This window comes from Brevundimonas sp. (assembly GCF_036405315.1).
Classification (GTDB): Bacteria; Pseudomonadota; Alphaproteobacteria; order Caulobacterales; family Caulobacteraceae; genus Brevundimonas.
In genome coordinates this window covers 1-41850 of record NZ_DASWXW010000142.1, presented here as the reverse complement: position 1 = coordinate 41850, position 41850 = coordinate 1, and the positions used below count along the sequence as shown (strand labels likewise).

The window sequence follows — 41850 nt, the reverse complement described above, 5'->3', positions numbered from 1 at the left end:
ATCGTCCGAACGGGCCGTGGGGCATGATCGCCGCATGGCCCGTTTCACATCCGATGATGACGCCGGAGCCGAGGGGCGCGCCCTCGGCGAAGCCCTGTCCGCCCTGCGCCGCGAACGCGGCCTGAGCCAGGCCGAGGCCGGTCAGAGGATCGGCATGACCAGCCAGGGCTGGGGTCTGTATGAGGCCGGCAAGCGGCCCGGCCTGTTCCGGCCCGACGTGCAGCGCCGTCTGACCGCCGCCCTGGACGCCACGCCCGAGGATCTCGCGCTTCTGGTCGGCGCCGCCCCCGTCCCTGTTTCATCTCCGAAACCGCCCGCTGGCGGGGTTGAGGCGCGCGGCCGCGTTTTTGAAGCTGCGCCTGTCGGCGAGCGGCGGCGGCTGCAGCTGTCGACCGACGACCTGGCGCCCTGGGCGGCGGCCGGGACGGTGCTGGAATATGTCCCGGGCCGCTGGCCGCGCCGCGATCAGGGCTGCGTCATCGAGATGGACGACGGAAGCCTGCGCGCGCGTCTCTATGTGCGGTCGGACGAGGCGGAGCTGGTGGTGCGCGGCGCCGGCGCCCTGCTGACGATCGAGCGGATACCCCGGTCCAGCGCCCGGTCCGTCGCGGCGGTGGTCGCCCGACTGGATGACTGATGAAACGAAACAGTTGTGTTTCATTGTTCCATGTGAAACCTTGGCGTCGCCATTGTCAGGGAGACGCCGCCCATGCCTCGCCGCACTCAGGACATCGACGCCGCCGTGGGCCTGAGGATGGCGGCCCGCCGTTCCGCCCTGGGCCTGTCGCAGACGGCCCTGGCGGCGGAGCTGGGCGTCAGCTTCCAGCAGGTGCAGAAGTACGAAAAGGGCGCCAACCGCGTCTCGGCTTCGCGCCTGCATCAGGTGGCGACGGCTTTGGGCTGTTCGGTGGCCGACTTCTTTCCCGCGCGGGCCGAGGCGGCCGATCCGGTCGCGGGCCTGTCGGCCCTGACCGCGACGTCGGATGGGCGGTTGCTGGCCGAGGCCTTTCCCCGCATCAGCGACCCGACGCTGCGCCGGGCGGTGACGCGCGTGGTCGCGGCGCTGGCCTCGGCCTGACGGCGGCGATAGGAAGGCCGCGATGAGAGTTCTGATCGTGGATACGGCGCTGGGCGCCTGTACGGCCTGCGTGGTCGAGGACGGGCGTCTGCTGGGCGTGCGTTCCGAACTGATGGCCAAGGGCCATCAGGAGCGGCTGGCCGGCATGGTCCGCGACGCCGTGGCCGATGCGGCCAAGGAAGCCGGAGGCGGCTTCGAGGCGCTGGACCGGATCGGCGTCACCGTCGGGCCGGGCTCCTTCACCGGCCTGCGGGTCGGCCTGGCCTTCGCCCAGGGCCTGGGCGCGGCGCTGGACCGGCCGGTGCTTGGCCTGTCGACGCTGGACGGCCTGGCGGTTTCAATCAAGCCCGCGGGCCTGGTCGCCGCCGTCATCGACGCCCGCCGGGGCCAGGTCTATGTGCGCCTGTTCCGCGACGGCCGTCCGCTGGGCGGACCTGAGGCTCTGTCGCTGGAGACGGCGGCGGATCGCATCTTCCACGCCGCCGCCGGGGCGCCGCCCATCCTGGTCGGCTCGGGCGGTCCGGTCCTGGCCGAAGCCTTCCCTGAACGTCTGGGCGCGGCCATCCTCGCCCGCCTGCCCGCCCCCTCGCCCGAGGCCCTGGCCTATATGACCGCCGTGGTCGATCCGGCGGCGCACCCGCCCCAGCCCCTCTATTTGCGGGCGCCCGACGCTGTCCCGCCCAGCCGTCTGCCGGGGCAGCCGCGCCCGCCTGCGACATCGTGACTGATACGCTCGCCGCGATCCACGCCGAGGCCTTCGACGCGCCGTGGGACGCGGCTTCCCTGTCGGCCCTGTTGGCCTCGCCCGGCGTCTTTGCGGTGGCGGAAGATGACGGCTTCATCCTGATCCGCGTCGTCGCCGACGAGGCCGAGATCCTGACCCTGGCCGTGCGGCCGTCCGCCCGACGCGGCGGCCTGGGCCGACGCCTGGTCGAGGCCGCCGTGGTCCGCGCGGCGGCGCTGGGGGCCGAGCGCATGTTCCTCGAAGTAGCCGAGGGCAATATCGCCGCCCGAGCCCTCTACGCCCGCGCCGGTTTCAATGAGGCTGGGCGTCGGCGCGGATATTATGCGCGTGCGGACGGAAGCCGCGAGGACGCCCTGGTGCTGGCGCTGAACTTTTCTCGAAAGCTTCCATAAGGCGACGGCTCAGCCTATCTTCCGGCCCATGGAACGGATCGAAAAACTCTGCGCCGACCGCGGCATGCGTATGACCGAGCAGCGGCGCGTGATCGCCCGCGTCCTGTCGCAGGCCGAGGATCACCCTGACGTCGAGGAGCTTTATCGCCGCGCCTCGGCCATCGACCCGCACATCTCGATCGCCACCGTCTATCGCACCGTGCGCCTGTTCGAAGAGGCGGGCGTCGTCGAGAAGCACGACTTCGGCGACGGCCGCAGCCGCTATGAAGAGGCCGGCGACGATCACCATGACCACCTGATCGACACCAAGACCGGCGAGGTCATCGAGTTCTTCGACGCCGAGATCGAGCGCCTGAAGACCGAGATCGCCAAGCGTCTGGGCTTCGAACTGGTCGGCCACAAGCTGGAGCTCTACGGCCACGCCATTCCCGGCGCCGAGCCGATCGAACGCGAAGGCCTGATCTACAAGCGCCACGCCGCGCGGGTCGAACCGGAAGCGGCCGACAGCTGAGGCTGTTCGCGGCGTCTGGCTCGCCTTGCCGTCGCCGGTTTGGGCGATCATAAGCCGGGCATGACCGACACGCTCGAAAAGCCCCTGGAAAAGGCGGATGGCGAGGCCCAGGCGGCCGCGCCCAAACGCCTGTTCATCAAGACCTACGGCTGTCAGATGAACGTCTATGACAGCGAGCGCATGGCCGACGTCCTGCGCCCGCTGGGCTATGCGCCGACCGACGCGCCCGAGGGCGCCGACTTCGTCATTCTGAACACCTGCCACATCCGCGAACGGGCCGCCGAGAAGGTCTATTCCGAACTGGGCAAGCTGAAGCAGATGCGCGAGCGCAAGCTGGCGCGCGGCGACGGCGGCATGACCATCGCGGTGGCCGGCTGCGTCGCCCAGGCCGAGGGCGAGGAGATCATGAAGCGCCAGCCGGCGGTCGACCTGGTGGTCGGGCCCCAGGCCTACCACCAGCTGCCGGAGCTGCTGACCCGCACGGCGCGGGCGCGCGGCGAGCGCATCGGCGCCGACTTCGCTCCGCATGAGAAGTTCGACGCCCTGACGCCGGAGATGATCAGGACGCGCGGCGGCGACGGCCCGACCGCCTTCCTGACGGTGCAGGAGGGCTGCGACAAGTTCTGCACCTTCTGCGTCGTTCCCTATACGCGCGGCGCCGAATGGTCGCGGCCCGTGGCGGCGGTGCTGGCCGAGGCCCGCGCCCTGGCCGACCGGGGCGTGCGCGAGGTCACTTTGCTGGGGCAGAACGTCAACGCCTATGACGGCGAGGGACCGGACGGAAAGCCCTTCACCCTGGCCCGTCTGGCCTACGCCCTGGCCGAGATCCCCGGTCTGGACCGCATCCGCTACACGACCAGCCACGCCAACGACATGAGCGACGACCTGATCCAGGCTCACGCCGATCTGGACGCCCTGATGCCCTATCTGCACCTGCCGGTGCAGGCCGGGTCGGACCGGGTATTGCGGCTGATGAACCGCAAGCATGGCCGCCAGAAATACATCGACCTGATCGCCCGCATCCGCGAGGCGCGGCCGGACATGGCCATCGCCGGGGACTTCATCGTCGGCTTCCCCGGCGAGACGGATCGCGACTTCGAGGACACCCTCGATCTGGTGCGGCAAGTGACCTATGCGGGCGCCTTCAGCTTCGTCTATTCGCCGCGTCCCGGCACGCCGGCCGCTGCCATGCCGGGCCAGATCGAGGAGAAGGTCGGGCTGGAGCGGCTGCAGCGGCTTCAGGCGCTTTTGTTCGAACAGCAGACCGCCTTCAACGCCGCCCAGGCGGGCAAGACCCTGAACGTCCTGTTCGAGAAGAAGGGGCGCTACGCCGGTCAGGCCATCGGCCGGTCGCCCTATCTGCAGGCCGTCCACGTCGAGGGGGCGGATCATTTGCTGGGCCAGATCGTTCCGGTCGAGATCCTCAGCGGCGCCCAGAACAGCCTGAACGGGCGCCTGGCCGATTGAGACCCCATATAGCGCCTCGCCTTCCATGCGAGACGGCGTAACCTGTCCCTCAAGCAGCCTCGTCCCGCTGGACGAGGCGTTAGGGACGCAAGAGAATGCTCCCTCAAGCAGCCTCGCTCCGCGAGCGAGGCGCTAGGGATCCTAAAACGCTCTCAAGCAGCCTTGCTCCGCGAGCGGGGCGCTAGAGCAACAAAGATGGAGCCTTGATGGCGCGAGAGTCCGAATTCCTGTCCCTGAGCGATCAGGCCTTGCGGGCCGTGATCGGTCCCAACAGCCGCCACGTCGCCCTGATCGAGGACGCCTTCAAGGTGCTGGTCGAGGCGCCGGGCGGCGGGGTGTCGATCAACGGCTCGGCGCGGGACCGGGCCCAGGCCAAGCGCGTCGTCGAGACCCTGGCCAAGCGGGCTGATGCGGGCGCCGAGATCACCGAGGCCGACGTGCGGATGGCCCTCGGGGCCGCCGTGTCGCAGCCGCGACCGGATCACGGCCGGGTCGTGCCGGACGCCGTCGCCCTGCCCGTCGGTCGACGCGGCGCCATCGCGCCCAAGACGGCGGCCCAGGCCCAGTATCTGGACCTGCTCAGCCGGTGCGAACTGACCTTCGGCGTCGGTCCGGCGGGCACGGGCAAGACCTTCCTGGCGGCGGCCTATGGCGCCTCCCTGCTGCGGCGCGGACAGGTGGACCGGCTGGTCATCACCCGCCCGGCGGTCGAGGCGGGGGAGAAGCTGGGCTTCCTGCCGGGCGACCTGAACGAGAAGGTCGATCCCTATCTGGCCCCGATCTGGGAGTCGCTGAATGACATTCTCGGCGTCGAGGACGTGCGCCGCCGCCGCGAGAAGGGCGAGATCGAAGCCGCCCCCATCGCCTTCATGCGCGGGCGCACGCTCAGCCACGCCTTCATCATCGTCGACGAGGCGCAGAACACCTCACGGCTGCAGATGAAGATGGTGCTGACCCGTCTGGGCGAGGGCGCGCGCATGGTGGTGACGGGCGACCCGTCGCAGATCGACCTGTTGAACCCGCGCGACTCCGGCCTGCGCCACGCCCTGCGCATCCTGCAGGACGTGAAGGGGGTCGGGGTTCAGGCCTTCAAGGCCGAGGACGTGGTGCGCCACGCCATGGTCGAGCGCATCGTGCGCGCTTATGACGCCGATGCGGCGCGGAACCGTCCGCTGCCCGACCTCGAGGACGAAGACTGATGATCGAGATCGAAGTCGAGGACGCGGCCTGGACCGCCGCCCTGCCTGACGCTGAGGCTACCGTGATGCGCGCGGCGGCGGCGGCGCTGGGCGCGGTGGAGGGCGACCTGGTCGTGTTGCTGACCGATGACGCTGGGGTGCAGGACCTGAACGCCCGCTTCCGCGACAGGGACCGGCCGACCAACGTCCTGTCCTTCCCCGCGGCCGAAAGCGCCTTTCCGCATCTGGGCGACGTGGTGCTGGGCTACGCCTATTGCGCCGCCGAGGCTGAGACCCAGGGCAAGAGCCTGTCCGACCATCTGAGCCATCTGGTCGTCCACGGGGTGCTGCACCTGCTGGGCCGCGACCACGAGGCCGAGGCCGAGGCCGAGGAGATGGAGGCCGAGGAGCGCGAGATTCTTGCCGCGCTCGGCGTCGCCGACCCCTATCAAGCCGAACATGAGGCGACTGCATGAACCAGCGTGTGTCGGCCCTTTGGGGGGGCGTGCTGACGAACCGCTGGAGCAGGATCGCTCTGGCCCTGCTGGCCGGCGCCGGCGCGGCCTTGGCCCATCCCCCGTTCGGGATTCTGCCGGGCCTGCTGGGCTATCCGCTGCTGATGCTGCTGGCCGAGCGATCGCGCACGGTCAAGGGCGGTTTCTGGGTCGGCTGGCTGGCGGGGTTCGCCTACTTCTTCATCGGCTGCTGGTGGGTGGCCGAGGCCTTTCTGGTCAACAAGGATCAGGCCTGGATGGCGCCCTTCGCCGCCAGCCTGCTGCCCATGGGGTTGGGGTTGTTCTTCGGCACGGCCACGGCCCTCTACCGTCGGTTCGCCCCGCAGGGCGTGCGGCGCGTTCTGCTGTTCGCCGCTCTGTTCGCCTTGCTGGAATGGCTGCGCGGCCATGTCCTGACCGGCTTCCCCTGGAACCCCACGGGGGCCAGCTGGCGCGCAGGTTCGGCCATGTCGCAGTTCGCCTCGGTGGCGGGGGTCTATGGTCTGGGGCTGGTGACGCTGGCGGCCGTTTCGGCCCTGGGTCTTCTTGCGGATACGGGGCCGCGTCGTTCGCGTCTGATCGCGGCCGGTCTGGGCGTCGCCGGGCTGGCGGGCCTGTTCGCGTTCGGAACCCTGCGCCTGTCCTCGGCCGAGCGCATCGACGGCCCGACACTGGTGCGTCTGGTGCAGGCCGACATTCCGCAGGAATCCAAATGGTCGCCCGAGGCCTATCAGGCCATCGTCGACCGCTACGTGGCCCTGACCGCTCAGAAGGGGGCGGCCCTGCCCGACGTGGTGATCTGGCCCGAGGGCGCCCTGCCCGCCACGGCCAACGACGTCTTCAACTCGCCCGACGGCCAGGCCATCGCCGGCGCCCTCCAGAAGGGTCAGACCCTGCTTATGGGCCTCAGCCGGGGCGAGGCTGACCCGACCGCCGAGGGCGGCGCGCGCTACTTCAACAGCCTGTTCGCCCTGCACGACGAAGGCGCGGCGGGGATGCGGATCGGCGCCATCTATGACAAGCACCGGCTGGTGCCCTTCGGCGAATACCTGCCCCTGGGCCGGTTGATGAGCCAGATCGGCGTGCGCAGCCTGGTGCACGTGCCCGCCGACTTCAGCGCAGGGGCCAAGCCGGCGCCGATCAGTCTGGTCAATGCGCCGAACGTCCAGCCGCTGATCTGCTACGAAAGCCTCTATCCCGGCTTCACCCCGGCCAGCGGCGACGCCCGCCCGGCCTGGATCGTCAATGTCTCCAACGACGCCTGGTTCGGCGCCACCTCCGGTCCGCGCCAGCACCTGAACCTGGCCAGCTATCGCGCCATCGAGACCGGCCTGCCCATCGCTCGGGCCACCCCCACCGGCGTCTCGGCCATGATCGACCCCTGGGGCCGGGTCGTGGACGGCAAGCGGCTGGACCCCGGCCATGCCGGCGTCGTCGACGTGCGCCTGCCGGAACCCGCGGCGCCGACCCTCTATGGCCGCTGGGGCGACGGCCTGTTCGGCGTCCTGCTGGTCCTGATGCTGGCGGGCGGCGGGCCCCTCCGCCGCCGGGGCCGGGCATGACGGCGGGGGAGGAGGAGGATCGCAGGCGCACGCGTCATATAGACGTGCCTCTGGGCGCGCGGCTTCGCCTCATCCGAGAGAACCGCGGCCTGAGTCAGGCCGACATGGCGCGCATGCTGGACATCTCGACCAACCAGTGGGGCCGCCATGAAAGCGGGGCGAACCGCGTGCCGGCGGCCCGACTGTGGCAGTTCTGCGAGGCGCTGAACATCGACGTCGCCGCAGTGTTCAGGGATCAACCCTTCGCGGCGGCGAAGGGCGTTTCGGCGGCGGTCGTCGAGACCGGGCCGCATACCTTGCGCGGCATGGAGGCTCCCGGCGCCGTCTGGAGCGACACCGCGGACCAGGCGTCGCCGCAGGAAGGCAGGGGCACGCTGGTGCAGCGTATCGGCGCGGCGGCGCGCGACCTGTCGGAAGCGCGTCAGCGCACCGCCCTGGCCGTCATCCGCGCCCTGAAAACCGAAGACGACGGCTAGGCGGATCCGCCCGGACCCGAGCGCACGCCTTGCGCGCGAATTATGATGACAGTGCTGGCTATCCGGCGCATTTCGGAACAATTGAGCTCAGGCGTTGATATGGACGAGAGCGGACGCATGGTCAGAGGCTCTGCAGAGGACGGTCCCCATCCGGTGGACCGTCACGTCGGACGGCGGGTCTGCGAAAAGCGGATCGCGCTCGGCTATAATCAAAGCGACCTGGGCCGCGCCCTCGGTCTGACCTTCCAGCAGATCCAGAAATACGAAAAGGGCGCCAACCGTATCTCGGCGTCCAAGCTTTGGGACATCGCCCGCTTCTTCAAGGTCGATATCAGCTACTTCTTCGAGGGGCTGACCGCGCCCCGGCCCGGCATGGCCGAGGATGAGGCGGCGCCCTTCGAGCACGACTTCCCGGCGACGCGTCAGACCATCGAGATCGGCCGCCTGGCCCCGCAACTGTCGGTGCGTCAGCAGAAGCTGATCCTGGACATGATGCGCGAGATGGCCGCCGCGGCGGGCGGCGACAAGGACTAGACCGCCTTCCGCCGGATATGAAAAAGGCGCGGATCGCTCCGCGCCTTTTGGCTTGCTGATGATCCGCGCGGATCAACCGGCCAGCGCCGCTTCCGAAGCGAGGATGCGGCTGGCGGCGTGGACCACGGCGCCGATGCGCAGGGCGGCCTGAACCTGGACGTTCGGCACGCCGTGCTTGCGCAGTTCGCCCTCGTGGGCGTCGATGCAGGCGCCGCAGCCGTTGATGGCCGAGACGGCGGTGGACCACAGCTCGAAGTCCAGCTTGTCGACGCCCGGATTGGCGATCACGTTCATGCGCAGCTTGGCCGGCAGGGTGGTGTACTCGTTGTTTTTCATCAGGTGCAGCGAGCGGTAGTAGATGTTGTTCATGCCCATGATGGCGGCGGCGGCCTTGGCGGCGTTCATCGCCTCGGGCGACAGCACGGTCGCAGCCTGGGCCTCGATCAGCTTGACCGCCGGGGCGACGCCGATGGCGTGGGCCGAGGCCAGGAAGCAGCCCCACTTCTGCTGGTCGTTCAGCACCGTCTCATTGGCCAGCGAGGACAGGTTCAGCGAGATGTCCTTGCCGTAGGCCGGGATGAGGTCGCGCAGGGCGTCGAGGGACATGGGGACTTCCTTCTGCTCAACGGCGCCGCTTGCGCCGGATACAATATAGGGGCTGCCGACGCACGCCGTCAGGGTCGGATACGGGGGCGGGCGGCAGGCATGAAAAAGGCGGCGACAGTCGCCCGCCGCCGCCTCTTCAAGAGGGGCGGCCCGAACCCATACGAACGCGGTCCGGGCCTTCCTTGGCCAGTACTTAAGCGGCCAGGGTCTCGCCGCCGACCGGGCGGTTGCAGGCGCACAGCTCGTCGGTCTGCAGAGCATCGACGACGCGCAGGGTGTCTTCCGGCGAACGGCCGACGTTCAGGTTGGTGACGTAGACGTGCTGGACGATGTTGTGCGGGTCCACGACGAAGGTGGCGCGCAGGGCGACGCCGTTTTCTTCGTCCAGGATGCCCAGGTCGCGGGCCAGCTTGCCGCCGGTGTCGGCGAACTGCCAGATCGGCAGCTTGTTCAGGTCGGCGTGGTCGCGGCGCCAAGCCAGCTTGACGAATTCGTTATCGGTCGAACCGCCGAGCACCACGGTGTCGCGGTCTTCAAAGTCCTTGCCCAGCTTGGCGAAGGCGGCGATTTCGGTCGGGCAGACGAAGGTGAAGTCCTTCGGGTAGAAGAAGATGACCTTCCACTTGCCGTCAAAGCTGTCCTGCGTCAGCGTTTCAAACGCCGAGACGCCGTTTTCTTCATGGTCGTTGAAGCCCGGCTTCACGCCAGTGATCTTGAATTCAGGCAGTTTTTGACCGACGCCCAGCATAGTGGAGCTCCATTCTGACAATATAAGACATGCGGCGACGCAAGGGAGGCGCATCGCCGTTGGGGCTCAGATGGGGGGTGAGGGCCAGGAAGTCAAATCGATGATTTCACGATCACGAATAGATTTTTATTATGCAGGTCGGTCGCCCGTCCAGCGCGGCTGCGCGCAGCGACTATAAATTTTCTTGCTGACGAACTCAAAGTTTATCGATTTTCCTTCGGAGACGAACCGGGCGTAGGCTCGCGCATAATCGACCAGGCAGGAGGAAAGTCATGGACGGACAAGCAGGCGGCCCCACCCCTCTTCACGATCCCAGGAAGGAGCCGGCCGCGCTGCGCTCGCTTCTGGGGCGCACCAACCGCGACTGGTGGCCCAATCAGATCGCGATGGACATCCTGCATCAGCAGGGCAAGTCGGGCGATCCGATGGGCGACGACTTCGACTACGCCGAGGCCTTCAAGTCGCTGGACCTGGCGGCGGTCAAGCGCGACCTGACCGCCCTGATGACCGACAGCCAGCCCTGGTGGCCGGCGGACTACGGGCACTACGGCCCCTTCTTCATCCGCATGGCCTGGCACTCGGCCGGCACCTATCGCACCGGAGACGGCCGCGGCGGCGCCGGCGCCGGCCAGCAAAGGTTCGCCCCGCTCAACTCCTGGCCGGACAACGGCAACCTCGACAAGGCGCGCCGCCTGCTGTGGCCGATCAAGCAGAAGTATGGGGCAAAGCTCAGCTGGGCCGACCTGATGATCCTGGCCGGCAATGTCGCCATCGAGTCGATGGGCGGGCCGGTCTTCGGCTTCGGCGGCGGCCGCGCCGACGTCTGGGAGCCCGAGAAGGACGTCTACTGGGGCACGGAAGAAAACTGGGTCGGCGACGAGAACAACCAGACCCGCATCCAGCCCGATAAGGGCATGGTGCTGGAGGAGCCGCTGGCGGCCATCCAGATGGGTCTGATCTATGTGAACCCGGAAGGCCCCGGCGGCGTGCCCGAAGCCCTGGCCTCGGCCCGCGACATCCGCGAGACCTTCGCCCGCATGGGCATGAACGACGAGGAGACCGCCGCCCTGACCGCCGGCGGTCACACCTTCGGCAAGGCCCACGGCGCCGGCGACGCCTCCAAGGTCGGCGTCAGTCCCGAGGGCGCCGACATCGCCCAGCAGGGCCTGGGCTGGATCTCGGGCCACGCCAGCGGCATTGGCGACGACACCATCACCTCGGGCATCGAAGGCGCCTGGACCCCCACGCCGATCACCTGGGACATGACCTATTTCGACATGCTGCTGGACCATGACTACGAGCTGGTCCGCAGCCCGGCGGGCGCCAAGCAGTGGCAGCCGGTGGGCAATCCGGCGGAGACCCTGGCCCCGGCCGCCCATACGCCCGGCAAGCGCGTGCCGACGATGATGACGACCGCCGACATGGCCTTCAAGGTGGACCCGATCTATCGCCCCATCATGGAGCGGTTCCGCGCCGATCCCGCCTATTTCGGCGACCAGTTCGCCCGCGCCTGGTTCAAGCTGACCCACCGCGACATGGGGCCCAAGGCCCGCTATCTCGGCCCCGACGTCCCGGCCGAGGACCTGATCTGGCAGGACCCCGTTCCGGCGCACACCGGACCGGCGCTGTCGGACGCCGACATTAAGGTGCTGAAGGACATCATCGCGGCGTCCGGCCTGTCGGTCGCCGATCTGGTGTCGACGGCCTGGGCCGCGGCCGTGACCTTCCGCGGCTCGGACTACCGCGGCGGCGCCAACGGCGGGCGCCTGCGTCTGGCCCCGCAAAAGGACTGGGACGTCAACGAGCCGGCCAGGCTGGCCCGGGTGTTGAAGGTCTATGAGGACATCAAGGGCGGCCTCAGCCTGAACGTCTCCATCGCCGACCTGATCGTCCTGGGCGGCGTGGTCGGGATCGAGCAGGCGATCAAGGCGGCCGGTCACGACGTGGCGGTCCCCTTCACGCCCGGCCGCACCGACGCCTCGCAGGACCAGACCGACGTGGACGGCTTCAAGGTGCTGGAGCCCCGCGCCGACGGCTTCCGCAACTATCTGCAGGTGCGTTTCAACGTTCCGACCGAGGAGCTTCTGATCGACCGGGCTCAGTTGCTGGGTCTGACGGCGCCCGAGATGACGGTTCTGGTCGGCGGCCTGCGGGTTCTGGGCGCCAACCATGGCGGGTCCAAGCACGGCGTCTTCACCGACCGTCCGGGCCAGCTGACCAACGACTTCTTCGTCAACCTGCTGGACATGAAGACCGGCTGGAAACAGGTCGACGGCGAGGGCGACGAAACCTTCGTCGGCGCGGATCGCCTGACCGGCGAGCCCCGCTGGACCGCCACCCGCACCGACCTGGTGTTCGGCTCCAACGCCCAGCTGCGCGCCCTGTCCGAGGTCTATGCCTCGGCCGATGCGGGCGAGAAGTTCGTCAGGGACTTCGTCGCGGCCTGGACCAAGGTGATGAACGCCGACCGGTTCGACCTGAACTAGGGGCAAGAAGCGCCGCGGGCCGGTCGCTCGCGGCGTCTTCCTTCATCAATGGCTTCGATTGTCTTTGAAAACACCATAGGGCGCGCCTATGTGGGGCGGATGCTCCCCACCCTGCGACAGCTCCACTATCTCAAGCTCCTGGCCGAGCACGCCTCCTTCAGCCGCGCCGCCGAGGCCGCCCACGTCAGCCAGCCGGCCCTGTCGGCGGGGGTGCAGGAACTGGAGAAGATCCTGGGCGCGCCGGTGGTCGAGCGCACGCGCGGCGCGGTGCAACTGACCGCCGTCGGCGCCGAGGCCGTCAAGCGCGCCGAAGACGTCCTGGCCCGCACCGAGGATCTGGTCGAGGCGGCGCGCAACGCCGGCAAGCCCCTGTCCGGCCGGTTCCGCCTGGGCGTCATCCCCACCGTCGCCCCCTTCCTGCTGCCCCGCGCCCTGCCCGGTCTGCGCGACCAGTATCCGGCCCTGCGCCTCTTTATCCGCGAGGACCTGACCCCGCGCCTGATCGCCGGGCTGAAGGCGGGCCAACTGGACGCCGCCGTCATCGCCCTGCCCTACGACGCGCCCGGCATCGACCACGCCCGCATCGGCGACGACGAGATTCTGGCCGCCGCCCCAGTCGGCCATGCCCTGGCCGGTCTGGGCCCCATCCCCGAGGGGATGCTCAAATCCGATGACCTGATCCTGCTGGAGGACGGCCACTGCCTGCGCGATCAGGCCCTGGCCGCCGTCAATATCGAGGCCCCGCGCGGCGAGGACGTCTTCGCCGCCACCTCCCTGCATACCCTGGTGCAGATGGTGTCCGCCGGGCTGGGCGTCAGTTTCCTGCCGCAGATGGCGGTGACCGCAGGCCTCGCCGACAACCCCGGCGTCGTCGTCCGCCCCATCTCCGCCGACGCCCCCCGCCGCGAGATCGTCGTCGCCTGGCGCACCGGCTCCAGCCGCGCCGCCGAAGCCCGGCTTCTGGCCGAAGCCCTCAAGCTCGACTGAGCCTTACGGCGATTTAATCTTCCGCATATCGCGGTTCAGCGGGCGTTCATCGTCCAAGGCCTGAATGCTCTCCAAAAGGGAGAGACGCGATGAAAAGAGGAATACTGGGGGGAGCCTTGCTGGGCTTCAGCACCCTGACCGCCGCCTGCGCGCCGGTGGTCCAGGGCGGCGGGCCGCTGGACCTGCCGTCGGGACTGATGGAGACGGCCCAGGTCACATCCGTGGTCATGTCGAGCGACTGGGTGAACGCCAAGAGCGACTTCGCCGACACCTTCGTCGATGAGGTGCAGGAGGAGCTGAGGGGCTGCGCCTACGGAACCTATCCCCTGCAGCTGCGGGTCCACGTCGAGGAGGTGGATCGCGCCGGACGGCTGGAGGTGCTGCTGCGCGGCGAGGGCGTGCACCGGCTGCGGGCGACGGCCGAGCTGGTCGATCCGGCGCGGGGCGGTCAGATCGTCGGTCGTTATCCGATCGAGGTCGGCACCCAGGCGGGCGGCCGCGTGATCGGCGTCCTGGGGGACCGCCAGATGATGGTGTCCGAGGAGTTCGGCCGCGCCCTGTGCGACGCCGCCTTCGGCCGCAATCCGCGCCGGCCCGGCCCGCACAACGCCACGCGAGGCTGAACGTCTCGTCGCGAAAGGCCATGAAAAAAGGCCGGCGGATCGTTCCGCCGGCCTTCATTCTGATTGGTCTAACGCGCTTTCGCGCTGCTTGAGACCTTACTTCTCGTCGCCGCGGGCCAGGTTGCGCAGGACGTAGGGCATGACGCCGCCGGCCTTGAAGTAGTCCAGCTCGGTCTGGTTATCGATGCGGCAGCGGACCGGGAAGCGGGCCATCTTGCCGTCCGACGGACGGAACATCTCGACCCACAGGTCCTGACGCGGCTTCAGCTTGCCGATGTTGGCGTCGGTCAGGCCACGGATGGTGACGATCTCTTCGCCGGTCAGGCCCAGCTTGGCCCAGCCGTCCTGCTTGAACTGCAGCGGCACCACGCCCATGCCGACCAGGTTGGAGCGGTGGATGCGCTCATAGCTTTCGGCGATGACGGCGCGGACGCCCAGCAGGCGGGTGCCCTTGGCCGCCCAGTCGCGCGACGAGCCGGTGCCGTATTCCTTGCCGGCGAAGACGACCAGAGGACGGCCTTCCGACTGGTAGCGCATGGCCGCGTCATAGATCGACATGACGTCGCCCGACGGGAAGTGCTTGGTGACGCCGCCCTCGATGTCCGGGGTGATCTTGTTGCGGATGCGGATGTTGGCGAAGGTGCCGCGCATCATGACTTCGTGGTTGCCGCGGCGGGCGCCGTAGCTGTTGAAGTCCAGGGGGTCGACGCCGTGGTTGGTCAGATAGACCCCCGCGGGCGAGGCCTTCTTGATCGAACCGGCCGGGCTGATGTGGTCGGTGGTGATCGAGTCGCCGAAGATGCCCAGGATGCGGGCTTCCACGATGTCGCTGACCGGGGCCGGCTCCATCGACAGGCCCTCGAAGTAGGGCGGGTTGGCGACGTAGGTCGACTTGTCGTCCCACTCATAGGTCTGGCCGCCCGTGACCTTGATGGCCTGCCAGTGCTTGTCGCCCTTGAAGACGTCCTTGTAACGCTTGGCGAACATGGCCGGGGTGACGGACTTCTTCTGGATGTCGGCGATCTCTTGCGAGGTCGGCCACACGTCCTTCAGGAAGACGTCATTGCCCTTCTTGTCCTGACCGATCGGGTCCTTGGTGATGTCGATGCGCATCGAACCGGCGATGGCGTAGGCCACGACCAGCGGCGGCGAGGCCAGGTAGTTGGCCTGGACGTCGGGGTTCACGCGGCCTTCGAAGTTGCGGTTGCCCGACAGGACCGAGGTCGCGACCAGGCCGTTGTCGTTGATCGCCTTCGAGATGGCTGGGTCCAGCGGGCCCGAGTTGCCGATGCAGGTGGTGCAGCCGTAGCCGACCAGGTTGAAGCCCATGGCGTCCAGATCCTTCTGGAGGCCGGCGTCGGTCAGGTAGTCGGTGACGACCTGCGAGCCGGGGGCCAGCGAGGTCTTGACCCAGGGCTTGACCTTCAGACCCAGGGCGTGGGCCTTGCGCGCCACCAGACCGGCGGCGATCAGGACGCTGGGGTTGGAGGTGTTGGTGCACGAGGTGATGGCGGCGATGACCACGTCGCCGTCGCCGACGGTGAACTTCTCGCCTTCGACGGCCACGCGCTCGGCGTCGGTCGGGCGGCCGAAGACGTCGGCCAGGGCGGTTTCAAACGACGGGGCGGCGGTGGTCAGCTCAACGCGGTCCTGCGGACGCTTGGGACCGGCCAGCGACGGCACGACCGTCGAGATGTCCAGCTCCAGTACGTCGGAGAAGACCGGGTCTTCCGAGGCGTCGTCGATCCACAGCCCTTGGGCCTTGGCGTAGGCCTCGACCAGGGCGACGCGCGCCTTGTCGCGGCCCGTGGCCGTCAGATAGTCGATGGTGGCCTGCGACACCGGGAAGAAGCCGCAGGTGGCGCCGTATTCCGGGGCCATGTTGGCGATGGTGGCCTGATCCTCGATGGTCATGTTCGGCAGGGCGTCGCCGAAGAATTCCACGAACTTGCCGACCACGCCCTTCTTGCGCAGCATCTGGGTGACGGTCAGCACCAGGTCGGTCGCCGTCGCGCCTTCCGGCAGCTTGCCGGTCAGCTTGAAGCCGATGACTTCGGGGATCAGCATGGGGATCGGCTGGCCCAGCATGGCCGCCTCGGCCTCGATGCCGCCGACGCCCCAGCCCAGGACGGCCAGGCCGTTAATCATGGTGGTGTGGCTGTCGGTGCCGACGACGGTGTCGGGATAGGCGACGGTCTTCTTGCCTTCGTCCAGGGTCCAGACGGTCTGGGCCAGGTTCTCCAGGTTCACCTGGTGGCAGATGCCGGTGCCGGGCGGCACGACGCGGAAGTTGTTGAAGGCCGACGAGCCCCAGCGCAGGAAGTTGTAACGCTCGATGTTGCGCTCATACTCGCGCTCGACGTTCTCGGCGAAGGCCTTGGCGGTGCCGAAGTGGTCGACCATGACCGAGTGGTCGATGACCAGGTCGACGGGGACCAGCGGGTTGATCTTGGCGGCGTCGGCGCCCAGCTTGGCCATGGCGTCGCGCATGGCGGCCAGGTCGACGACGGCGGGAACGCCGGTGAAGTCCTGCATCAGGACGCGAGCCGGACGGAAGGCGATCTCGTGCTCGACGGCGCCCTTGTTCTCGATCCATGCGGCGACGGCCGTCAGGTCGTCTTCAGTGACCGAGACGCCGTCTTCGTTGCGCAGCAGGTTCTCCAGCAGGACCTTCATCGAGCGCGGCAGACGGGAAATCCCGGCCAGACCGGCTTCCTCGGCGGCGGGAAGGCTGTAATAGGCGTACTTCTTGCGCCCGACCGAAAGGTCTTGACGGGTCTTGAGGCTGTCAATCGACGGCATGGAGAGGGTCCTCTGACTAACGCCGCCCGACAATTCGGTTGCGCCTTCGCGCGCTGGACGCCGGGGCTCACAGGTCTCCGGCGCGCGCGGCGAAAGCCTGCTGCGGCGCTTGGCGGTATAGTCCTGTGCGCAGGGGCCGTCCATGTATCCACAACACGGTCGTGGACATTGAGAGAGGTTCGCAAATCGGCGGGGCCATGCTGAAGACGGTCGACATTCGGGACCTGAGCCTGTCGCGCGGCGAGCGCGTTCTGTTCCGGGGCCTGTCGTTGCGCCTTTCGGCGGGCGAGGCCGTGGCCCTGACCGGGGCCAACGGGGCGGGCAAGACCAGTCTGCTGCGGGCCGTGGCGGGCTTCATCCGGCCGGATTCCGGCGCGATCACATTCTCGGGCGCGGACGGCGAGGCGCTGGAGCCGGAGACGGCGCGGCGCGACGGCGTTCATCTGCTGGGCCACCTCGAAGGGCTGAAGCCGACGCGGACGGCGCGTCAGGAGTTCGACTTTCAGACCGAATGGCTGGGCGGGACCGACGCCGCGCGCCAAGCGGCGACGGCGCGGTTGTCGCTGGCCCCGCTGCTGGATCTGGAGACGCGCAAGCTGTCGGCCGGCCAGAAGCGCCGCCTGTCCCTGGCCCGGCTGGCCGCGGCGCCGCGCGCCCTGTGGCTGCTGGACGAACCCCTGGCCCCGCTGGACGAGCGTTGGCGGGCGGTGGCGGCCGAGCTGATGGCGGGGCATCTGGCGAGCGGCGGCATGATCCTGGCGGCGGTGCACGACCCCCTGCCCGTTGCGGCGCGCAGTCTCGACCTCGGGGCGCTCGCATGAGGGCCGTGCGGGTCCTGTTCGGCCGCGAGCTGTCGCTGGCGTGGGGGGGCGGCGGCGGGCCTCTGCTGGCCTGCGGCTTCATGCTGTGCCTGACCGCCATCCTGCCCCTGGCGGCGGGCGGCGATCCGCGGGTCCTGGCCCCGGCGGCCTCGGGCGCCAGTTGGATGGCCCTGGCCCTGGCCTCGCTGCTGTCGCTGGAGCGTCTGTTCGAGCGCGATCTGGAGGACGGAGCCCTGGACCTGCTGGCGCTCGGCCCTGTGCCGCTGGAGGCGACGGTGGCGATCAAGGCCCTGGCCCAATGGCTGGCGACGGGTCTTCCGCTGGCGCTGGCGGCCCCGGTCGCGGCTCTGGCCCTGGGCCAACCGGCCCATCTGATCGGTCTGACGGCGCTGGCGGCGGCCATCGGCGGTCTGGGCTTCGCCTTCACTGGAGCCTTGGGCGCAGCCCTGGCTCTGGGCGCGAAGCGGGGCGGCCTGCTGATCGCGGTGGTGGTGTTGCCGCTGTTCATTCCCCCGGTGGTGTTCGGCGCCGGCGCCCTGACGCGGGCGGCGGGGGGCGGCGATCCGTCGTCGGCCCTGGCCCTATTGAGCGCCTATGTCCTGTTCGCCATGGTCATCGCGCCGGTCGCTGGAGCGGCGGCGATCCGCAACGCCCAAGGGTAGTCGCCGTCAGCCGCGCGGTTTCAGCGTGACGTAGAGGGCCCCGTCGCCGCCGTGACGGCGGTGGGCCGAGGCGAAGCCCGACACCACGCCGCGCAGATGCGGTCCGGTCAGCCAGTCGTGCACCGAACCGCGGATCACCCCGCCGCCGCGTCGTCCCTGCCCGGTGATGACCAGAACCGAGCGCAGGCCGCGCGCCTGGCAGCCGATCAGGAAGCCCCGAAGTTGGTCCTCGGCCTCGAAGCGGCCGAAGCCGTGCAGGTCGATGCGGGCCTCGATGGGGTCGCGTTCACGCGACAGGCGGCGTTGGCGGCGCGGCTCCAGCTCTTCAGGCGTGGGCCGGGCGCGGGCCGGCGTCGGCTGGGCGGGGGCGACGAGGCCCAGGGCCTCGAAGGTCGGGGTCTGATCCGGCGCGCTGCGCTTCTTGCCGGGGACGCCGCGCGCGGGCCTGGCGGCGACGGGCGGAGCTTCCGGATCGGGCAGGACGGCGCCGGGGGTGACGCGGGCGGCCTTGCGGCGCGCGGGCGGCGTCACCGTCCCGGTGACGCGGGCCCAGATGCGCTTGTCGTCGTCGGAAGACGTCGGCGGGCCTTTTCTGGCCACCTCAGTCCTCGGCGTCGTCGAAGGCGTCGCCTGGACCCGGCTCATGGGCCAGCAGGTCGCCCGGCTGGCAGTCCAGTTCGCGGCACAGGGCGTCCAGGGTCGAGAAGCGCACGGCCCGCGCCTTGCCGGTCTTGAGGATCGACAGGTTGGCCACGGTCACGCCGACGCGGTCGGCGAGCTCCGTCAGCGACATGCGCCGTTCGGCGAGGATGCGGTCGAGTTGGACGCGGATGGCCATGAGGTGAGCTTAGCGTTTCGAAGTCAGATCGTCAGTTCGGATTCGCGGCGCAGGCGGGCGCCTTCGCGGAAGACCTCCGCCAGGACGAAGACGACGAGGATGGAGAAGACGGGGGTGAGCAGGTCGCTGACGCCTTGCGGCTCCATGACGCCGGGGGCCAGGCGGGCGGCCACAAGGCCCTGCGCCAGCCAGACGCCGCCGGTGACGACGGCCAGGATCAGGCCGATCTGGCGCAGGCGGCGCACGTTGTCGGGTTGGAAGGGATCGCCCAGGGTCAGGGTGCGGAAGATCTTTCTCAGGCCGCGCAGGATCATCAGGAAGCCGCCGAAATAGGCGGTCACGGCGCCCAGGCCGAACAGCAGCAGCGGGCGGGTCAGCGGCATCTGACGGCCGTCGGAGCCGTCGCTCACCGTCACGTTCAGATGGTCGATGGGAATGAAGATGGAGGCGACCCAGAGCAGCAGCAGCACGCCGGTGATCAGGGCCAGCAGGACATAGGCGACGTCCAGCGCGATCTTCAGCAGGCTGGAGACGGAGCCCGGGCCGAGAGTCCTGAGATTGGGGGTGCGCAGGTTGGCGCCGGTCAGGCGCGGCGCACGAATCCCGATGGAAGCCAGTTTCGGGAGGTGCATGAAGTCAGGTCTCAGGCCGGTCGTTCAGGCGGCGATCGCCGCGCGGGGTCCGGCGAACCCTCACGCGGCGCTATTCTTCGCGGTGTTCATGCTGATCGTCAAAGCCCCCTTGCGATCCAGAGCGAGATCACAGGCTCTGGATCACCAGGGCGACGGCGGCGGTCGGCAGGGCGGCCAGCAGAAGGGCGTTGAAGAAGCCGTGGCCGACGCGGTCCATCCAGATCGAGGTTTTCATCGCTTGCATCGTATCTCTCCGTTGTTGCACGATTTTCGTGCGTTTCTGTGGCGTCGCTGGGTGAACGTTGCGTCTTGTTCGCTTCGTTTGAACGGTGCGACCCCCGTTCTTGAGATTGAAGATGCGCCATGCCCTCTCGAAAATCACGTTACATATCGTTTAACGATGTTAAACTTCCGCAATGCATCGGACGGGACTAAGGTGGCCTGATGAATCTCAAGCTGATCAAGGGGATGCGGCTGGTGGCCGCGACCCACAATCCGGGCAAGGCGCGCGAGATCGAAGCCTTGCTGGACGGAAATTACAGGATCGTCACGGCCGGCAGTCTCAACCTGCCCGAACCGGACGAGACCGAGAGCACTTTCGTCGGCAACGCCATGCTGAAGGCCCGCCACGCGGCCGAGGCCTCGGGCGAGGTGGCCCTGGCCGACGATTCCGGCCTGTCGGTCGCGGCGCTCGACGGGGCGCCGGGCGTCTTCTCGGCGCGCTGGGCCGGACCGGGCAAGGACTTCGCCCTGGCCATGAAGAAGGTCGAGGAGCGGCTGGAAGAGGTCGGCGTCTCGGGATCTTTGGGGGACCACCGCGCCTGGTTCACGTCTGCGCTTGCGGTGGCCTGGCCCGACGGCCCCTGCGTGGTGGTCGAGGGGCGCATCGACGGCGACCTGGTCTTCCCGCCGCGCGGCGACCGGGGTTTCGGCTATGACCCCATCTTCCGGCCGGAAGGCTCGGATCTGACCTTCGGCGAGATGGACCCGGTGGAGAAGGACGCCATCAGCCACCGCGCCCGGGCCTTCGCCCGGCTCAAGGCGGCGCTGATTGACTGACGCGCTGTCAGGGGCGCTGGCTCTATATATCCACTGGCCCTACTGCGCCCGGATCTGCCCCTATTGCGACTTCAACGTCGTGCGCGACCGGGGCCGGGTCGAGGAACAGGCGGGTCTGGTCGAAGCCATCCTGGCCGACATGGAGGCGCAGAGCCGCCTGGTCGGCCCGCGCCGTCTGGCCTCGATCTTCTTCGGCGGCGGCACGCCGTCCCTGATGCCGCCCGAGGCCGTGGCGGCGGTGATCGCGCGGGCCAAGGCCCTGTTTCCTCCGGTGGGAGACATAGAGATCACGCTGGAGGCCAACCCCACCGACGCCGAGGCGGGCCGCTACGCCGAACTGGCCGCCGCCGGGATCAACCGCCTGTCTATGGGGGTGCAGTCGTTTGACGACGCCGCGCTGAAATTTCTCGGCCGCGATCATTCTGCCGCGGAGGCCCGGCGGGCGGTCGAGACGGCGGGACGCGCCTTCCCGCGCCTGTCCATCGATCTGATCTACGCCCGGCCGGGGCAGTCGGTGGCCGACTGGACGGCGGAGCTGACCACGGCGCTCGACCTGGGGTTCGAGCACGTCTCGCCCTATCAGTTGACCATCGAGCCGACGACGGCCTTTGGCCGGGCCTTCGCGCGCGGGGCCCTGACTCCGCCCGACGAGGATCTGGCCGCCGAACTCTATGAGGCCACCCAGACCGTGCTCGAGGCCGCCGGGTTCGAGGCCTATGAGGTGTCCAACCACGCCCGCGACGCGGCGGCTCGGTCCAGCCATAACCTGCATGTCTGGCGCGGCGGCGACTACCTGGGCCTCGGCCCCGGCGCCCACGGGCGGTTGACCCTGGCGGGCGGCCGCACCGCCACCGTCGCCCACCGCCGCATCGCCGACTATGCGGCGGGCGTCGCCGCCGGGACGCCCTGGACCGAGCAAGAGACGCTGGACCCGCTGGGCGCCGCCGAGGAGCGGGTGCTGCTGGGGCTGCGAACCGTGGAGGGGGTGTCTCTGACCACCCTGCAGACCCTGGGCCTGTCGGATCAGGCGGGGCCTCTGGCCGACCTGCTGGCCGACGGTTTCCTGACCCTGCATCAGGGTCGGGTCGCAGCGACGGCGTCCGGACGTCCGGTGCTGGACGCCGTTCTGCGGACGCTTCTGACCTAGATCAGATCGCCGCGACCGCTTCCACGGCGTGCAGGGAGGTGTAGCCGCGCCGGCTCAGCTCCGTGATGACCTTGGCCCAGTGGGCGGCGCCGCCCCAGAAGCCGTGGACGAGGACGATGGCGGTGGACTTGGACATGGGGCGGGTTTCCTAAGCTTGGCGGTCTCTGCGTCGCTTGGACACATGAGCCCCCCAATCTGAACCGGGTTTCCGGAACTGGCGGGTTTCATGACGGGGTGACGCCCACTAGGATGGGGCATGTCTTCAGACGCCTCCCTATTCCCGCCGACCGCCCCGCCCGCGCGCTCCGTCGCGCCGGGCCTCTATCTGGTGGCCACGCCCATCGGCAATCTGCGGGACATGACCCTGAGGGCGCTGGACGTTCTGGCCGCCGCCGACCTGGTCCTGGCCGAGGACACCCGCGTCACGGCCAAGCTGCTGACCGCCTATGGCCTGCGCGCCAAGCTGGAACGCTGCGACGACCACGCCTCGGCGCGGGCCGCCGAGATCGCGGTCGAGCGTCTGAAGGCCGGCGAGGTGGTGGCCCTGGTCTCGGACGCCGGCACGCCCCTGGTGTCCGACCCCGGCTATGTCGTGGCCCGCGCCGCCATCAATGAGGGCCTGCCGGTCCATCCCATTCCTGGCGCCTCCAGCCTGCTGGCCGCCCTCTGCCTGGCGGGGCAGCCCGCCGACCGGGTGATGTTCGCCGGCTTCCTTCCGCCGAAGTCGGGGGCGCGAAAGACCATGCTGGAGGAACTGCGCACCGGGCGTCAGACCCTGGTCTTCTTCGAGAGCGGTCCGCGCCTGAAGGACAGCCTGACCGACATGGCCGAGGTCCTCGGCGACCGTCCCGCCGCCGTCACCCGCGAGCTGACCAAGCTCTATGAAGAAGCCGTGCGCGGGACCCTGTCCGAACTGGCGGCCGACCCCCGCTGCGACGCGCCCAAGGGCGAGATCGTCGTCGTCGTCGGTCCCGGCGAGGCCGAGGTCGCCAGCGCCGCCGACGCCGACGCGGCCCTGGCCGAGGCCCTGACCCGTCTGCCGCCGGGCGAGGCCGCCGCCGAGGTGTCCAAGGCGCTGAACCTGCCGCGCAAGCCGCTCTACAAGCGGGCGCTGGAACTGCAGGGCCGGGGGTGAAGCCCCGTCTGCGGCCGCCGCCGTCGCCGCGTCAGCCCAAAGCGGGCTGGCGTCAGGCGCTGGGCGGACGCTCGCATCGCGAGGGCCACGGGGCCGAATGGACCGCCGCCGTCTGGCTGATGCTCAAGGGCTATCAGATCCTGGCCTTCCGCCTGAAGGGGCGCGGCGGCGAGATCGACATCCTGGCTCGGCGCGGCCGCACCCTGGCGGTGGTCGAGGTCAAGCGACGCCGCACGATCGAGGCCGCCCTCCTGGCCCTGGGGCCGGAACAACACGGGCGTCTGGCCGCCGCCGGCGCGGCCGTGGCCCGCAGCCGACCCTCGCTGCAGGGGCTGACGCTGAGGATTGATATGGTGGCGCTGGCACCCGGACGCTTTCCGCGTCATCTTCGCGGGGTGACGACCACAGGAACGGACATCGCGTGACCCGCGAGGACGCCGAGATCATTCTGACCCAGGCGGGAGCCGCCGACAACGACGGCTTTCCGCTGCTCGAATGCGCCATCGCCTGCGCCATTCACGACTATCCATTCCGTGATCCTGAGCCGGCCCGCCTGCTGGCCGATCAGGCCGCCCAGAGGGTCAAGGAGCGCGCGGCGAACGAAGGCCCCGACGACGCCCTGGCCGAGACCATGGCCTCGGACCTGCGGCTGAACGGCGACCTGCTGAACTACGACCATCCCGGCAACACCGACGTCATCGACGTCGCCGAGCGGCGGCGCGGCCTGTCGGCGGCCCTGGTGGTCTTCTACCTCGACGCGGCGCGCCGGGCGGGGCTGAAGGCGGCGGCGGTGGACTTCCCCGGCCATATCCTGCTGCGGGTCGAGACGCCCGAGGGGCCGGTGGCGCTGGACCCCTTCAGCCAGGGCCGGCTGGTCCTGCCCAGCGAGCTGACGCGCCGCGCCCTGCTGGCCGGGTTGACCCCGCACGTGGCCGATCGGCTGGACCTGCTGATGGCCCCCGTCAGCGATCGTCAGGCCCTGATCCGTCTGCAGAACGTCCTGTTCACTCGCGCCCTGATGGTCGAGGACTATCAGGGGGCCGAGCGTTCGGCCCTGCGCCGCGCCCTGCTGGACCCCGAGGATCACCGCCCCTGGCTGGACGTCGCCGCCGCCCGCGAGAAGCAGGGCGCCCTGACCGGGGCTCTGGAGGCCCTGTCGCGCGCCCGCGCCCTCGACGGCCCCGCCGACGCCCATCGCGCCCGCATGGACCGGGTGCGGATGCGCCTGAACTGAAGCCTTGCGGTGCGCATCCGGCGCCATCAAGTAGGAGCCAGCGCGCTTCGGCGCTCAAGCCGCGAGCGTCCGCGACTCGAGCATAGCGCACTAAAACTAGCTCAAGCAGCGAGCGCCCGCGGGCGCGAGCGATAGCGCCCCTTACCAAGGACTACCCATGCTGAAAGTCGCCATCCAGATGGATCCGCTCGAGGCGGTGAACGTCGAGTCCGACACCACCTTCCTGATGGCCCTGTCGGGTCAGGCGCGCGGCCACAAGCTGTGGATCTACGACTTCCGCACCCTGGCGCTGGACGAGGGCCGCCTGTTCTGCCGCGCCCGCCCGGTGACGGTGAACACGGTCCAGGGCGATCACGCCGACTTCGGCCCCGAGGTGGTCCTTGATCTGGCCGAGGACGTGGACGTCATCCTGATGCGTCAGGACCCGCCTTTCGACATGGCCTATGTCACCGCCACCTATCTGCTGGAGCGCGTGCATCCGAAGACCCTGGTGGTCAACAATCCGGCCGAGGTCCGCTCGGCGCCCGAGAAACTGATCGCCACCCTCTTCCCCGGCCTGCAGCCGCCGACCCTGGTGTCCTCCGACCCGGTCGCCCTGGTCGACTTCCACCGCCGTCACGGCGATGTGGTGCTCAAGCCCCTGCACGGCGCCGCCGGCTCGGGCGTGGTGCGGCTGAAGGCCGACGACCCCAATCTGGAAGCCCTGATCGAGATCCACGCCGCCGGATCGCGCGACCCTTTGGTGATCCAGAAATTCATCCCCGCCGTGTCCAAGGGCGACAAGCGCATCATCCTGATCGACGGCGAGGCGGTCGGCGCCATCAACCGCATCCCGGCCAAGGATCAGGTGCGCTCCAACCTGCGCGTCGGCGGCACGGCGGCGCCGGTCGAACTGACGCCGCGCGATCTGGAAATCTGCGCCGTGATCGGCCCCTATCTGAAGGAGCGCGGCCTGATCTTCGTCGGCATCGACGTGATCGGCGACTACCTGACCGAGATCAACGTCACCTCGCCCACCGGCGCCCAGCAACTGCTGAAGTTCTCGGGCGTCGATGCGACGGCCCTGATGTGGGACGTGATCGAGAAGAAGAAGGCCGAGGCCGCATAAGGCGTATCGCATAACGACGCTCTTGCAGTTGCCCTGAGTTCGTGATTTGTTCTTCTCGCGGTGCGGGAGAGAAGTCATGGTCGCGCGGGTGGTGACGGTCGCTTTCGACGGGGTCGAGGCTCGCCGGGTCGATGTCGAGGTGCAGCAGGTGGCGACGCCCGCCGGGGCCTTCGCCATTGTCGGTCTGCCGGACAAGGCGGTGGCCGAGAGCCGCGAACGGGTGCGCGGGGCCTTCGCCGGCATCGGTCTGGCCCTGCCGCCCAAGAAGGTCATCGCCAATCTGGCGCCCGCCGACCTGCCCAAGGAGGGCAGCCATTTCGACCTGCCCATCGCCCTGGCCCTGCTGGCCTCCATGGGGGTGGTCGCGCCCGACGCCCTCGACGGCTGGGCGGCGGTCGGGGAGCTAGGGCTGGACGGTCAGATCGCGGCGGTGGGCGGAACCCTGCCTGCGGCGATGGCGGCGGGCGCCATGGGCCTGGGCCTCATCTGTCCTGAGGCCAACGGACCCGAAGCCGCCTGGGCCGGCGAGACCGCCATCCTGGCGCCCCGCTCCCTGATCGGCCTGATCAATCATTTCCGCGGCACGCAGATCCTGCGCGCGCCCGAGCCCGGTCCCGTGACGGCGGGCGGCGCCGCGCCCGACCTGCGCGAGGTCAAGGGTCAGGAGAGCGCCAAGCGGGCGCTGGAGATCGCCGCGGCGGGCGGCCACAACCTGCTCTTCGTCGGCCCGCCCGGTTCCGGCAAGTCGATGATGGCCCAGCGTCTGCCCGGCCTGCTGCCGCCGCTGACGCCGCAGGAACTGCTGGAGACCTCCATGGTCTGGTCGGTGGCGGGCCTGATCGACCGCGGCGCCCTGACCCGCGACCGGCCCTTCCGCGCGCCGCACCATTCGGCCTCCATGGCCGCCCTGACCGGCGGGGGTCTGCGGGCCAAGCCGGGCGAGGCGTCGCTGGCCCATAACGGCGTGCTCTTCCTCGACGAACTGCCGGAATATTCGGCCCAGGCGCTCGACAGCCTGCGACAGCCGCTGGAGACGGGCGAGATCGTGGTGGCGCGCGCCAACGCCCATGTCCGCTATCCCGCGCGCTTCCAGCTGGTGGCGGCGATGAACCCCTGCCGCTGCGGTCTGGGCGGGGCCGGACGCGGCGCCTGCGGCAAGGCCCCGCGCTGCCAGAAGGACTATCAGAACCGCATCTCCGGCCCGATGTTCGACCGCATCGACCTGACGGTGGAAACCCCGCCCGTCACCGCCGCGGACATGGCCCTGCCCGCCCCCGCCGAGGGCACGGCCGAGGCCGCCGCCCGGGTGGCGACCGCCCGCGCCCAGCAGGAGGAGCGGGTGCGCGCGGCGGGCTTCGACCCGGTGAAGGCGCGCGAACAGGCGATCAACGCCCGCGCCTCGGGCGAGACCCTGGACCGCTTCGCCGCGCCCGACGACGCGGGCCGCGCCCTCTTGATGCGGGCGGGCGAGGCGGGGGGGCTGACCGCGCGCGGCTGGACCCGGACCCTGCGGCTGGCGCGCACCATCGCCGACCTCGACGGCGCGACCGGGGTGCTGCGCCGCCACGTGGCCGAGGCCCTGATGTATCGCCGCACCACGGTCGGGGCCCAGGGCGATTTCGACCGCCAGACCGCGCATCGCAGCGAAACGCCCGCCTTCTGAAAGGCTGAAATCGTCGTTCGGCCACGCTTAACCCTTGGGCGCTAGGGTCCCGCTCATGGGACAGGCACGCAGAACGCAAGCACCGACCGAGATCACGCCCGTCGCGCCTTCCGCGGCGCCGGAACAGCAATTCCTGCGGCTGATGAGCCATGAGATGCGCACGCCCCTGAACGGGGTGATCGGCATGCTGGGCCTGTTGTCGCGGACCAAGCTGGATGGGGCCCAGCGCGCTTATGCCGAGGCGGCGCAGAAGTCGGCCGAACACCTGCTGGGCCTGGTCAACGACCTCTTGGACTTCGCCCGGCTGGAAGCCGGCGCTTTGGAGTTCGACGCCGCTCCGGTCGATCTGGAAGGCCTGGCGCGCGGCGTGGCCGAACTGCTCAGCCCCAAGGCCCACGACAAGGGACTGGAGATCGTCTGGTCCGTCGCGGCCGACGCGCCCGACGTCATCGCCGACGAGGGGCGGCTGCGCCAGGTCCTGTTCAACCTGGCGGGCAACGCCGTGAAATTCACCGACCGGGGCGGGGTTCGCCTGACGGTCGAGCGCGCCGGCGGAACCGCCGCGCGTCCGCGCCTGGCCTTCGTCGTCGACGACACCGGCCCGGGCGTCCCTGAAGAGGCGCGCGGCCGCATCTTCGATGAGTTCGGCCACGCCGACGCCTCGGACGCCGCCCGCTTCGACGGCGCCGGTCTGGGGCTGGCGGTGGTGCGCCGCCTGGCCCAGGCCATGGGCGGCACGGTCGCCGTGAGCGATAGGCCTGATGGCCCGGGCGCCCGCTTCCGCTTCGAAGCCCCCTTCCCCGTCGCCGACGCCGCGCCGCGCGCCCGTCCCTTGGACGGCGTGGCCGTGGCGGTGCGGACCCCCGATCCCTTCGTGCGCCAGGCGGCGACGGCCCAGATCGAGGCCTCGGGCGGCCGCGTCGCACGTCAGGCGGGCGTGACCCTGATCGATCACGCCATGGCCGAGGACGGCGTGCTGGCGGTCAAGCCGGCCCAGGGCGAGGCCATCGTCCTGTTGAAGCCCAGCGAGCGGGATCTGATCGACCGTTATCGCGCGGCGGGCTTTCACGGCTATCTGATCAAGCCGCTGCGCCGGGCCTCGCTGGCCGAAAGGGTGCTGGCCGCCGCAGGCCGCAGGAAGGGGCTGAGCGCAACGGTCGGGCGCGGTCAGGATGACGACCGCGTCGTTCCGGTCGCTTTCAAGGGCCTGCGGGTGCTGCTGGTCGAGGACAATCCGGTCGGCGCCCTGCTGGCCCGCACCCTGCTGCGCCGTGAGGGCTGCGTGGTCCAGACCGCCGCCGACGGGCATGAGGCCCTGCAGACGCTGAAGGACGCCCGCTTCGATCTGATCTTCATGGACATGCGGATGCCGCGTCTGGACGGGCCGGGCGCCGCGCGCGCCTTGCGAGCGCGGGGCGAACACACGCCCATCGTCGCCCTGACGGCCAACGCCTTCGCAGAGGACCGCATCGCCTGTCTGGAGGCCGGGATGAACGATCATCTGACCAAGCCGCTGGAGGCCGACGCCCTGCGCGCCGCCCTCGCGCGCTGGACGAATGCCGGCAACCGCGCCAAGGTCGGGGCCTAGTAGCCACGACCGCCCGTTTCCGGCGGCGCCCGCCGGAGACCTGCATGATCGACACGAAGACGCCCGCTTCCGAGGTCGCGGCCCTGCAGCCGTCGCCGAAAGGCCTGGGCGTGCTGAAGGCGGCCTTCCGCGAGCGGCGCACCCTGGCCATGCTGCTGCTGGGCTTCTCCGCCGGCCTGCCCTTCGCCATGCTGTTCGGCACGCTGAACGCCTGGCTGTCGGACGCGGGCGTCTCGGTCGCGACCATCGGCGTCCTGTCCTGGGTCGGTCTGTTCGGGGCGTTCAAGTTCCTCTGGTCGCCCTCGGTCGGCCTGACGCCGCCGATCATCGGCAAGATGGGGCGGCGCCGGTCGTGGCTGATCCTGTGCCAGGTCGTCCTGGTCGGGGCGTTGCTGACCATCGCCCTGTCGCATCCCGGCACCGGCGCCATCGCCCTGCTGGCCGGGGCGGCGGCGCTGGGCGCCTTCGCTTCGGCGACCCAGGACATCGTCATCGACACCTGGCGGATCGAGGTCGCCGACGAACGCGTGCCGGTCGATCTGCTGTCCACCGTCTATCAGCTGGGCTTCCGCACGGCGGCGCTGGTCGGCGGCGCGGGGGCTCTGGTGCTGGCGGATCATCTCGGCTGGTCCTCGACCTTCGTCATCGGCGCGGGCCTCATGGGGCTAGGCTTGCTCGGGACCCTGATCGCGCCGGAGCCGAAACCGGCGCCGAAGCAGGCCATCGCCCGCGAACGCATCGGCTCGCCGCGTCTGCGCATGACGGCGCTGGCGGTCACTCTGATCGCCTGGGGCTGGGCCGCCTTCATGCTGATCCGCTTCATGGTCACGGCGCTCAGCGTCACCCCGGCGCCGAGCGCGGGCGAATTCACCGCGACCTGGGGTCCGTGGATCGTCGGCGGCGCCGTCATCCTGCCCGCAGCTCTGGCCGGGTTGATCGTCTGGCGCGGCGGCAAGACCGGGCTGGCTCAGGTGGAGCGCGATGCGCCGCCGCTGTTGAACACCCTCTATGACGCCATCCTGGCGCCCCTGGTCGAGCTGATGGGGCGTCTGGGCTGGGGCGCCGTCATCGTCCTGGGCCTGATCCTGACCTATCGCATCACCGACGGGGTCTGGGGGCCGTTCGCCTTCCCCTTCTACATGGGTGATACGGGCGGCGCCCTGGGCCATACCAAGACCGAGATCGCCCTAGCCTCCAAGACCTTCGGGGTGGTCATGACCATCCTCGGCATTGGTTTGGGCGGGTGGGCCCTGCTGGTCGTCGGACGGATGGCCAGCCTTCTGCTGGGGGCTGTGCTGTCGGCGGCCACCAATCTGCTGATGATGGATCTCGCCATGGGCGCGCCGGTGATCCACCCCTTCATGACCGCGACGGGTCTCTACAAGCTGTTCGGCCTGCTGGGCGCGGGCGAGCCGCTGGCGCGACTGATGCTGGCCATCGCGGGCGAGAACATCGCCGGCGGCTTCGCGGGCGCGGCCTTCGTCGCCTATCTGTCGGCCCTGTCGAACAAGATGTTCGGGGCGGTTCAGTTCGCGGTCTTCACCTCCCTGGCCCTGCTGATCGGGACGCTGGGACGCGGGGCGCTCGGCGAACTGATCGAGCGTCAGGGCTATGCCGCCATGTTCGTGGTCGCCGCCTGGCTGGGCGTCATCGCCGTCATCTTCTGCGCGGCGGAGTGGGTGCGGCTGACGGCCGAGCGTCGCCGTCTGCACCTGAAAGCCCAGGGCTGAAACGCAAAGAGGCGGCCCGAAGGCCGCCTCTCGACGTATTTGCGGACGTGAACCGTCAGTCCTCGACCGAGGCGCCCTCGGCGTAGGCGGCGAAGGTGGCGGCGGTGATGATCTCGTTGACCGAGGCGCCCAGGGGCACGATCTGCACCGACTTTTCCAGACCGACCAGCAGGGGGCCGATCACGGTCGCGCCGCCCAGCGACTGCACCAGGCGGGTCGAGATGGCCGCCGAATGGATGGCCGGCATGACCAGGACGTTGGCGTCGCCGGTCAGGCGCATGAAGGGATAGTTGGCCCGCGCCTCGGGGTTCAGGGCCAGCTCGGGCGGCATTTCGCCTTCGTACTCGAAGTCGACGTCCATGCTGTCCAGGATGCGGATGGCCTCGCGGACCTTCTCGCCGCGATCGCCGGGGGGATCGCCGAAGGTCGAGTAGGACAGGAAGGCGACGCGCGGCTTGCGGCCCAGCTTCTTGACCGTGGCCGCGGCCTTGATGGCGATCTCGGCCAGTTCGGCGGCGTTGGGCAGTTCGTGGATCGAGGTGTCGGCTACGAACAGGGTGCGGCCCTTGGCCAGCAGGATCGACAGGCCGATCATGCGGTCCGTGACGTCGAGGACGCGGCGGACCTCCTTCAGGGCCATGTTGAAGTTGCGGGTCACGCCGGTGACCATGCAGTCGGCCTGACCGCGCGCGATCATGGTGGCGCCGAAGTAGTTGCGGTCCTGATTGATCATGCGCTGCACGTCGCGACGCAGATAGCCGCGACGGTTCAGGCGTTCATACAGCCAGTCGGTGTACTCGACATTGTGGCCCGAGGTGCGGGCGTTGACGATCTCGATGCCCAGCTCGTCGAAGTTCAGGCCGGCCTCGGCGGCGTTCTGACGGATCAGATCCTCGCGGCCGACCAGGATGGGCGTGCCCAGCTCGGCCTGCTTGAAGGCCCAGGCGGCGCGGATGACGGACTGCTCCTCGCCTTCGGCGAAGACCACGCGCTGCTTCGGTCCCGAGCGCACGGCCGAGGAGATCTTCTGCATCAGGGCGGCGGACGGATCGACCCGCTGCTTCAGCGAGATGCGATAGGCGTCCATGTCGGCGATCGGCTTGCGCGCGACGCCCGTCTCCATCGCCGTCTGGGCGATGAAGGGCGGGATGTACCAGATCAGACGCGGGTCGAACGGGGTCGGGATGATGTATTCCGGGCCGAACTTGAGCTTGCGGCCGCGATAGGCGGCGGCGACCTCGTCCGGCACGTCCTCGCGGGCCAGGGCCGCCAGGGCGTGGGCGCAGGCGATCTTCATCTCGTGATTGATCTGGCGCGCGCGCACGTCCAGGGCGCCCCGGAACAGATAGGGGAAGGCCAGGACGTTGTTGACCTGGTTCACATAGTCGGAGCGGCCGGTGGCGATGATGGCGTCCGAGCGCACCGACTTGACGTCTTCGGGGGTGATCTCGGGGTCCGGGTTGGCCATGGCGAAGATGATCGGATTGGGCGCCATGGAGGCGACCATCTCCTTGGAGATCGCGCCCTTGGCGCTGAGGCCGAGCACGACGTCGGCGCCGACCATGGCTTCGGCCAGGGTGCGCAACGGGGTGTCGGTGGCGTGCGCCGCCTGCCATTGCGAAACGTTGTCGCGGCCCTTGTAGATCACGCCCTGGCGGTCGCAGATGACGGTGTTCTCGGCCTTGACCCCGGCGGCCTTCATCAGAGCGATGGACGACAGGCCCGCGGCCCCGGCGCCCGACAGGACGACCTTCAGGTCTTCCAGCTTCTTGCCGACGATATGGGCCGCATTGATCAGGCCGGCGGTCGAGATGATGGCCGTGCCGTGCTGGTCGTCATGGAAGACGGGGATGTCCAGCAGGTCCTGAAGCTGGGCTTCGATCTCGAAGCATTCCGGGGACTTGATGTCCTCCAGATTGATGCCGCCCCAGGTGTCGCCGATGTTCTTGACCACGGTGACGAACTCGTCCGGGTCGGTGGTCTTCACCTCGACGTCGAAGCTGTCGACGTCGGCGAAGCGTTTGAACAGGACCGACTTGCCCTCCATCACCGGCTTGGAGGCCATGTGCCCGAGGTTGCCCAGGCCGAGGATGGCGGTGCCGTTGGAGATGACGGCCACCAGGTTGCCCTTGGCCGTATAGTCGTAGGCCTTGTCCACGTCCTCGGCGATGGCCAGGACCGGCACGGCCACGCCCGGCGAATAGGCCAGCGACAGATCGCGCTGGGTCGCCATCGGCTTGGTGGGGGCCATGGAGATCTTGCCCGGCGTCGGCGCGCTGTGGAACTCCAGGGCGTCGTCATCGGAGAAGGTCTGTTTATCGGTCAATTCGGGCATTTCGATCTCGGGAAGGGCAGGCGCATCCTGTTCCTAGATCGTGGGACCGATGGGGACAACCGCTGACGCTACGTCAGCCGGCCGATCGGGGCAGATTGCTCAGGCCTGTGGCAAGAACCCCGTGCGCTCGATCTCGACCGGGCCGGTCATGAAGACGTGGCCGGACGCCTCGTCCCACTCGATGACCAGTTCGCCGCCGTCGACGACCACGGTCGCCTTGCGATCGGTCAGGCCGCGACGGGCCGTGGCCACCAGGGCGGCGCAGGCGCCGGTGCCGCAGGCCAGGGTCAGGCCCGCCCCGCGCTCCCACACCCGCAGCCGGATATGGTCGCGGTCGATGATATTGGCGAAGCCGACGTTGACCGCCTCGGGGAAGAGGGGGTGATGCTCGACCAGCGACCCCGAGCCGCGCACGAAGGCGTCGTCCTGCTGGTCGGTGAAGAAGACCACATGGGGATTGCCCATCGAGACCGCGCCCGGCGTGTGCAGCACCGGGGCGTCGATCGGCCCGACCTGCAGCTCGATGCCGCGCGTGTCCATTTCCTCGGCCAGGGGCACCTGATCCCAGTTCAGACGCGGCGCGCCCATGTCCACCGTCACCTGATGGTCTCCGGCTCTGCGCGCCGTCGTCGGCCCGGCCAGGGTGTCGATGACCACCTCTTCCTTGTCGGTGGCTTCCAGCAGCAGCCAACCGACGCAGCGCAGGGCGTTGCCGCAGGTCTCGACCATCGAGCCGTCGGCGTTCCACACCCGCATGAAGGCGTCGGCGCTCTCGGACGGCTCGACCCCGATCAACTGATCGAAGCCGCCCAGGCCCGCCGCCGGGGCGGCCAGGGCGCGCACCTGTTCCTCGCTCGGATGGAAGCCCTCTTCGAAGGCCTGAACGACGATGAAGGCGTTTCCGGCGCCGTTCATGCGGATGTAGGGGCGGGCGGGCTGGGTCATGGTCGTCTTCATATAGGATTTTTCGACGGTTCATGTATCGCTGGCGGCGATGACGTCTGACCATAGCGACACCGGCCATCATCAGGGCCTGCGGCTGAAGGCGCGGCTGCGCTATCTCTATCACGGGACGCAGCCGGCGGCGGTCAAGTTCCGGCTGATGGTCATCGCCATCGACCTGATCATCATCGGCTTCTTCCTGGCCACGCCGATCCTGAAGGAGGCGGGTTGGGTCTTCTATGTCGCCGACTATGTCATCGCCGCCATCCTGGGGCTGGACCTGGCGGCGCGGGCCTACGCCTATTCCGACGTCAAGGACTGGCTGAAGCGGCCGATCGTCTGGATCGACCTGTTCGTGCTGGCGACCCTGCTCTTCCCCGTCTGGCTGGCCAACCTCGGCTTCCTGCGTCTGCTGCGGCTGTGGAGCCTGCTGAACAGCGATCTGTTCTGGCGCACCATCGGCCGGCGCTTCGACGATACGCGGGTCGAGGAGATCACCCGGGCTCTGGCGGCGCTGATCACCTTCGTCTTCGTCGTGACCGGCTTCGTCTACGCCTACTTCCGGGGGCGAGCCGAACACATCAACGGCTATCTGGACGCCCTCTATTTCACCGTCGCCACCCTGACGACGACGGGGTTCGGCGACATCACCTTGCCAGGCAACTGGGGGCGGGTCATCTCCATCGTCGTCATGTTGGTGGGCATCACCCTGTTCATCCGCCTGGCCCAGACCCTGATCCGGCCGCACAAGGTGAAATTCCCCTGCCCCGTCTGCGGCCTGCAGAAGCACGACCCCGACGCCGTCCACTGCAAGGCCTGCGGCCAGATCCTGTGCATCCCGGACGAGGGCGATTGAGGGCGCTGCGACGAAAGATGACAGGCTTGTAAGATTTCCGCCGCTTGCCGCCGTCTTCGCGTCTCGCCAAGGTGCCGTCGAAATTCTGTTGGGGACTGAAAACCATGATCCGCACCCTGGCGTCCGCCGCCGCCCTTCTTCTCGCCGCCGGAGCCGCTCCCGTCGCCATGGCCCATTCGTCCGACATGCCCGCCGCCGCCCCCGCCGCTGCTTCGTCCACGCCGGGCTTTGCGACCAGCGACGCGACCGACCCCTACATCTGGCTGGAAGAGGTCGAGGGCGAGCGCGCCATGGACTGGGTCAAGGCCCACAACCAGACCTCGCTGGGCGTTCTGCAGGGCGACCCGCGCTACGAGACCCTGCACCAGCAGGCGCTGGACATCGTCCAGTCGCGCGACCGCATTCCCTCGCCCGGCTTCACCCACGACGGCCACGTCGACAACTTCTGGCAGGATGCGACCCATGTGCGCGGAATCTGGCGCCGCACGACGCTGGATTCCTATCGCACCGACGCGCCGCAGTGGGAGACCATTCTCGACATCGACGCCCTGTCGGCCGCCGAGGGCGCCAACTGGGTCTACAAGGGCGCGACCTGCCTGCCGCCCGAGGAACGCTATTGCCTGCTGTCCCTGTCGAACGGCGGCAAGGACGCGGTGACGATCCGCGAGTTCGACAGCGTGACGAAAACCTTCGTCGAAGGCGGCGTCAACCTGCCGGAATCCAAGGGCGGCGCCGCCTGGATCGACAAGGACACCCTGCTGATCTCGCGCGATTTCGGCGAGAGTTCGCTGACGGACTCGGGCTATCCGCGCACCGTGCGCCTGCTGAAGCGCGGCCAGAGCGTCGATCAGGCGGTCGAGGTCTTCGCCGGCCAGAAGACCGACGTCTCGGTCTCGGGCTACACCCTGCGCGACGCCGACGGCGTGGTGCAGGCCGTGCTGCTGAACCGCGGGATCAACTTCTACGAGAGCGAGACCTGGCGTCTGAACGCCGACGGCACGACCACGAAGCTGGAACTGCCGCTCAAGTCCAACATCAACGCCCTGGTCGCCGGCCAGATGGTGGTGACGACGGATCAGGACTGGACCGCGCCCTCGGGTCAGGAATTCAAGACCGGCGACGTCATCGCCTGGAACCTTCAGGCCTGGCTGGCCGACCCGAAGACCCCGGCCCAACTGGTGATCCGTCCGGGCGAGCGCGAGGCGATCGAGGGCATCAGCGCCACGCGCAACACCCTGGTCGTGGCCCTTTATGAAAACGTGCGCGGCTCGGTCTATGTCTATCGTCCCAACCCGACCGGCGAGTGGGCGCGCACCCGTCTGGACCTGCCGCAGAACGTCACCGTCGGCGTCGGCTCGGCCTCGGAGCAGGACGACAAGGTCTTCGTCAGCGTCGCCGGCTACCTGAACCCGTCCAGCCTCTATCTGGCCGACGCGGCCACCGGCACGGTCGCCCTGACCAAGTCCCTGCCGGCCAAGTTCGACGCGACCGGCATGCGCGTGGACCAGTTCGAGGCCCGCAGCGCCGACGGCACCATGATCCCTTATTTCGTCGTCCATAAGGACGCCATGGCCATGGACGGGTCGAACCCGACGCTTCTGTATGGCTACGGCGGCTTCCAGTCGTCGCTGCTGCCCGGCTATTCGCCGACGGTCGGCAAGCTGTGGCTGGAGCGCGGCGGCGTCTATGTCATCGCCAACACCCGCGGCGGCGGCGAGTTCGGACCCAAGTGGCACCAGGCGGCCCAGCAGGAAAACCGCCAGCGCGCCCATGAGGACTTCCAGGCCGTGGCCCTGGACCTGATCGCACGCAACATCACCAGCCAGCCGCACCTGGGCGTCATGGGCGGCTCGCAGGGCGGCCTGTTCATGGGCGCCATGCTGACCCAGCGCCCGGACCTGATCAACGCGGCCGTCATCCAGGTGCCCCTGTTCGACATGCTGCGCTTCCACAAGCTGCTGGCCGGCGCCTCGTGGGTCGGCGAATACGGCAACCCGGACATCCCCGAACAGCGCGCCTGGATCGAGGCATACTCGCCCTATCAGAAGCTGGCGGCGGGTCAGCCCTATCCCGAGGTCTTCATCCACACCTCGACCAAGGACGACCGCGTCCACCCCGGCCACGCCCGCAAGGCGGCGGCCCGTCTGGAGGAGCTGGGCTATCCGGTCCTCTTCTATGAAAACACCGACGGCGGCCACGCGGCCGGCGCCAACCTGCGCGAAACGGCCCGCCGCATCGCGTTGGAATACACCTATCTGACGCGCCGCCTGATGGACCAACCGGCGCAGCAGTAACCCCTGCCCGCTCATCCCCGCGGAAGCGGGGACCCAGGTTTGAGCCGCGCGCTCAGACCTGGGACATGAGCGATGATTCTGACGGCGGCTGGTTCAGCCAAAGCCCTGGGTCCCCGCTTCCGCGGGGATGAGCGGAGAAAATCATGAAGTCCCTGTTCCTGTCCGCCGCCCTGCCGGTGCTGATCCTCGCCGCCGGTCCGGCCCTGGCCCTGGCGCCGGTCGATCCGGCCGCCGTCGCCGCGACCAATCCGCCGCCGCACTTCCCGCGCGACCTGACGCCGGAAGGGGTCAAGGCCGCCGACGATCATCTGGCGTTGGAAGCGGTGGACGGGGCCGAGGCCCGGGCCTTTGTCGCCGCCTCGAACGACAAGGCCTTGGCCGCCCTGACCAGCGACCGCCGCTACGAGCCCTTCCGCCAGCAGGCCGAGGCCATCCTGACGGCGACCGACCGCATCCCCGGCGTCAGCTTCCTGGGCGAGGGCCTGGGCAACTTCTGGCAGGACGCGGCCAATCCCAAGGGCGTCTGGCGTCGCACGACCCTGGCCTCCTATCGCACCGCCCAGCCCCAGTGGGAGACCCTGCTCGACATCGACGCCCTGGCGAAAGCGGAAGGCCGCGACTGGGTGTTCAAGGGCGCCGACTGCCTGGCGCCGGACGAGACTCGTTGCCTGATCAACCTGTCGGACGGCGGCAAGGACGCCGTGACGGTGCGCGAGTTCGATCTGACCACCAAGCGTTTCGTCGACGGCGGCTTCGTCATCCCCGAGGGCAAGCACCGCCTGACCTGGCTGGATCGCGACACCCTGCTGATCGCCACCGACTTCGGTGCCGGCACGATGACGGAGTCGGGCTATCCCTTCATCGTCAAATCCCTCAAGCGCGGCCATCCCCTGGCCCATGCGACCGAGGTCTATCGCGGCCAGCAGTCGGACGGCGGCTACGGCGTCTCGCCCATGGTCTTCCGCGACAAGGCCGGGGCCGTCGAGGCCGTGCTGTTCAGCCGTCCGCTGGACACCTTCCGCTCGGAGACGTGGCGGCTGGCTGACGGCAAGCCGGTCAAACTGAACCTGCCCGAACGGGTGGCGGTCGAGGGCGTCATGGGCGGACGCCTCGTTTTCTCGCCGGACCAGGATTGGACACTGCGCGGGGTGAACTACCCGGCGGGTTCGCTCGTGGCCCTGCCGTTCATGGCTTTGGAGGTGTCGGTCGACGAACTCGTCCTTGATCCGCACGGCCCGCCGCCCGTCATTTTTGCACCGGGACCGCGCCAGTCGCTGCAGAACGTGACGGTCTTCTCGGACAGCATCGTCGCCGTCATCGCCGACAATGTGGTGGGGAGCCTGACGCGCTTCACGCCACAGCGCGGTCGTGGATGGGCGGCCACGCCGATCACCGTTCCCGCCAACAGCGCCGTGGGCCTGGGCGACAGCTCCAAGGCCAAGGGCCAGGTCTTCGTTTCGACCCAGGGCTTCCTGACGCCGCCGACCCTCAGCCTGGCCGACGTCGCGACCGGCGCCTTGACCGAGCTGAAGTCGGCGCCGGCCAAGTTCGACGCCTCGACCCATGTGGTCGAACAGTTCGAGGCGATCTCGACCGACGGGACCAAGATTCCCTACTTCGTCACCCGGCCGAAAAACCTGGCGATGGACGGGACCGGCCCGACCATCCTGTTCGGCTACGGCGGCTTCCAGGCCAGCTTCCCGCCCGCCTACAAGCCCGAGATGGGCAAGCTCTGGCTCGAGAACGGCGGCGTCTTCGTCCAGGCCAACATTCGCGGCGGCGGCGAGTTCGGCCCCGGCTGGCACCAGGCGGCCCTGCGCGAGAACCGCCAGCGCGCCTTCGACGACTTCGCCGCCGTGGCCCGCGATCTGGAGCAGCGCAAGATCACCAGCCCGCGTCACCTGGGCATCTATGGCCGCTCCAACGGCGGGGTCCTGACGAGCGTGTCGATCACCCAGCACCCGGAGCTGTTCAACGCGGCGGTGATCGAAAGCCCCTTGATCGACATGCTGCGCTATCAGGACCTGCCCGCCGGGGCCTCGTGGATCGGCGAATACGGCGATCCGCGCATTCCGGGCGACGCCGAGTTCATCGCCCGCTACTCGGCCTATCAGCAGTTGCGCCCCGAGACGAAATATCCGCGCGTCTACATCACGACCAATACGCGCGACGACCGGGTCCATCCCGGCCACGCCCGCAAGTTCGCGGCGCGCCTGGGCGATCAGGGCCACGACCACCTCTATTACGAGGACACGGCCGGCGGTCACTCCAACGACGCCGATCCAGTCGCCAACGCCCGCCGCTGGGCCCGGCACTACGTCTATCTCAGCCAGCAGCTGATGGACTGAGGATATTGTCAGCGCGCTAACGCCCTTCGGGTTGCTTGGGCGCGGCCTGGGCCGCAGGGCGACAGGCCAAGGTTCCTGTCGCTCACGGTTTTATGAGCAGCGGGGATGGATCGAGCGGCTAGGATCGCCAGATGACAGCGCGAGCTTGGATCAAGATCGGACGGATGGCTGCGGCGATCATGGGCGCAGGCCTGTTGGTCGCGGGGGCCGCTCAGCCGCGTGAGCGCGACGCGCCCGTTCAGCCGGTGGTGGTCGAGCTGTTCACCGCCCAGGGCTGCGCCGGCTGTCCCGACGCCAACCGCATGCTGGAGGCGGTGGCGAACGAGCCGGGGGTGATCGCCCTGACCTATGGCGTCGGCTACTGGGATTATCTCGGTTGGCCGGACACCTTCGCCAGGCCCGAGTTCGCCGCCCGTCAGCAGGCCTATCGTCAGGCGATGCGCTTGCGGAACGTCTCGACGCCCCAGGTGGTGGTGGACGGCCGTCGGCAGTTGTCGGGCGCCCGCCCGCCCGAGCTTCAGGCCGCCATCAACGCCGAGGCCGCCGCCCGGCTATGGCCGCCGGAGATCGAGTTCCGCGAGACCGGCGACCGGGTGGGCGTCGGCTCGGGCCGGCCCCCGCGCGGCGGCGCCGAGGTGACGGCGGTGATCTATCGTCCCGGTCTTCAGACCGTCGAGGTGCGCCAGGGCGACAACCGCGGCCAGCAGGTGCGTCACGTCAACGTGGTGCGCGAAGTGCGTCGTCTCGGCGACTGGACCGGCCGGTCCGTCCTGTTCGCCCTGCCGACCGATTCCGCCTCTGAAGACAATGTCGTAATCCTGGTTCAGGCCAAGGCCGACCGCCGCATTCTGTCGGCCGCCCGACGAACGAATCCGAGGGCCGATTGAACCGCTGACGGAAAGCGGCTAAAGGCCCGCCGCTCTTGATGGGCGCGCTCTCCGCGCGACCCGGAGGATACGCATGGCCGGGGACACACCCCGCGGCGACGCCGAGGCGTCCGTCGCAAACGCTTCCGAAAAGCCGAACGCCCTGAATCCGTCGCCGCATGATCACGGCGGAGGTCACGGCAAGGCGACGCATCGCGCCCTGATTCTGGGCGCGATCGGCGTGGTCTTCGGCGACATCGGCACCAGTCCGATCTACGCCCTGCGCGAGGCCATCGGCCACGCCCAGAAGGGCGTCGGCGGCGAGTTGGCCATCATCGGCGTGGTCTCCCTGGCCTTCTGGGCCCTGATGGTCGTCGTGACGTTCAAATACGTCATGTTCCTGATGCGGGCCGACAACAAGGGCGAGGGCGGCACCCTGTCGCTGATGGCCCTGGCCCAGCACGCGGTCGGCCGGCGCAGCGCCTGGCTGTTCATTCTCGGCGTCTGCGGCGCGGCGCTCTTCTACAGCGACGGCGTCATCACTCCGGCCATCTCGGTCTTGTCGGCGGTCGAGGGGCTGAAGGACGCGCCCGGCCTGAACGGCGAGCTGGACCCCTTCATCCTGCCGATCTCGGCGGGCATTCTGATCGCCCTGTTCCTGGTTCAGTCGCGCGGCACCGCCGGCCTGGCCCGGTTCTTCGGTCCCATCACCGCCGTCTGGTTCCTCAGCCTGGGCGTGCTGGGCCTGACGCACATCTTCGACGACGTCTCGATCCTGCGCGCCCTGTCGCCGACCTACGGCGTCCAGCTGCTGCTCAAGGACGGCTTCCTCGGCTTCGTCATCCTCGGCAGCGTTTTCCTGGCCGTGACGGGGGCCGAGGCCCTCTATGCGGACATGGGTCACTTCGGCAAGGCGCCGATCCGCCAGGGCTGGCTCTATGTGGTCCTGCCCTGCCTGACGCTGAACTATCTGGGTCAGGGCGCCTTCCTGCTGGCCAACCCCGGCGCAGCCGACAACCCGTTCTGGAACATGGTGCCGCAGATGGTCTACTGGCCCATGCTGATCCTGGCCACGGCGGCCACGGTCATCGCCAGCCAGGCGGTCATCACCGGGGCCTTCTCGGTGACGCAGCAGGCGGTCCAGCTGGGCCTCCTGCCGCGCATCGACATCCGCAACACGTCGGAAACCCTGGCGGGCCAGATCTATGTCCCGGCGGTCAACAGCCTGCTGATGATCGGGGTCCTGTTCCTGCTGCTGACCTTCCAGTCGTCGCATAATCTGACGGCGGCCTATGGCGTGGCCGTGACCGGCACCATGCTGGTCAACACCCTGATGGCCTGGTCGGTAGTGACCAAGAAGTGGAAGTGGCCGATGTGGGCGGTGCTGGGCACTCTGGTTCCGTTCGGGATCATCGACGGCGTCTTCCTGACCTCCAACCTGCTCAAGATCCCGGACGGCGCCTGGATGCCGCTGGTGCTGGGCGGCGGTCTGGTGCTGATCATGTGGACCTGGGTGCGCGGCACCCAGATCCTGACCGAGAAGACCCGCAAGGACAGCCTGCCCCTGCATGACCTGATCGAGATGCTGAAGGCGCGTCCGCCGCACCGGGCGCCGGGCACGGCCATCTTCCTGACCTCGGACCCCGAGGTCGCGCCGGTCGCCCTGATGCACAACCTCAAGCACAACAAGGTGCTGCACGAGAAGAACGTCATCCTGACGGTCCACACCGCCGACCGACCCCGCGTCGCTGACAGCCAGCGCGTGACGATGGAGCCGATCAGCGACGACTTCAAACGGCTGACCATCACCTACGGCTTCATGGAGACGCCGAACGTGCCGCGCGCCCTGGGCCTGTGCCGCAAGCAGGGTCTGAAGTTCGACATCATGTCGACCAGCTTCTTC

39 protein-coding genes are annotated in these 41850 nt (G+C 69.1%); 30 read left to right on the top strand and 9 right to left on the bottom strand.

What is annotated here, in order from left to right; all coding sequences use genetic code 11:
* From VGE49_RS08705 to VGE49_RS08655, 11 genes are all read left to right on the top strand, one after another.
* A partial coding sequence (locus tag VGE49_RS08705) for a helix-turn-helix transcriptional regulator (RefSeq protein ID WP_331034166.1) occupies nt 1-637 on the top strand: 637 nt, incomplete at its 5' end.
* 72 nt (nt 638-709) lie between these two features.
* A complete protein-coding gene (locus VGE49_RS08700; protein ID WP_331034165.1) occupies nt 710-1078 on the top strand; it encodes a helix-turn-helix domain-containing protein in 369 nt (122 codons plus the stop codon).
* Between the two features lie 22 nt (nt 1079-1100).
* Complete coding sequence (gene tsaB / locus VGE49_RS08695; RefSeq protein ID WP_331034164.1) at nt 1101-1802, top strand: tRNA (adenosine(37)-N6)-threonylcarbamoyltransferase complex dimerization subunit type 1 TsaB; 702 nt, start codon at nt 1101-1103, stop codon at nt 1800-1802.
* Nucleotides 1799-2215 (top strand): ribosomal protein S18-alanine N-acetyltransferase, encoded by a 417-nt coding sequence (gene rimI, locus VGE49_RS08690; protein WP_331034163.1) that lies wholly within the window; start codon nt 1799-1801, stop codon nt 2213-2215. Before tsaB ends, rimI begins: the two co-directional genes overlap by 4 nt.
* 28 nt (nt 2216-2243) lie before the next feature.
* Entirely contained in the window at nt 2244-2726 is a 483-nt protein-coding gene (locus VGE49_RS08685; RefSeq protein WP_331034162.1) for a Fur family transcriptional regulator, read from the top strand.
* Nucleotides 2727-2786: 60 nt separating this feature from the next.
* Entirely contained in the window at nt 2787-4193 is a 1407-nt protein-coding gene (gene miaB, locus VGE49_RS08680) for a tRNA (N6-isopentenyl adenosine(37)-C2)-methylthiotransferase MiaB (RefSeq protein ID WP_331034161.1), read from the top strand.
* Nucleotides 4194-4399: 206 nt separating this feature from the next.
* Nucleotides 4400-5392: a PhoH family protein gene (locus VGE49_RS08675; protein ID WP_331034160.1), complete on the top strand. Its 993-nt coding sequence runs from the start codon at nt 4400-4402 to the stop codon at nt 5390-5392.
* On the top strand, nt 5392-5847 hold the full coding sequence (ybeY, locus tag VGE49_RS08670) for an rRNA maturation RNase YbeY (protein ID WP_331034159.1): 456 nt from the start codon (nt 5392-5394) through the stop codon (nt 5845-5847). The genes VGE49_RS08675 and ybeY overlap by 1 nt, the downstream gene beginning before the upstream one ends.
* Nucleotides 5844-7427, top strand: coding sequence for an apolipoprotein N-acyltransferase (gene lnt, locus VGE49_RS08665; protein WP_331034158.1), 1584 nt, complete (start codon nt 5844-5846; stop codon nt 7425-7427). Before ybeY ends, lnt begins: the two co-directional genes overlap by 4 nt.
* The gene (locus VGE49_RS08660) at nt 7424-7903 is read left to right on the top strand and encodes a helix-turn-helix domain-containing protein (protein ID WP_331034157.1); all 480 of its coding nucleotides are present in this window, start codon (nt 7424-7426) and stop codon (nt 7901-7903) included. Before lnt ends, VGE49_RS08660 begins: the two co-directional genes overlap by 4 nt.
* 117 nt (nt 7904-8020) lie before the next feature.
* Nucleotides 8021-8437: a helix-turn-helix domain-containing protein gene (locus VGE49_RS08655; RefSeq protein ID WP_331034156.1), complete on the top strand. Its 417-nt coding sequence runs from the start codon at nt 8021-8023 to the stop codon at nt 8435-8437.
* A 72-nt stretch (nt 8438-8509) separates the two neighbouring features.
* Here the strand turns inward: VGE49_RS08655 and ahpD are convergent, their stop codons facing one another.
* Nucleotides 8510-9043, bottom strand: coding sequence for an alkylhydroperoxidase, AhpD family (ahpD, locus tag VGE49_RS08650; RefSeq protein WP_331034155.1), 534 nt, complete (start codon nt 9041-9043; stop codon nt 8510-8512).
* A gap of 193 nt (nt 9044-9236) precedes the next feature.
* Entirely contained in the window at nt 9237-9791 is a 555-nt protein-coding gene (locus VGE49_RS08645) for a peroxiredoxin (RefSeq protein ID WP_331034154.1), read from the bottom strand.
* A 272-nt stretch (nt 9792-10063) separates the two neighbouring features.
* Here VGE49_RS08645 and katG point away from each other — a divergent pair, with 272 nt between their 5' ends.
* The 3 genes from katG (at nt 10064) to VGE49_RS08630 (ending at nt 13887) form a co-directional block, all read left to right on the top strand.
* Nucleotides 10064-12277, top strand: a complete 2214-nt coding sequence (gene katG, locus VGE49_RS08640; protein ID WP_331034153.1) for a catalase/peroxidase HPI — start codon at nt 10064-10066, stop codon at nt 12275-12277.
* 99 nt (nt 12278-12376) lie between these two features.
* Nucleotides 12377-13264 carry a hydrogen peroxide-inducible genes activator gene (locus VGE49_RS08635; RefSeq protein WP_331034152.1) on the top strand — a complete coding sequence of 296 codons (888 nt, stop codon included), beginning with the start codon at nt 12377-12379 and terminating at the stop codon, nt 13262-13264.
* Between the two features lie 89 nt (nt 13265-13353).
* Nucleotides 13354-13887, top strand: a complete 534-nt coding sequence (locus VGE49_RS08630; protein ID WP_331034151.1) for a hypothetical protein — start codon at nt 13354-13356, stop codon at nt 13885-13887.
* A 96-nt stretch (nt 13888-13983) separates the two neighbouring features.
* Here the strand turns inward: VGE49_RS08630 and acnA are convergent, their stop codons facing one another.
* Complete coding sequence (acnA, locus tag VGE49_RS08625) at nt 13984-16689, bottom strand: aconitate hydratase AcnA (RefSeq protein ID WP_331034150.1); 2706 nt, start codon at nt 16687-16689, stop codon at nt 13984-13986.
* Between the two features lie 197 nt (nt 16690-16886).
* Between acnA and ccmA the strand changes: the two genes are divergently transcribed.
* Together ccmA and ccmB are read left to right on the top strand one after the other, a co-directional pair.
* A complete protein-coding gene (gene ccmA, locus VGE49_RS08620; RefSeq protein WP_331034149.1) occupies nt 16887-17510 on the top strand; it encodes a heme ABC exporter ATP-binding protein CcmA in 624 nt (207 codons plus the stop codon).
* The gene (ccmB, locus tag VGE49_RS08615; protein WP_331034148.1) at nt 17507-18172 is read left to right on the top strand and encodes a heme exporter protein CcmB; all 666 of its coding nucleotides are present in this window, start codon (nt 17507-17509) and stop codon (nt 18170-18172) included. Before ccmA ends, ccmB begins: the two co-directional genes overlap by 4 nt.
* A 6-nt stretch (nt 18173-18178) precedes the next feature.
* On the opposite strand, the gene VGE49_RS08610 is transcribed toward ccmB, so the two are convergent.
* The 3 genes from VGE49_RS08610 to VGE49_RS08600 are packed head-to-tail and all read right to left on the bottom strand — an operon-like array spanning nt 18179 to nt 19642.
* Nucleotides 18179-18772: a Smr/MutS family protein gene (locus VGE49_RS08610; protein ID WP_331034147.1), complete on the bottom strand. Its 594-nt coding sequence runs from the start codon at nt 18770-18772 to the stop codon at nt 18179-18181.
* 1 nt (nt 18773) lies between these two features.
* The gene (locus tag VGE49_RS08605) at nt 18774-19010 is read right to left on the bottom strand and encodes a helix-turn-helix domain-containing protein (RefSeq protein WP_331034146.1); all 237 of its coding nucleotides are present in this window, start codon (nt 19008-19010) and stop codon (nt 18774-18776) included.
* Nucleotides 19011-19033: 23 nt separating this feature from the next.
* On the bottom strand, nt 19034-19642 hold the full coding sequence (locus VGE49_RS08600; protein ID WP_331034145.1) for a DUF2975 domain-containing protein: 609 nt from the start codon (nt 19640-19642) through the stop codon (nt 19034-19036).
* A gap of 444 nt (nt 19643-20086) precedes the next feature.
* On the opposite strand from VGE49_RS08600, the gene rdgB reads away from it, so the two are divergent.
* Together rdgB and hemW are read left to right on the top strand one after the other, a co-directional pair.
* The gene (rdgB, locus tag VGE49_RS08595) at nt 20087-20701 is read left to right on the top strand and encodes an RdgB/HAM1 family non-canonical purine NTP pyrophosphatase (protein ID WP_331034144.1); all 615 of its coding nucleotides are present in this window, start codon (nt 20087-20089) and stop codon (nt 20699-20701) included.
* Nucleotides 20694-21848, top strand: coding sequence for a radical SAM family heme chaperone HemW (hemW, locus tag VGE49_RS08590; protein ID WP_331034143.1), 1155 nt, complete (start codon nt 20694-20696; stop codon nt 21846-21848). Before rdgB ends, hemW begins: the two co-directional genes overlap by 8 nt.
* Nucleotide 21849: 1 nt before the next feature.
* On the opposite strand, the gene VGE49_RS08585 is transcribed toward hemW, so the two are convergent.
* Nucleotides 21850-21984 (bottom strand): hypothetical protein, encoded by a 135-nt coding sequence (locus tag VGE49_RS08585; protein ID WP_331034142.1) that lies wholly within the window; start codon nt 21982-21984, stop codon nt 21850-21852.
* Between the two features lie 120 nt (nt 21985-22104).
* On the opposite strand from VGE49_RS08585, the gene rsmI reads away from it, so the two are divergent.
* The 7 genes from rsmI (at nt 22105) to VGE49_RS08550 (ending at nt 30306) form a co-directional block, all read left to right on the top strand.
* A complete protein-coding gene (gene rsmI, locus VGE49_RS08580; protein ID WP_331034141.1) occupies nt 22105-22983 on the top strand; it encodes a 16S rRNA (cytidine(1402)-2'-O)-methyltransferase in 879 nt (292 codons plus the stop codon).
* Nucleotides 22980-23408 (top strand): YraN family protein, encoded by a 429-nt coding sequence (locus VGE49_RS08575; protein ID WP_331034140.1) that lies wholly within the window; start codon nt 22980-22982, stop codon nt 23406-23408. Before rsmI ends, VGE49_RS08575 begins: the two co-directional genes overlap by 4 nt.
* Entirely contained in the window at nt 23405-24217 is an 813-nt protein-coding gene (locus VGE49_RS08570; protein WP_331034139.1) for a SirB1 family protein, read from the top strand. The genes VGE49_RS08575 and VGE49_RS08570 overlap by 4 nt, the downstream gene beginning before the upstream one ends.
* A 157-nt stretch (nt 24218-24374) precedes the next feature.
* The gene (gshB, locus tag VGE49_RS08565; RefSeq protein ID WP_331034138.1) at nt 24375-25325 is read left to right on the top strand and encodes a glutathione synthase; all 951 of its coding nucleotides are present in this window, start codon (nt 24375-24377) and stop codon (nt 25323-25325) included.
* Nucleotides 25326-25401: 76 nt separating this feature from the next.
* Nucleotides 25402-26988 (top strand): YifB family Mg chelatase-like AAA ATPase, encoded by a 1587-nt coding sequence (locus tag VGE49_RS08560; RefSeq protein ID WP_331034137.1) that lies wholly within the window; start codon nt 25402-25404, stop codon nt 26986-26988.
* 55 nt (nt 26989-27043) lie between these two features.
* Nucleotides 27044-28576, top strand: a complete 1533-nt coding sequence (locus VGE49_RS08555; RefSeq protein ID WP_331034136.1) for a response regulator — start codon at nt 27044-27046, stop codon at nt 28574-28576.
* Between the two features lie 44 nt (nt 28577-28620).
* Nucleotides 28621-30306, top strand: coding sequence for an AmpG family muropeptide MFS transporter (locus VGE49_RS08550; RefSeq protein WP_331034135.1), 1686 nt, complete (start codon nt 28621-28623; stop codon nt 30304-30306).
* A gap of 55 nt (nt 30307-30361) precedes the next feature.
* Here VGE49_RS08550 and VGE49_RS08545 read toward each other — a convergent pair whose 3' ends face one another.
* Nucleotides 30362-32641, bottom strand: a complete 2280-nt coding sequence (locus VGE49_RS08545) for an NADP-dependent malic enzyme (protein ID WP_331034134.1) — start codon at nt 32639-32641, stop codon at nt 30362-30364.
* Between the two features lie 99 nt (nt 32642-32740).
* The gene (dapF, locus tag VGE49_RS08540) at nt 32741-33586 is read right to left on the bottom strand and encodes a diaminopimelate epimerase (RefSeq protein ID WP_331034133.1); all 846 of its coding nucleotides are present in this window, start codon (nt 33584-33586) and stop codon (nt 32741-32743) included.
* 49 nt (nt 33587-33635) lie between these two features.
* On the opposite strand from dapF, the gene VGE49_RS08535 reads away from it, so the two are divergent.
* The 5 genes from VGE49_RS08535 to VGE49_RS08515 all read left to right on the top strand — a co-directional run.
* Nucleotides 33636-34439 carry a potassium channel family protein gene (locus VGE49_RS08535; protein ID WP_331034132.1) on the top strand — a complete coding sequence of 268 codons (804 nt, stop codon included), beginning with the start codon at nt 33636-33638 and terminating at the stop codon, nt 34437-34439.
* Between the two features lie 104 nt (nt 34440-34543).
* On the top strand, nt 34544-36733 hold the full coding sequence (locus tag VGE49_RS08530; protein ID WP_331034131.1) for a prolyl oligopeptidase family serine peptidase: 2190 nt from the start codon (nt 34544-34546) through the stop codon (nt 36731-36733).
* Between the two features lie 143 nt (nt 36734-36876).
* Complete coding sequence (locus VGE49_RS08525) at nt 36877-39081, top strand: prolyl oligopeptidase family serine peptidase (protein ID WP_331034130.1); 2205 nt, start codon at nt 36877-36879, stop codon at nt 39079-39081.
* A 131-nt stretch (nt 39082-39212) separates the two neighbouring features.
* The gene (locus VGE49_RS08520; RefSeq protein ID WP_331034129.1) at nt 39213-39968 is read left to right on the top strand and encodes a DUF1223 domain-containing protein; all 756 of its coding nucleotides are present in this window, start codon (nt 39213-39215) and stop codon (nt 39966-39968) included.
* A 73-nt stretch (nt 39969-40041) separates the two neighbouring features.
* Nucleotides 40042-41850 (top strand): potassium transporter Kup (locus tag VGE49_RS08515; protein WP_331034128.1); only part of this gene is annotated, 1809 nt, incomplete at its 3' end.

Excerpts from the sequence above, each read along its gene's own strand:
- VGE49_RS08660 (WP_331034157.1), top strand. The coding sequence starts at position 7,424 with ATGACGGCGGGGGAGGAGGAGGATCGCAGGCGCACGCGTCATATAGAC.
- miaB (WP_331034161.1), top strand. The coding sequence starts at position 2,787 with ATGACCGACACGCTCGAAAAGCCCCTGGAAAAGGCGGATGGCGAGGCC.
- VGE49_RS08655 (WP_331034156.1), top strand. The coding sequence starts at position 8,021 with ATGGTCAGAGGCTCTGCAGAGGACGGTCCCCATCCGGTGGACCGTCAC.
- VGE49_RS08535 (WP_331034132.1), top strand. The coding sequence starts at position 33,636 with ATGACGTCTGACCATAGCGACACCGGCCATCATCAGGGCCTGCGGCTG.
- dapF (WP_331034133.1), bottom strand. The coding sequence starts at position 33,586 with ATGACCCAGCCCGCCCGCCCCTACATCCGCATGAACGGCGCCGGAAAC.
- VGE49_RS08600 (WP_331034145.1), bottom strand. The coding sequence starts at position 19,642 with ATGCACCTCCCGAAACTGGCTTCCATCGGGATTCGTGCGCCGCGCCTG.
- VGE49_RS08675 (WP_331034160.1), top strand. The coding sequence starts at position 4,400 with ATGGCGCGAGAGTCCGAATTCCTGTCCCTGAGCGATCAGGCCTTGCGG.
- rsmI (WP_331034141.1), top strand. The coding sequence starts at position 22,105 with ATGTCTTCAGACGCCTCCCTATTCCCGCCGACCGCCCCGCCCGCGCGC.
- VGE49_RS08555 (WP_331034136.1), top strand. The coding sequence starts at position 27,044 with ATGGGACAGGCACGCAGAACGCAAGCACCGACCGAGATCACGCCCGTC.
- VGE49_RS08700 (WP_331034165.1), top strand. The coding sequence starts at position 710 with ATGCCTCGCCGCACTCAGGACATCGACGCCGCCGTGGGCCTGAGGATG.
- VGE49_RS08635 (WP_331034152.1), top strand. The coding sequence starts at position 12,377 with ATGCTCCCCACCCTGCGACAGCTCCACTATCTCAAGCTCCTGGCCGAG.
- VGE49_RS08520 (WP_331034129.1), top strand. The coding sequence starts at position 39,213 with ATGACAGCGCGAGCTTGGATCAAGATCGGACGGATGGCTGCGGCGATC.
- lnt (WP_331034158.1), top strand. The coding sequence starts at position 5,844 with ATGAACCAGCGTGTGTCGGCCCTTTGGGGGGGCGTGCTGACGAACCGC.
- gshB (WP_331034138.1), top strand. The coding sequence starts at position 24,375 with ATGCTGAAAGTCGCCATCCAGATGGATCCGCTCGAGGCGGTGAACGTC.
- acnA (WP_331034150.1), bottom strand. The coding sequence starts at position 16,689 with ATGCCGTCGATTGACAGCCTCAAGACCCGTCAAGACCTTTCGGTCGGG.
- VGE49_RS08530 (WP_331034131.1), top strand. The coding sequence starts at position 34,544 with ATGATCCGCACCCTGGCGTCCGCCGCCGCCCTTCTTCTCGCCGCCGGA.
- ccmB (WP_331034148.1), top strand. The coding sequence starts at position 17,507 with ATGAGGGCCGTGCGGGTCCTGTTCGGCCGCGAGCTGTCGCTGGCGTGG.
- rdgB (WP_331034144.1), top strand. The coding sequence starts at position 20,087 with ATGAATCTCAAGCTGATCAAGGGGATGCGGCTGGTGGCCGCGACCCAC.
- VGE49_RS08545 (WP_331034134.1), bottom strand. The coding sequence starts at position 32,641 with ATGCCCGAATTGACCGATAAACAGACCTTCTCCGATGACGACGCCCTG.
- VGE49_RS08645 (WP_331034154.1), bottom strand. The coding sequence starts at position 9,791 with ATGCTGGGCGTCGGTCAAAAACTGCCTGAATTCAAGATCACTGGCGTG.
- katG (WP_331034153.1), top strand. The coding sequence starts at position 10,064 with ATGGACGGACAAGCAGGCGGCCCCACCCCTCTTCACGATCCCAGGAAG.
- VGE49_RS08550 (WP_331034135.1), top strand. The coding sequence starts at position 28,621 with ATGATCGACACGAAGACGCCCGCTTCCGAGGTCGCGGCCCTGCAGCCG.
- VGE49_RS08585 (WP_331034142.1), bottom strand. The coding sequence starts at position 21,984 with ATGTCCAAGTCCACCGCCATCGTCCTCGTCCACGGCTTCTGGGGCGGC.
- VGE49_RS08685 (WP_331034162.1), top strand. The coding sequence starts at position 2,244 with ATGGAACGGATCGAAAAACTCTGCGCCGACCGCGGCATGCGTATGACC.
- VGE49_RS08560 (WP_331034137.1), top strand. The coding sequence starts at position 25,402 with ATGGTCGCGCGGGTGGTGACGGTCGCTTTCGACGGGGTCGAGGCTCGC.
- VGE49_RS08605 (WP_331034146.1), bottom strand. The coding sequence starts at position 19,010 with ATGGCCATCCGCGTCCAACTCGACCGCATCCTCGCCGAACGGCGCATG.
- VGE49_RS08525 (WP_331034130.1), top strand. The coding sequence starts at position 36,877 with ATGAAGTCCCTGTTCCTGTCCGCCGCCCTGCCGGTGCTGATCCTCGCC.
- ccmA (WP_331034149.1), top strand. The coding sequence starts at position 16,887 with ATGCTGAAGACGGTCGACATTCGGGACCTGAGCCTGTCGCGCGGCGAG.
- ahpD (WP_331034155.1), bottom strand. The coding sequence starts at position 9,043 with ATGTCCCTCGACGCCCTGCGCGACCTCATCCCGGCCTACGGCAAGGAC.
- tsaB (WP_331034164.1), top strand. The coding sequence starts at position 1,101 with ATGAGAGTTCTGATCGTGGATACGGCGCTGGGCGCCTGTACGGCCTGC.
- VGE49_RS08630 (WP_331034151.1), top strand. The coding sequence starts at position 13,354 with ATGAAAAGAGGAATACTGGGGGGAGCCTTGCTGGGCTTCAGCACCCTG.
- ybeY (WP_331034159.1), top strand. The coding sequence starts at position 5,392 with ATGATCGAGATCGAAGTCGAGGACGCGGCCTGGACCGCCGCCCTGCCT.